Genomic DNA, 54999 nt, shown 5'->3' with positions numbered 1-54999 from the left:
GTCGCGCCGGTGGCTCCGTCGGCCCCGGTGGCGCCCGTGGCTCCGGTTGCTCCCGTGGCCCCGTCAGCTCCGGTGGCACCCGTCGCCCCAGTGGCTCCGTCGGCCCCGGTGGCGCCCGTGGCTCCGGTCGCGCCCGTCGCTCCCGTGTCGCCCGTCGGCCCCTCGGGGCCGGGCGGTCCAGTCGGGCCTGTCGGGCCTGTCGGGCCCACCTTGCAGTCGTCGCCGCCACCGCTCGGGGCCGCGCGCAGAGCGGCGGCCGAGCGGCCCTCGACCAGGGGCTGGATCTGCTCGTCCAGGAACGCCTGGAGGGATTCGGTCGAGGGAGAGCCGCCGGTCGCTTCGGCGTGGCGCGAGCCGTCCTGCTCCCACGGCGGCGGGCCGTCCTCGTGGTGCTGGGGCCGTCCGTCGGGGTGGTGCGGGGGCCGGTCCTCGCAGTGGCCGCCCGTCGGCGCGTTGGCCATCGTCATGTCCGAGGCACCGAGTTCGGGGGATTCGGGCCATGTGGTGGCCATCGCCGGTGAGGCGAAGCCGGTGAGAACGAGTGCGACCGAGGCGATGGCCCCGCCGGCACGCCAGGGGCGTCGTCGGGGGAGCGGGCCGAGCGGGGACCTGGTCCTGGCATCAGGACGCATGCAGTGCTCCTTCCTCCACCGGATCCGATCCGGTGCGAGTGAGGTCCGAGGAAGCGGAATTCTCACTTCCGTTGATCGGTTTATCGGACCGCACCGGCGAACTCTTGACGTTCTCGCGCCACTCTCAACGCCATGGCCTAGCGCGGACAGTCGAATGGATGCGTACGTGACGGCGAACTTCGATCGCCCCGGCGGCGCGCCGCCGCGGCACGCGCGGGCGCCGTACGTAAGGTCACCCCCCGATCGCTCCCCCGACTTCCCTCCCCGCTCCCACCGGAAGTGGTGTTGCCGTGCCGCCGTCCATCTGCCTGTGCATGATCGTCAAGAACGAGGCCGCGGTCATCGAGCGCTGCCTCGCCTCCGTCCGCGGTCTCGTGGACACCTGGGTCATCTCGGACACGGGGTCCACCGACGGGACCCAGGAGCTGATCCGGACCGCCCTCGCGGGCATCCCCGGCGAGCTGCGGGAGGAGCCGTGGGTGAACTTCGGCCACAACCGCAGCCTGAACATCGCGCACGCCCGCGGCCGCGCCGACTATCTCCTGCTCCTCGACGCCGACCACGTCCTCCGCACGGAGGGCCCACTGCCCGCGCTCACCGCCGACGGGTACATGCTCCGGCACGAGGGAGCACTGGAGTACCGGATCAAACGCCTGGTCAGGGACGGTCTGCCGTGGCGGTACGAGGGTGTCACCCACGAGTACCTGACGGCCGAGGGCGACCGCGTCCAGGAGAACCTCGACGCCCTCGTCATCGAGGACTACGCCGACGGCGGCTCACGCCACGACAAGTTCGAGCGCGACGCCCGCCTCCTCGGTGCCGAGCTGGAGCGCGACCCGGCGAATCCGCGCACCGTCTTCTATCTCGCGCAGACCTTCCGCGACCTCGGCCGCGCCGAGGAGGCCGCCGACCTGTACGAGCGCCGCGCGGCCATGGGCGGCTGGGGCGAGGAGGTCTACTACTCCCTGCTCCAGTCCGGTGTCCTCCGGGCCGAGTCCGGCGACTGGCCGACCGCGATGGACGCGCTCTCCCGTGCCTGGGAGTCCCGGCCGGACCGTCTCGAAGCCTGTTACGAGCTGGTGGCGCGGCTGCGGAAGATGCGCCGCTACCGGGCGGCCCACGCCGTGGTCTCCGCCGTCCTGGACCGGAAACAGCCCGACGACCTGCTGTTCATGCAGCCCTGGGTATACCGGTGGGGGCTGCTCTTCGAGTACTCGATCACCGCGTACTGGGTCGGCGACCACGCCGCCTCCCTCGCCGCCTGCGACCGGCTGCTCGGTCTGCCGGACCTGCCGGAGACGTACCGCGAACAGACCCGCGCCAACCGGGCGTTCGCCGTCCAGCGGCTGACGGAGACGGCGGACGCCCCCGCGCTGGTCTGAGCACCCGGAGCCGTACCGGGGCGAGGACGGGCGCGGGGACAGCCGCGGGGGCGGTCGGAGAGAGGTCAGCGGACCCGGGAGCGGGACTCCATCGCGTCGCGGGCCGCGCGCTCGTCCTCGTACACCTCGCACATGTGGCGTCCGTCCGGTGTCGCCGTGTGCTCGACCTCCCAGAGACTGACCTCGCTGCCGTCGAGCAGCAGGAACTGGTGCTCGTAGAGGGTGAAGCCGGCGTCCCGGCCCCCCTCCACCGGGCAGTGGCGGCCGAAGGCCTGGGTGATGTGGTGGGCGAAGGCCAGCCGGAGCCGGCGGGCCGTGGCCTGGCCCGGCCGGTCCGCGTTCTCCGCGCGCCGCAGGACGCGGCGCGCGTGGTCGGCGGAGTTGTCCGGCACGTACATCCGGGGCTGGGCGGGTATCGGGCGGGCGAGCAGCGCGCTCAGCAGCTCCAGGTCGTCGTCCTCGTCGAAGGCGCGGCCGTCGGAGCGCTCGGCGGTCCAGCCCGGCAGGGGGCCGGTGGGGAGTCGGGAGGTGGCGAGCCGGGCCTCCGACTCCTCGGCGTACAGCTCGTGCTGCTCGGCGCCGTCCCGGCCGGCGTTGTGCGTGAGCTCCCAGAGGCTGAGGGCGGAGCCGTCGCTCAGCAGATACGTGTGGCGGTAGGTGGCGCGGTGCAGCGACGCGCTGTGGTGCGAGGAGTGGAGCGCGCTGGAGTGCGCGAGCGCCGTGCCGAGGCGCTCGACGGTCGAGTCGGGCAGGTCGAAGGAGTTGAGCGCCCGGCCGAGGAGGCGCTCAACGTGCGTCTCGGTCGTCTCGTACGGATCGTGAGGATCCTGCGGATCGTTCAAGAGGGTCTCCAGGCCGTCGCCGCATGTCACTCGGTGCTTGCTTAACGTAGTCCCTGGGTCCGACATTGCGTCCGGGGTTCCGGAAAACGAAGGGCGCTGGAGGGAAGTTCCCGCCCCGTCCGGGCCGTTCTCGCTCAACTCCCTTGTGGTTACCGGGAGTACGGCTCCGATCGCGGTCGGTTCGCCCCATGCGGACCGCCGTAGAGCTCACTGTACGAGGGGAAGTCCCCGCCCGGTCCGCGCAGACCGCCGGGGGCCGCGAGCACCGCCCGGACGATCGCCCGCGTCACCAGGTCGGCGCCGGCCGCCAGGATCTCGTTCAGGGCCAGCGGACCGGGACCTTCCGGTAGTTCGCGCGCCCCGGTGGCGAGGGTGAAGACGGTGTCGCCGTCGTTCATGAGGTGCACCGGGCGCAGGGCGCGCGCGATGCCGTCGTGCGCCGTGCCCGCGACCTTCTGCGCCTGCGCGCGGGTCAGCACGGCGTCGGTCGCGACGACGGCGAGCGTGGTGTTCAGCGGGGGCGGAGCCGCTGCTTCCCGCGCCTCGGCGAGACGCCGCAGCGCGGCCTGGTGCACCGCCGGGTCGGGGAAGGAGGGCGGGCCGGCGTCGAGAGACCTCCCGGGAGTCCCGGGACTGTCGTAACTCACATGACTTCCGTAACTCCCGTACAGGGCGCCCGTGGCCGGGTCGACGGCCGAACCCACCGCGTTCACCACGACGAGCGCGCCGACCGTGATCCCGGACTCCAGGACGGTGCTCGCCGTGCCCACCCCGCCGCGGAGGCCGCCGACCACGGCGCCCGTGCCCGCGCCGACCGCGCCCGTCTCCACGCGCGCGTGGTCCCCGCTCGCGTCGGCGGCCTCCACCGCCGCCCGCCCCGTCGCCGGGCCCGGCCTCGCCGTGAAGTCGCCGCCCCTGCCGAGGTCGAAGACGCACGCGGCGGGCACGACCGGCACGACGTGGGAGGGATCGGGGCCCACCCGCACGCCCCGGTGCCGCTCCTCCAGCCAGGCCATCACCCCGGCGGCGGACTCCAGGCCGTACGCGCTGCCGCCGGTCAGGACGACGGCGTCGATCCGCTGGACGACGTTGCGCGGGTCGAGCGCGTCCGTCTCCCGCGTACCCGGCCCGCCGCCCCGTACGTCCACGGCGGCGACGGCCCCGCCGACCGGCGCGAGCACCACGGTCGTACCGCTCAGCGCCCCGTCGCCCGCCACGCGCGCGTGCCCCACGCGCAGACCGCGCACATCGGTGATCGAGTCCGTCGTCCTGTGCTGTTCGGGCTGTGTCATGTCCCCTGCCTACCACGGGTACGGGTTCAGCCAGTCGCTGTCCCCGTACCCGTACCCGTACCTGTTCCCGTACCCGGTCGCGTCGCCGGGTTCCTCGCCGTCAGGGTCACGCCGACCGCGACCGTCGCCGCCGCGACGATGCCCGCGGCCAGGACCGCCCAGCGGCCCGCGAACGAGCACATCAGGATCGCGAGCGCCGAGACGGGCAGGACGAGTTGCTGCGCGATGCCGACCTTGTAGTAGCGGGCGTGGAGGAGCCACACGGACAGCAGGAACACGGCGGACGGGATCGTCACCGCGGACGAGGCCGCGAGCGTGGAGACGTGGGCCTTGCCCACCGCCTCTTCCACGGCGATCTCCAGGCCCGCGCCGACGGCCGCCGCCGCCGCGAAGATCACGTAGTGGCCGTATCCCCACCGGAAGGCCTCGCGGCTTGAGGTCAGCCGGTTGTGCGCGGGCACGACGAAGTAGATCCACCAGGCGGCGAAGACGAGCAGCAGCCCGCCCGCGGCGATCGGCAGCACCTCGCCGAGGGCGTCGTTCTCGGCGATGCCGGTCTTCACGGCCACCGTCGCCGCGGCGACGGTCTCACCGAGCACGATGATGGTGAACAGGCCGTACCGCTCGGCGATGTGGTGCGGGTGCCACGTGCTGGGCGCGTCCCTCTCCGCGACCAGAGGCACGGCCATCTCGGCCAGCGCCATGACGAGGAAGACCCACGGGCGGGCCGACTCCGGCACGAGGAGCAGTGCGATCCAGCCGATCTGCACGGCGACGACCCCGCCCGCGTACCGGCGGCACATCGTCCGTTCGGCGGGATCGGTGGCGTGGTGCGCGGCCCGCAGCCATTGCGAGGCGAGCGCGAGCCGCATGACGACGTAGCCGATGTAGACCACGAGGAAGTCGTGGTCCTCGAAGGCCCGCGAGACCCCGGCCGCGAGGATGAGCACGCCCGCGATCTGGACGAGGGTGACGACGCGGTACGGCACGTCGTCGTTGTCGTAGGCCGAGGCGAACCACGTGAAGTTCATCCACGCCCACCAGATCGCGAAGAAGATCATCGCGTAGTTGATGATCCCTTCGCCCGCATGGCCCTCGGCGACCGCGTGCACGAGCTCCGCGCCCGCCTGGGCGACGGCGACGACGAAACACAGGTCGAAGAACAGCTCCAGCGGCGTGGCCGCCCGGTGCGACTCCTCGCGGGAGCGCGCGGTGAGGGGGAGGAACGGTTGTGTCATGGCCCCAGCACATCAGAGCGGAAGGCCCTCCCGCTGGCATGCCACGCGCATCGGAACCGGACCGGAGCCGGAGGGACTCCGGGCGGGCGGGACGGGCCGCGACCGAACGGGCCCCGGGCGACGGGACGGAGGGCCCTCAGGCGGTGGCCCGCGCCCGCGTGGCTTCCCGTGCGTCCGCCCCGCCACCGCGTACCGGGCCGCCACGAGCCGCGCCACGCGCGCGTGGTCGGCGATCGGGGCCGCGACCGCCCAGGTGCCCGGGACCGAGGCCAGCGCGCGCGTGAAGCGGCCCGGGGCGAGGAGGTGAGTGGCCACCGCGACCCGGCGGAAGCCGCGGGCGTGCAGCAGCGCGACCGCCTCGGCCGGGGCCGGAGTGCTCGCCGAGCAGTACGCGGCCGTCACCGGTACCGGCAGGAGCAGGCCCAGCTGCCGGACCGCCGCGAGGGTGCCGTCGTTGCCGCCCGGCCGTGCGGAGCCCGCGCCGGCGACGACGACCGCGTCCGCCGGACCGCCGGCCGCAAGTTCGGCGGCCCGCAGCCGGTCGTACAGGGCGAGGGCCACCGCGTGCTCGCCGCTCAGCCCGCGCGTGACCGCGCAGTCGAAGGGGCGGGCGACGGCCGGGACGTCGACGGTGCGGTGGTAGCCGTCGCCCAGGAGCAGCGGCACGACGACCGCACCGGGCCGGTCCGCGAGGACGTACGGCAGGGAGGGCGTCTGGTGGTCGAGGTGTCCGACGGCGACGGGCGCGCCGGTCAGTCCGCGCACGGAGTCGGCGAGCCGTGCGGTCGTCGCGCCGGCCTCGGGCACGGCGCTCCCGTGCACGGCGAGGACCAGGGTGCGTGTCATCCGTACCTCCACCCGCCCCCGGTCGTGCGGCCGGGGAGTGTCCCGGCCCCGTCGGGGGCCGCGCGACGGTGTCGTGCGTCGTCGCGGCCCCACCCGCTCACGCTAAGCCCGCGCCGCCGCCCCGCGGCCGCGCCGTTCGGCCCCGGCCGGGGGGTCGCAAGTCCCGGATCCTCGGGCCCTTCACGGCCCCGACACGCCCACCCGGCGCCCCTACGGTCGGAGGAGAAGCCATCCGTACGCGAGCCATCCGTACGCGAACCAGCCCGTACGCGACAGCCCGTACGCGACAGCCCGTCCGCCGGCCATCCGTACGCGAACCAGTCCCGCGAACCCGACCCCCACCCCACGGAGACCGCCATGGCCGCCCAGCGGACACAGACCCTCGTGCTCATCGGCCACGGCATGGTCGGCCACCGGCTCCTGGAGGCGCTGGCCGAGCGCGGCGCGCTCGCCGACCCGGCCGTGCCCGGCGCCCCCGGCTGGCAGGTCACGGTGCTCGCCGAGGAGGACGTGCCCGCCTACGACCGGGTGCACCTGTCCTCCGTCTTCACCGGCACCGACCCCGACCGACTCGGTCTCTCCACTCCCGAGTTCCTCTCCGGCCACGGCATCGACCTGCGGCTCGGCGACCCGGCCGAGCACATCGACCCGGCCGCCCGCACGGTCACCACCACCTCCGGCGCGGTCGTCCCGTACGACGCGCTGGTCCTGGCGACCGGCTCGTACCCCTTCGTGCCGCCGATCCCCGGGGCCGACGCGCCCGGCTGCTTCACGTACCGCACGCTGTACGACGCCGACGCCCTCACCCGGTACGCCGAGCAGGCCAGGACCGGTGTCGTCATCGGCGGCGGGCTCCTCGGCCTGGAGGCCGCCGGGGCGCTCCGTACCCTCGGACTCGCCACGCACGTCGTCGAGTTCGCGCCCCGGCTCATGCCGCTCCAGGTCGACGACGGCGGCGCGGCGGCCCTGCGCGCGACGATCGAGTCGATGGGCGTGGCCGTGCACACCGGGGTCGGCGCCGCCGAGGTCGAGACGGACGCGGACGGGAAGGCCTGCCTGCTGAAGCTGTCGAACGGCGAGCGGCTCCCCGCCGACGTCGTCGTCTTCTCCGCCGGAGTGCGGCCGCGCGACCGGCTCGCCCGCGAGGCGGGGCTCGCGGTCGGGGACCGCGGGGGAGTGGCGGTGGACGAACGCTGCCGGACGACCGACCCGTACGTGTACGCGATCGGCGAGTGCGCGCAGACCTCCGACGGGCGGGTGTATGGCCTGGTCGCGCCCGGCTACCAGATGGCGGAGGCGGTCGCCGACCAGCTCGCGGGCTCCGGTGCGGCGGTGTTCACCGGTGCCGACACCTCCACCAGGCTGAAGCTGCTCGGCGCGGACGTGGCCTCGTTCGGCGACCCGTTCGCGGACGGGCGGGACGGCGGGCCGCAGGCCACCGAGATCGTGTTCTCGGACGGGCGCGAGGGCGTCTACAAGAAGCTGCTGCTCGGCCCCGAGGGGCAGCTCCTCGGCGGCATCCTGGTCGGCGACGCCGAGGCGTACGGCTCCCTCAAGCCGCACGCGGGCCGCCGGCTTCCCGGCCCGCCCGAGGCGTTCCTCCTTCCGGCCGGCGCGGCCGGGGCGGAGCCGCCCGGCGCGGATGCGCTCCCCGACGACGCCGTCGTCTGCTCCTGCCACAACGTGACCAAGGGCGCGGTGGCCGGAGCGATCGCCGAGCACGGCCTGACCGACATCGGCGGCGTCAAGCGCTGCACCAAGGCGGGTACGGGCTGCGGCGGCTGTGTGAACACGCTCCAGGCCGTCCTCGACGCGGCGGGCGTGGAGAGGTCCCACGGACTGTGCGAGCACTTCCCCGAGCTCACCCGCCCCGAGATCTACGAACTGATCCGCACCGAGCACATCCGCTCGTACACCGAACTGATGGAGCGGTACGGCTCCGGCGGCACGGGCACGGGCACGGTCGCGGGTGGGGGTGGGGGCACGGGCGCGAGCGGGAATGCCCGCGCGGGCGTGAACGCGGGCGTCGGCTGCGCCGTCTGCAAGCCCGTCGTCGCCAACGTCCTCGGCACCCTCGCCCCCGAACTCGGACTGCGTCACGTCCTCGACGGAGAGCAGGCCGCGCTCCAGGACTCCAACGACCTCTTCCTCGCCAACCTCCAGAAGGACGGCACCTATTCGGTCGTGCCGCGCGTCCCGGGCGGCGAGATCACCGCCGAGCAGCTCATCGTCATCGGCGAGGTGGCCCGGGACCACGGCCTCTACAGCAAGATCACCGGCGGCCAGCGGATCGATCTCTTCGGCGCGCGGAAGGAGGAGCTCCCCGACATCTGGCGCAGGCTGATCGCGGCCGGTTTCGAGTCGGGGCAGGCGTACGGAAAGTCCCTGCGGACGGTCAAGTCCTGTGTCGGGTCGCGGTTCTGCCGCTTCGGGCAGGGCGACTCGGTGCAGCTCGCGATCGACCTGGAGCTCCGCTACCGGGGCCTGCGCGCCCCGCACAAGATCAAGGGCGGGGTCTCGGGCTGTCTGCGCGAGTGCGCGGAGGCCCGGGGCAAGGACATCGGTGTCATCGCCACTGCCGGCGGCTGGAACCTGTACGTCTGCGGCAACGGCGGCACCGGCCCCCGCCACGCCGACCTGCTCGCCTCCGACCTCTCGGCCGCCGGGCTGTTCGCGCTGATCGACCGGTTCCTCATGTACTACGTACGGACCGGGGAGCGCCTGGAACGCACCTCGGCGTGGCTGGAGCGGCTCGGCGGCGGGACCGCACACCTCCGGGAGGTCCTGATCGAGGACTCGCTGGGGATCTGCGCGGAGCTGGAGGCGCAGATGGACCGGCACGTGGCCGCGTACCGCGACGAGTGGCAGGCCGTCCTGGGCGATCCGGTGGCCCTGGCCCGCTTCGAGCCGCACGTGGCCGGGGTGGAGTTCCTGGAGCCGGGCCGGGGCCGGGCCGCGGTCCTCGCGGACGGCACCGAGGCGGCGCTGTTCCGGGACGGGGACGGCGAGGTGTACGCGGTGGGCAACCGGGACCCGTTCTCGGGCGCCGACGTCATCGCCGACGGGATCATGGGCAGCCGGGACGGGGTACCGGTGGTGGCGTCCCCCATGCACAAGCAGGAGTTCGACCTGCGGACCGGTGCCTGCCTCGACGACCCGGCGGTGACCCTCCCGGTCCTCCCGGTGCCTACGGCCCGCCCCTGAAGGGACCTAGGCCCACCGACGGCCCGACCTTGGCCCGCCCGACTGCCCGACCTAGGCCCGCCCCTCCGACGACCATCGGCACTCACCCGCCCCCCATCGCGCGGCGCAGCCTGGAAGGGCAAGGAAAGCCTCGAAGGTCAGCCCCGAACAGGGAAGTCAGGACAGCGCCATGAGTTCCGTAGTCCAGGACAGCAGAAGGGCGGGCGGGCCCTCCGCCTCGTACGACACGGAGCAGTACCGCCCCGGCAGGCCGATCACCGACTGGGAGCCGGAGAACGAGCTCTTCTGGAAGTCGATCGGCAAGAGGGTCGCCACCCGCAACCTGTGGATCGCCGTGCCGGCGCTGCTCGTGGCGTTCGTCGTCTGGCAGGTCTGGTCGGTCACCGCGACCAACCTGAAGGACGTCGGCTTCGGCTTCTCGACCTCCCAGCTGTTCTGGCTGACGGCCATCCCCGGTCTGACCGGCGGCACCGCCCGGATCCTCTACACCTTCCTCGGCCCGATGGTCGGCCAGCGCCGCTTCACCGCGCTGTCGACGGTCGTGCTGATCGTGCCGCTGATCTGGCTCGGCATCGCCATCCAGGACCCGACGACCCCGTACGTCGTGATGGTCGCCATCGCCGCCCTCTGCGGCATCGGCGGCGCGAACTTCGCCTCCTCCCTCGCCAACATCGGCTTCTTCTTCCCCAAGGCGAAGAAGGGCAGCGCGACCGGCATCAACGGCGGCCTCGGCAACCTCGGCGTCTCCGTCGTGCAGCTGCTGACCCCGATCGTCATCACCTGGTCGACCATCGCCATCGGCTCGGCCCAGCACAAGGCCGACGGCACCCCGGTCCACCTGCAGAACGCCGCGTTCCTCTGGGTCCCGGTCCTGCTGGTCCTGGCGGCCGTCGCCTGGTTCGGGCAGAACGACCTGAAGGTCGCCTCGACTCCGTTCAAGCAGCAGAAGATCATCTTCAAGCGCAAGCACAACTGGCTGATGACCTGGCTGTACGTCGGCACCTTCGGCTCCTTCATCGGCTTCGCCGCCGCCCTGCCGATGCTGATCAAGACCACGTTCCCGGACTACTCGATCGCCACCTACGCCTGGATGGGCCCCGCCGTGGGCGCGCTCGCCCGCTGGGGCGGCGGCTGGATCGCCGACAAGTGGGGCGGCGCCCGGGTCACCATCCTGTCCTTCGTGGGCATGGCCGTCTCGATCATCGGCGTGATCGACTTCCTGCCCTCGGGCAGTGACGGCGGCTCGTTCTACGGCTTCTTCTTCTGCTTCCTCGCCGCGTTCTTCTTCTCCGGCATCGGCAACGGCTCGACCTTCCGTCAGATCCCGGTCATCTTCCGCGGCACCCACCTCAAGGGACTCACGGAAGGCACGCCGGAGTACACCAGGGCGCTGAAGCAGGCGGAAATGGAGTCCGGTGCCGTCACCGGATTCACCTCGGCCATCGCGGCCTACGGCTTCTTCTTCATCCCGGCCCTGTTCGGCTCGGTGGCCGTGACCAGCGCGATGTGGGGATTCGTCGCCTTCTACGTCAGCTGCATGGTCGTGACCTGGTGGTTCTACGCCCGCAGGAGCGCCGAGGCACCCAGCTGAGCGACTCCGGAGAAAGACCCCGCGCGGCGGGGTCTTTCTGCGTACCCGGAACGGGACCTAAGGCCGCCCGGAGGTGACCATTGCCGACCGGAATGATCGATCAAAAGGAGTGCAATGGAGGGAGGCAACGACGCGATCGAACGAATCGAAGAAGGCGGTGCGGGCAGTGACCTCGACCCCTGCTGAAGCAACGGTGAACGAGCGGGCCTGGAAGGGCTTCACGGGCGGACTGTGGCGCGACGCCGTCGACGTCCGCGACTTCATCCAGCAGAACTACACGCCGTACGAGGGCGACGACTCCTTCCTGGCCGGACCCACCGAGCGGACCACCGCCGTGTGGAAGGCCGTCACGGACAGGTTCCCCGAGGAGCGCGCGAAGGGCGTCCACGACGTCTCGTACGACGTGCCGTCCACCATCACCGCCCACGCCCCCGGTTACATCGACCGCGACAGGGACCTGATCGTCGGCCTCCAGACCGACGCCCCGCTGAAGCGCGCGATCATGCCGTACGGCGGCTGGCGGATGGTCGCCGGCGCCCTGGAGACCTACGGCTACCCCGTCTCCCCGGAGCTTGAGAAGGTCTTCACCGAGTACCGCAAGACCCACAACGCCGGTGTCTTCGACGCGTACACCCCCGAGATCCGCGCCGCCCGCAAGGCCGGCGTCGTCACCGGACTCCCCGACGCCTACGGCCGCGGCCGCATCATCGGCGACTACCGCCGTGTCGCCCTCTACGGCGTCGACCGCCTCGTCGAGGCGAAGAAGGAGGAGAAGGAGGAGCTCAACCCGCTCCCCGCCGGGAACCGTTCGATCGAGGAGACCATCCGGCTCCGCGAGGAACTCGCCGAGCAGATCCGGGCCCTTGGCGAGCTCAAGGCGATGGCCGCCTCCTACGGACACGACATCTCCGCCCCCGCCGTCACCGGCCGCGACGCCGTCCAGTGGCTGTACTTCGCCTACCTCGCCGCCGTGAAGGAGCAGAACGGCGCCGCGATGTCCCTCGGCCGCACCTCCACCTTCCTCGACGTCTACCTCCAGCGGGACATCGAGGCCGGTGTCCTCACCGAGGAGCAGGCCCAGGAGCTCGTCGACGACTTCATCATCAAGCTCCGCATCGTCCGCTTCCTGCGCACCCCGGAGTACGACCAGGGTTTCTCCGGCGATCCGACCTGGGTCACCGAGTCGATCGCCGGCATGGGCGAGGACGGCCGTCCGCTGGTCACCCGGACCTCCTTCCGCTACCTCCAGACCCTCTACAACCTCGGCCCGGCCCCCGAGCCGAACATGACCGTCTTCTGGTCGCCGCGGCTGCCCCGGGGCTTCAAGGAGTTCTGCGCGAGGGTCTCCATCGACACCTCCTCCGTCCAGTACGAGTCGGACGAGCTGATGCGCCCCCGCTTCGGCGACGACACCGCCATCGCCTGCTGCGTCTCCGCGATGCCCGTCGGCAAGCAGATGCAGTTCTTCGGCGCCCGGGTGAACCTCGCCAAGACCCTCCTGTACGCGATCAACGGCGGCCGCGACGAGAAGTCCGGCGTCCAGGTCGGCCCCGACACCGGCGCCATCACGGCAGGCGTCCTCGACCACGACGAGCTCATGGCCAAGTTCGACGAGCAGATGGAGTGGCTCGCGAACGTCTACGTCCACTCGCTGAACGTCATCCACTTCATGCACGACAAGTACGCCTACGAGCGCATCGAGATGGCGCTCCACGACCGCGACGTGCGCCGCACCATGGCCTTCGGCATCGCCGGCCTCTCGGTGGCCGTCGACTCGCTGGCCGCCGTCAAGTACGCGAAGGTCACCGTGCACCGCGACGAGTCCGGCCTGGCCACCGACTACACGGTCGAGGGCGACTTCCCGGCCTACGGCAACAACGACGACCGGGCCGACGAGATCGCGGTCTGGCTGGTCGAGGAGTTCATGAGGAAGGTGCGCAAGCACCCCACCTACCGGAACGCCGAACACACCCAGTCCGTCCTGACCATCACCTCCAACGTCGTCTACGGCAGGAAGACCGGCAACACCCCCGACGGGCGCCGCGCCGGTGAGCCCTTCGCCCCGGGCGCCAACCCGATGAACGGCCGCGACACCCACGGCTACGTGGCCTCGGCCCTGTCGGTCGCCAAGCTCCCGTACGAGGACGCCGAGGACGGCATCTCGCTGACCAGCACGGTCACCCCCGACGGCCTGGGCCGCACCCCCGAGGAGCGGATCACGAACCTCGCGGGCGTCCTCGACGGCTACATGGCCGTCGACGGCTTCCACATGAACGTGAACGTCCTCAACCGCGACACCCTCGAGGACGCCATGGAGCACCCGGAGAACTACCCGCAGCTGACCATCCGGGTCTCCGGATACGCGGTCAACTTCGTCCGGCTCACCCGCGAGCAGCAGCTCGACGTCCTGAACCGCACCTTCCACGGCTCGCTGTAAGCCCCTCCTCGCACCCGGGGCCGGTGGCCCTCACCCCCGGCCCCGGGTCGCATCCCTCTCCGCGCTCTCCGCACCGCCCGAAGGCCCCTCCGAAGGAGGCCCCGCCATGACAAGCCCCGCCCTCGCGCCCGCGACCCCGACGGCCACCCCGGTGTCCCCGGCGGCCACCCCGGCCGCCGCCGCGACCCAGCGCCCCTCCGCGGGCTCGGTCCACTCCTGGGACCTGTCCACCGGCGTCGACGGCCCCGGCACCCGCTTCGTCACCTTCCTCTCGGGCTGCCCCCTCACCTGTCTCTACTGCCACAACCCCGACACCTGGAAGATGCGCAACGGCATGGGGGTACCTCCCAGCGGTAGCAGGGGGAGGACCTCCGCCGACGCCGTGATCGCCGAGGCGGGCAAGTACGTCCGCTTCATCTCCGCCTCCGGGGGCGGCGCCACCGTCTCCGGAGGCGAACCGCTCCTCCAGCCCGTCTTCACCGGCGAGCTGCTGCACCGGATGAAGCACGAGCTCGGCCTGCACACGGCCCTCGACACCTCGGGCTTCCTGGGTGCCCGCGCCACCGACGCCCTGCTGCGGGACACCGACCTGGTCCTGCTCGACATCAAGTCCTGGGACCCCGCCACGTACAGGAAGGTCACCGGCCGGCCGCTCGCGCCGACCCTCGACTTCGCCAGGCGTCTCGCCGACCTCGGCCAGGAGGTCCACGTCCGCTTCGTCCTCGTCCCGGGCCTCACCGACGACCCGGCCGACGTGGAGGGAGTCGCCGCCTTCGCCGGGGGTCTCGGCAACGTCTCCCGCGTGGACGTCCTTCCCTTCCACAAGCTCGGCGAAGCGAAGTGGCAGGCACTCGCCATGCCGTTCACCCTGCACGACACGCCGTCCCCGACGCCCGGTCAGGTCGCCGAGGTCCGCGAGGTCTTCCGCGCCCACGGCCTGCACGCGGTCTGAGGCGGCCCGGCGGGGTCCGAGGCGGCCCGGCGGGGTCCGGGGCGGCCCGGCGGGGTCCGGGGCGGCCCGGAGCGACACCCGGACCCCGTCCGGGCGACGCCCTCACCCCAGAGTCCTGCAAAACAGGGCAAAACCGCCCGTACGGCCTTACCGTGGCCGCGTGACCGAGCCACCGCAGACAGCCGAGCCGACACCTCCGCCGGGCGATCCCACGCCGGGTGCCCCAGCCCCGGGCGGCCCCGCCCCGGGAGATCCGCCGGCCGCCGGCCTCCCTCCGCAGACCCCGGCCGCCGTGCGCCGCCGCGCCACCCTCGTGGCCACCGCCGTCTCCGTGCTGCTGATCCTCGCGATCGTCTTCGGCAGCCGTCTGCTCCGCGACTTCGACTCGGCCCTGCTGCCCTACGCCGTCGCCACGGTCTTCCTCGCCTTCGGCGTCGCCTACCGCTACACCGTCTGGATCTCCGCCCCCGGCGCCCGCCGCCTCTTCCACAAGGGCTGGGGCTCCTTCTTCTCCGTCGCGAACTTCCGCAAGGCGCCCACCGCCCTGCCGAAGATGATCGCCACCTACCTCGGCTTCCAGAAGTTCCTCGGCGCCCGCTCGCACGCCCGCTGGGCCGCCCACCAGCTCATCTTCTGGGGCTGCCTGCTGGCCGCCGCGATCACCTTCCCCCTCACCTGGGGCTGGTTCACCTTCACCTCCTCCACCGGCTCGGGCCCCGGCTACGAGATGCGGATCTGGGGCTTCAAGATCATCGGCTTCGACGCCCTCAGCGTCGTCGGCTGGCTGATGTTCCACGGCCTCGACATCGCCGCCGTCCTGGTCATCCCCGGCGCCGGCTACTTCCTCTGGCGCCGGATGAAGGACCGCGGCGCCATCACCGGCCAGCGCTTCGCCTACGACCTGGTGCCGCTGCTCGCCCTCATCGTCATCTCCGTGACCGGGCTGCTGCTCACCTTCTCGTCGATCTTCCTGCACGGCGGAGGCTACGAGTTCCTCGCGATCCTCCACATGGTGTCGGTCGTCTTCACCCTCATCTACATCCCCTTCGGGAAGTTCTTCCACATCGTCCAGCGGCCCGCCGCCGTCGGCATGCAGCTCTTCAAGTACACCGCCCGCCGCAAGGACGAGGAGGTGCTCAGCTGCCGCCGCTGCCACGAGCCCATCGACACCGCCCCGTACGTGGAGAACCTCAAGGGCACCATGCGCGACCTCGACCTCGGCTTCGACGAATGGGCCGAGTACTGCCCCCGATGCAAGCGCGTCCTGCGCGGCAACGCCTATCTCGACCACGTGAAGAAGGGGTTCAAGTGACCGCGACCGACCCGAACAGGGCGCTGCCGCTCGACCCCTCCCTCGCCCCGCCCGGCACCCGCAACTTCCGCGACGCCGGCGGCATCCCCGCCGACCGCTGGCACGCCGACCAGAACGGCGAGACCCTCGTCCCCACCCACTGCTGCTTCTGCGGCGTCCAGTGCGGCATGTACCTCCGCGTCGACCGCGGCGGCAAGGTCTTCGGCGTCGAACCCCGCAACCACGACATCAACCGGATGCGGCTCTGCCCCAAGGGCATCAACGCCTACCAGCAGGTCAACCACCCCGACCGGCTCACCGCGCCGCTCATGCGCCGCAACCGCGACGAGGAGTTCCGCGAGGTCAGCTGGGACGAGGCCCTCGACCACACCGTCGCCGAGATCCGCCGGATCCAAGGCGAGTACGGCAACGACGCCTTCGGCCTCCTCGGCGGCGCCAGCCTCTACTCCGAGAAGACCTACCTCGTCGGCAAGTTCGCCCGGGTCGCGCTCAAGTCCCGGCACGTCGACTACAACGGACGCCTCTGCATGGTCTCCGCCGCCGGAGCCAACAAGCTCGCCTTCGGCATCGACCGGGCCGGCAACCCCTTCTCCGACATCCTCCTCACCGACTGCCTCCTCATCGCCGGGTCCAACGTCGGCGAGTGCTTCCCCGTCATGACCCAGTACCTGTGGGGAGCCCGCGACCGGGGCGCCACCCTCATCGTCGTCGACCCGCGCGAGACCGCGATCGCCCGCACCGCCGACCTCCATGTCGCCCTCAAGCCGGGCACCGACTCCGCCTTCTTCAACGCCGTCCTCCATGTCGTCGTCGCCGAGGGCCTCACCGACGAGGCCTACCTCGCCGCCCACGCCACCGGCTGGGAGGAGGTCAAGGCGACGGTCGCCGCGTACCCGCCGGCCCGGTCGGCCGAGATCTGCGGCGTCCCCGAGGAGCAGATCGTCCAGGTCGCCCGCATGTTCGCCGGCGCGGACCGGGCCATGGCCTGGCACGCCCGCGGCGTCGAGCACCACTCCCAGGGCGTCGAGAACTGCCTCAGCATCATCAACCTGTGCGTCGCCGCCGGACACATCGGCAGGCCCGGCGCCGGCTACGGCACCATCACCGGCCAGGGCAACGGCCAGGGCGGCCGCGAGCACGGTCAGAAGTCCGACCTCCTCCCCGGCGGCCGCTCCATCACCAATCCCGAGCACCGCCGCCAGATCTGCGAGATCTGGGGCATCGACGAGGCCGAACTCCCGCCCGCCGGCACCTCCATGATGGAGATGGTCTGGCAGATGCAGCGCAAGGAGATCCGCGGACTCGTCGGCATCTGCAACAACCCCTTCGTCTCGCTGCCCAACTACGCCACCGTCAAGGACGGCTACGACACCCTCGAGTTCCACGCCCAGTTCGACTTCTTCCTCTCCGAGACGGCGGCCAACGCGCACGTGGTCTTCCCCGTCACCGTGTGGGCCGAGGACGAGGGCGTCATGGCCAACGCCGAGGCCCGGGTCGTCAAGCACAACAAGGCCCAGGAACCCCCGGCCGGCGTCCGCACCGACACCTGGGTCATCTGCGAACTCGCCCGCCGGCTCGGCGCCGGCGACAAGTTCGAGTTCCCCGACTCCCGCTCCGTCTTCGAGGAACTCCGCATCGCCTCCGCCGGAACCGTCAACGACTACTACGGCATCACCTACGAGCGCCTGGAGGAGACCGGCGGCATCGCCTGGCCGTGCCCCACCACCGAGCACCCCGGCACTCCCCGCCTCTTCGAGAACGGCCGCACCTACCACCCCGACGGCACGATCCACATGCAGGTCGTCGAATGGCACCCGCCCATGGACCCGTACAGCGAGGAGTTCCCCCTCTCGCTGACCACCGGCCGTACCGTCGCCCACTTCCTCTCCGGCAACCAGACCCGCCGTCTGGGCGCCCTCGTGGAACAGACCCCGCGCCCCTGGGCCGAGGTCCACCCCTCCCACGGCTTCCGCAACGGCGACCCCGTCCGGGTCGTCACCCGCCGCGGCAGCGAGGTCTTCCCCGCCCTCGTCACCGAGGCCATCCGCCCCGACACCGTCTTCGTCCCGTACCACTGGCCGGTCCCCACCGCGGCCAACGCCCTCACCATCGACGCCCTCGACCCCCGCTCCAAGATTCCGGAGTACAAGGTCTGCGCCGCCCGCATCGAGGCCGCCGAGCGGATCGACGAGGTCCCCGCCCCACCCACCGCACCAGGACACCAGGCCTACCCGGAGACCCAGGTCTCCCGCACCGACCCGCTGCCCCCCACCTCCCCCCAGGGCCGCGGCACCGCGGAGAGGAGCTGACCCGCACATGATGGGCCGCACGATCTTCATCGACCCGGGCCGCTGCATCGGCTGCCAGGCCTGCGTCTCCGCCTGCCGCGAATGCGACTCCCACCGGGGCAAGTCGATGATCCACCTCGACTACCCCGACGAGGGCCACTCCGTCGCCTCCCTCCCCACCGTCTGCATGCACTGCGAGGACCCCGTCGCCCCCTGCGCCGAGGTCTGCCCCGCCGACGCGATCCTCGTCACCGCCGACGGCGTCGTGCAGCAGGCCGACACCACCCGCTGCATCGGCTGCGCCAACTGCGTCAACGCCTGCCCGTTCGGCGTCCCCAAGATCGACCTCCAGGCGAAGCTCCAGATGAAGTGCAACCTCTGCTACGACCGCACCGCCTACGGCCTCGCCCCGATGTGCGCCACCGTCTGTCCCACCGGCGCCCTCTTCTACGGAACCCTCGAAGAGCTCCAGGCCGAACGCCCCGGCGTCCAGGTCGCCGACTCCTTCACCTTCGGCTCCACGACCGTCTCCACCGGTGTGGCGATGGTCGTCCCCGCCGACAAGGTCCAGTGGCCGGTCCCCGGGGGCCTTCCCGTCGTCGAGATCAATGGAAGGGATGTCCGTTGAGCGTCACCGATCCCCAGCCGCCCGCACCGGACCCCCGCTCCGACGCGGCCCAGGAAGCGCTCCACGACCGGATCGCCGCAGACTCGCTCACCACCCGCCGCGACTACCTGCGGATCGTCGCCACCGTCTCCGGCGGCCTCGCCGTCGGCGGTGTCGCCGTCGCCTCCGGCATCCTGCACCGGCACGGGGACAGCGACGGGCCACCCGAGGTGAAGAAGATCGCGGACGTGATCCTGCCCGGGGAGTCGCTCGCCTTCCGCTACCCCGGTTCCGAGGACCGCGCAGTCGCCGTCCGCCTGGAGGACGGCACCCTCGCCGGCTACTCCGCCGTCTGCACCCACCTCGCCTGCGCCGTGCTCTGGCGCAAGGACCGCGGCAGCGAGGGCGAGCTGTACTGCCCCTGCCACGAAGGCATCTTCGACGCCCGTACGGGGGAGGTCACGGCCGGCCCGCCGCCCCGGGGACTGCCGAAGGTGCTGCTCGTGGAGGAGGCCGACGGCAGCGTCTGGGCGATCGGCACGGCCCGCTCGGGCGAGAGCGCCCGCGAGGGCCTCTGCCGCCAGCTCGGCGACGACCGTCCCGAACTCGCCGACCGGCTGGGCTGCCCCGGCGCGTCCGCGCGGGGCGCGGTGCCGGAGAGGAGTGAGCGCACATGACCGAGGACGCCTTCCCCCGCGACCCGGAAGCCCCGGAACCGGCGAAGCCCCCTGTCGCCCCCGCCACCCCCGTCGCCCCCGGGGCGCCGTCGGCGCCCTCGGCGCCCGCCGCTCCGGCGGCCCCCCGGCCCCCGGCGTACACCCCGGGCAGCGCGCAGCCGCGTCTGAACCGTCCCGTGCACGAGCGGTATCCGCAGATCCGCCCCACCAGCGGATACGGCGACCCGCGGATCACCCACACCGGGCCGGGGCCGGGAGCCGGTACGGAGCAGGAGCCGGAGCGCTCCTCGAAGCTGACGGCCCGCCTCACGCTGGCGCTCACGGTGGTCATCGGCCAGCTCTGGGGGCTGACGATCGTCGTCGACGAGTGGATGGCAGGGGACACCGGCACCGCCTGGTGGGGCGCGGGCTTCCTCTGCCTGTCGTTCCTCGTGGTGTTCGGCCTCTGGCTGATCGACCCGAAGGATCGCTGAGGGGCGTCAGAAGTAGCGGGGATACGCAGATCAGAGGGGTTCGGGGCGGGGTGGCGGGCGTACCCTTGAGGTATGAGCACCGCCCCCGCCCACGGACCGCGAGACGCGAAGCGGCCCGGTGTACGTCCCAGCCCCGAGAACAGTCCGAAGCCGGCACTCGTCTTCGACGATCCGCTGGACCAGCAGTCCGCGGACGACACGGACCGTGGATGGGGCGAGCGGCCTCCGGCCGGCGGCGACAGCGCCACCGACCTCGCGCGCTTCCTCGACGAGAAGCCGCCGCACCACCTCTGACACCGGCACGAGCTGTCGGTCAGGAGGTGGGGTGCGTCCCCGAACCGCCGCCGGAACCCGTGCCCGTCCCCGATCCCGTACCCGTGGCGGGGCCGCGCTGGGAGACCAGGTGGTCGCGGATCTCCTTGAGGACCTCCAGCTCGCTGATCTCCATGGTCTCCGCGACGCCCTCCTTCGCCTTGTCGTGCGCCGCACGCTTCGCGAGGATCTTCGCCATGGGCAGGACCATCAGGAAGTAGACGACGGCCGCGGTGATCAGGAAGCTGAGAACCGCGCTGAGGACCAGGCCCCACTGGAGCTGGATGCCCTGCACCTCGCCGTTGACGACCGCGCACGAGTCCTTGATGCAGGACGAGTAGCTCTCCAGGTCCTTGGTGCCGAAGGCGCCGACGACCGGGTTGATGATGCCCTTGACCACCGAGTTCACGATGTTGGTGAACGCGGCACCGATGACGACGGCCACTGCCAGGTCGATCACGTTGCCACGCATCAGGAAGGCTTTGAAGCCGCCCATCAGACTTTCCTTCTTCTCGGCCACCAAGGTGCCTTTCGTCGCTTGTACTGCTGTGTGCGGTGCCATTAGGCCGCGAACGGCACAGAGCCGTCCAATCCGTACACACGGACCAGTGACTTGACAGGGTGTCAGTACGAATCAGCACACTGTCACCGCCAGTTGGGACGTGACACCGGCGCCTGCCAGCGCGGCGGCCGTCGACCGTGGCACCGACAGGACGACGAGCGCCCCTCCGTCCGAACGAGTCTCACCCGGGTGCGGAACTTCGGCCACTCGGGCGCCCGTCGCGACGACCCGGGCCTCACCCTCCCCGCCGAGCGGCGAGTTGGGCGCGGCGATCACGTCGACCCGGTCACCGGGGCGCAGCAGCCGTACGGTCGCGGCGTCGGCGATCCGTACCGGAGCGGACACCAGCCGGACGGCGACGGACGGCCGGGCGCGCGCCGCGGTGGGGGCGATCCGGTCGCCCGGCGGAGGCGCCGCCGCGCCTACCGGTGGCGGCCCGCCGCTCGCGACGGCGAGGGCCGCCGCCACCAGGGCCAGGAGCACCGCGGGGGCCCAGCGCCCCCGTCGCAGCGCCCTGCGCAGCCGGAGCCGGGCGCCCCGCACCCGCAGGGGCTCGAAGGGCGGCACCACGCACGGCGCCGGAACAGGGGAGGGGAAAGGGGAGGGGAAGGTGTGCGTCATCGTGGGCGCCGCCGTCCTGGTCGGGAATGGGATCGGCTCCCACTCTCCGATCCGCGCCGATTTCCCGCTCCGGCCTGGGGATCACCCACCGCCTGTGGACAACTCCCTCATCCTCCCAGGGGGTTTACGGCAGCTCGATCCCCAGGTCCCAGCCGTCGTGCGCATGCGTGCACAGGCAGTCCCGGTCCATCGTCGCGGGCAGCGCGCCCACCGCGTCGAACAGCACCTCCCGCAGCCGTCCCACGTTCTCGCCGAACACCCGCAGCACCTCGGTGTGGGAGACGCCCTCGCCGGTCTCGGCGCCCGCGTCCAGGTCGGTGACGAGCGCCAGCGAGGTGTAGCAGAGGCCCAGCTCACGGGCGAGGACGGCCTCGGGGTGGCCGGTCATGCCGACGACCGACCAGCCGGCCGCCGCGTGCCACCGGGACTCCGCCCGGGTGGAGAAACGGGGTCCTTCGATCACGACCATCGTGCCGCCGTCGACCGGGTCCCAGCCCCGCCCCCGGGCGGCCTTGACCGCGACCCGCCGCCCGTCCGGGCAGTACGGGTCGGCGAAGGTCACATGGACGACGCGCGGCACGGCCCCGTCGGCCCGCCGCTCCCCGTCGAAGTAGGTCTGCGCACGGGCCTTCGTGCGGTCGACGAGCTGGTCCGGGACGACGAGCGTGCCCGGCCCGTACTCCTCGCGGAGTCCGCCGACGGCGCAGGGCCCGAGGATCTGCCGGACGCCCACGGAGCGCAGGGCCCAGAGGTTGGCGCGGTAGTTGATGCGGTGCGGCGGGACGCTGTGGCCGCGGCCGTGGCGGGGGAGGAAGGCGACCTGCCGGCCGGCGATCTCGCCGAGGAGGACGGAGTCGCTGGGGCTGCCGTACGGGGTGTCGACGGACACCTCCGTGACGTCCTCCAGGAAGGAGTAGAAGCCGGAGCCGCCGATCACGCCGATGTCCGCGTACGCGCCTTGGTTCGCCATGGCGATCACCCTATGCGGGGCACCGGGGAACGCCGAGGACCCCGTCGCGAACGACGGGGCCCTCGGCGAAGAACGTACGGACTGCGTCCTGAAATCAGGCTCGCGCAGGGGTCAGGCGGCCGAGCTTCCGGTGCTCGACGAGGACGTCGAGGAGGCGGAGGCGGACGACGAAGAGGTCGACGCGGCCGGCTTCGCGTCCGACGTCGAGGACGAGGACGACGACGGGGTCGAGGACTTCGACGCGGCCGGCGAGCTGCTGGACGACGAGCCGCGGCTGTCGTTCCGGTAGAAGCCGGATCCCTTGAAGACGATGCCGACGGCCGAGAACACCTTCTTCAGGCGGCCCTTGCACTGGGGGCACTCGGTCAGCGCGTCATCGGTGAACTTCTGCACCGCCTCGAGGCCTTCGCCGCACTCGGTGCACTGGTACTGGTAGGTCGGCACTTGTCTTCCTCCTGGCACTCACACTCATCGAGTGCTAACGACAATCCATACTGACGTATTCCGCGGGTTCAGTCCACCGCCACCGGCACGCGGTGACCGATACCACGCGCCGCGACGCGGCTCGTCTCGCGCGGCTTGAGGCGCGACCGCAGGGCGAGGAGCGTGGCCAGAGCGAGCGCCGTGCCCACCATCGGCACCAGGAATCCGGTGCTCGCGCCGTGGGCGTCGGCGAGGCGGCCGGCGACCGTGACGGCCGCGGCCTGGCCGAGCGCGACGGCGCCGGTGAGCCAGGTGAAGGCCTCGGTACGGGCGGACGCCGGGATCAGGGTCTCGACGATGGTGTAGCCGGTGATCAGGGCCGGGGCGATGCACAGACCCACGACCAGACCGAGGGCGCCGAGGAGCAGCACCGAGTGCGTGGTCCACAGCAGCGACGCGGCCACGGTGAGGCCGGCGTAGCCGAGGATCAGGCGGCGGCGGGGGCCGACCTTCCAGGCGACGGCGCCCATGGCGATGCCCGCGAGCATGTTGCCGGCGGCGAAGATCCCGTACAGCAGACCGTTGGCGCCGGGGTTGCCGATCTCCTCGGAGAAGGCGGTGAGGGAGACCTGCATGCCGCCGAAGACGGAGCCGATGCCGAGGAAGGCGACGACGAGGACACGGACGCCGGGGATGGAGAGCGCCGAGCGGCGCGGCTCGGAGGAGCCGGCCGCGGAGATGCCGAACGCGGGCTGGGTGGCGCGCTGAGCGGCGAAGAAGAGCCCGCCGAAGAGGGTGAGGGCGGCCTCGGCGATCAGACCGGCGGCCGGGTGGACGCCGGTGCACAGGGCGGTCGCGAGGACGGGGCCGACGACGAAGGTGAACTCGTCGGTGACGGACTCGAAGGCCGCGGCCGTCGGCATCAGCGGGGTGCCGTCCAGCTTGGCGGCCCAGCGGGCCCGGACCATCGGCCCGACCTGGGGCACGGAGGCGCCGGCGGGCACGGCGGCCAGGAACAGGACCCACAGCGGGGCGCCGCTCAGGGCGAGCACCACGAGCAGGATGACGGACGCGGTGTGGACGAGGACGCCCGGGAGCAGGACGGCGCGCTGGCCGAAGCGGTCGGCGAGCTTGCCGCTCTGCGGTGCGAACAGCGCCATCGAGACGCCGGTGACGGCGGCGACCGCGCCGGCGCTGCCGAAGGAGCCGGTGGTGTGCTGGACGAGCAGGACGATGCCGATGGTCAGCATCGCGAAGGGCTGCCGGGCGGCGAAGCCGGGGAGCAGGAAGGACAACGCACCGGGTGTGCGCAGAAGCTGCCCGTAGCCGGGCCGCTTGTCCGAGATGACCGTGGACGCCACGGTCCTGGCCTTTCTGCCGCCTGGTAGCGCGCCCCGGCACGGTGGTGCGGGTGTCGCCGAGAGCTGTCCTCATGCGCGTTACTGCGGTAGATACCGGGCCGGCCCCACTGCGGAGGGGCGCCACGGCCGCCATACGGTCGCGCCAGCTCTGCGTCAGGCAGAGTTGGTTCGATCAGGTGTGCCTTCATGGTACAGGGAGGAGCGTCTTCCTGCCTGGGAAAACGCTCCTGCCCTTGAATTAATGCCTCGGATTAACCGGATGTTCGTTTCTGGTCATGGCGGTGGAAGCGCATCTCGGTGCCGTGCGGCTCGCTGACCGCCGTGGCGCCCCCCGTGCCCAGCCAGCCGGCGAGCTTGCCGCCCTGGCCGACCGCGCGCAGCCGTCGTTCCGTGGCGTCGCGTACCGGGTCGGTCGCGACGACGAGGAGTTCGTCGCCGCGCCGCAGGACGGTCGCGGGCCCCGGGACGAAGCTCGTCTCCTCCCGTACGACGAGGGTGACGGCCGATCCGGCGGGCAGTCGCAGCTCGGCGACCTCGACCCCGTGCATCCGGGAGTGCTCCGGGATGGCGACGGAGAGCAGATGGCCGCGCAGCCGCTCCAGGGGCGCGGACTCGACGCCGAGGTCGGCCGCCTCCCCGGAGTCGCCGAGCTTGAGGGCCTTCGCCAGCCAGGGCAGGGTCGGGCCCTGGACGAGGGTGTAGACGACGACGAGCACGAAGACGATGTTGAAGATCCGCTCGCTGCCCTCGATGTCCGACACCATCGGGATGGTGGCCAGGATGATGGGGACGGCTCCGCGCAGGCCGGCCCAGGACATCAGCGCCTGTTCCTGCCAGGGGATGCGGAAGGGCAGCAGGCTGACCAGGACTTCCATGGGCCGGGCGACCACGGTCAGGACCAGGCCGATGACGACGGCGGGCCAGAAGTCGTGGACGAGCTCGTGCGGGGTGACGAGCAGCCCGAGCAGGACGAACATGCCGATCTGGGCGATCCAGCCGAGTCCCTCGGCGAAGCCCCGGTTCGCGGGCGCGTGCGGCAGCTTGGCGTTGCCGAGGACCATCGAGGCCAGGTAGACGGCGAGGAAGCCGGAGCCGTGGGCCATGGCGCCGGCGGCGTACGCGACGACGGCGATGGCCATGACGGCGATCGGGTAGAGGCCGGAGGCGGGCAGGGCGACGTGCCGCAGCCCGTACGCGCCGAGGAAGCCGACGGCGAGACCCACGGCGACGCCGATGGCGAGTTCGAGGGCGATCGTGCCGACGAGGACGTACCAGTCGTCGACCGGTCCCGCCGTGGAGAAGGCGACGACGAGGATGACGACGGGGGCGTCGTTGAAGCCGGACTCGGCCTCCAGGACACCAGTGACCCGTGACGGCAGGGGGACCTTGCGCAGCACGGAGAAGACCGCGGCGGCGTCGGTCGAGGAGACGACGGCGCCGATGATCAGGGCCTGTCGCCAGTCGAGGCCCACGAGGTAGTGGGCGGCGGCGGCCGTGATGCCCACGCTCACCGCGACGCCGACGGTGGAGAGGACGACCGCGGCGGGCAGCGCCGGCTTGATCTCCTTCCACTTCGTGCCGAGGCCACCCTCGGCGAGGATCACGACGAGGGCGGCGTAGCCGATGACCTGCGTCAGCTCCGCGTTGTCGAAGGCGACGTTGCCGATGCCGTCCTGGCCGATGGCGATGCCGATGCCGAGATAGAGCAGCAGGCTGGGGAGCCCGCTCCGGGACGAGATCCGTACGGCCGCGACCGCGATCAGCAGCACGAGGGAGCTGATGAGCAGGAGTTCGTTGAGCTCGTGGACAGTCAGTGGCCGTTCCTTCCCCTCACATGCAGCTGGACCGTTCTTCCAGCGGCCGTCGCGTGCCGCTGGATCGGTCCTCCAGAGGCAGACACTTCGTTACCTTACCTAATCTTTAACGTTTTCTTGACGCCGTCTTTGCACCTCCTCGCTCGCCAGTACGGTTCTCTTCCGGACACCGCGTCCGGGCCCTCCAGGCGCTGCGCCTAAGGTTGCTCCCGTACTCCAGGACCACCCTGCCCCTCGAAGGACAGCGATGCCCTCCAACACGACCGCGCCTCCCGCCAAGAAGAAAGGGCGGCGCGCCCGCCTGATCCTCCTCGTCCTGGTCCTCGCTCTGGTCGCGGGCGTCGGATACGGCGGGTTCTGGGGTGTGAGCACCGTCCGGGCCTCGTTCCCGCAGACCACGGGCGAGATCCGGCTCGACAGTCTGTCCGGCGAGGTAGAGGTGAAGCGCGACGCGAACGGCGTCCCGCAGATCTACGCCGACAACGAGACGGACCTCTTCCGCGCCCAGGGCTACGTCCAGGCGCAGGACCGCTTCTACGAGATGGACGTCCGGCGGCATGTGACCGCGGGCCGGCTCTCCGAGATGTTCGGCGACAGCCAGGTCGAGACGGACTCCTTCCTGCGCACGCTCGGCTGGCGCCGGGTCGCGCAGCAGGAGTACGACAAGGTCCTGTCGCCGGAGACGAAGAAGTACCTCCAGGCGTACGCGGAGGGCGTCAACGCCTATCTGAAGGACCGGGACCCCGCCGACGTCTCCGTCGAGTACGCGGCCCTGGCCCTCACCAACGACTACGCGATCGAGCCGTGGACGCCGGTCGACTCGGTGGCCTGGCTCAAGGCGATGGCCTGGGACCTGCGCGGCAACATGCAGGACGAGATCGACCGCTCGCTGATGACGAGCCGGATGAGCGCGAGCCAGATCAAGCAGCTGTACCCGGACTACCCGTACGCGCTCCACCAGCCGATCGTCGACCGCGGCGCGGTGGACGAGTCCACCGGGAAGTTCGACCCGAAGGGCACGGCGGGCGACGGCGACGACGGCCTGAGCACCGGCGAGACCCCGGGCAGCGTTCCCGGCAGCGGCTCCGGCTCCTCCTCCGGTTCCTCCGACTCCTCCGGCTCCGGTGCGCAGTCCCAGCTCGGCGCGCTCTCGGAGGTCCTGGACGGCGTGCCCGCCCTCCTCGGCCCCAACGGCAACGGCATCGGCTCGAACTCCTGGGTCGTCTCCGGGCAGTACACGACCTCCGGCAAGCCGCTGCTCGCCAACGACCCGCACCTCGCGCCCCAGCTGCCGTCCCTCTGGTACCAGATGGGCCTGCACTGCCGCTCGGTCTCGGCGACCTGCCGTTACGACGTCTCCGGCTACACCTTCTCCGGCATGCCCGGTGTGATCATCGGACACAATGACAAGATCGCCTGGGGTCTCACCAACCTGGGCGCCGACGTCACCGACCTCTACCTGGAGAAGATCGGCCCCGACGGCTACCTCGTCGACGGCAAGGTCAAGCCCTTCACGGTCCGCGACGAGATCATCAAGGTCGCCGGCGGCGAGGACCGGACGATCACCGTCCGCTCCACCGACCGTGGCCCGCTCGTCTCCGACCGCTCCACCGACCTGGAGAAGGTCGGCCAGAAGGCCCCCGTGGGCAACGCCGCCCCCGACCGCGGCACCGGCTACGGCGTCTCCCTCCAGTGGACCGCCCTCCAGCCGGGCAAGTCGATGGACGCGATCTTCGCCCTCGACCGCGCCAAGGACTTCGACCAGTTCCGGGCCGCCGCCAAGAACTTCGAGGTCCCCTCGCAGAACCTGATCTACGCCGACACCGAGGGCCACATCGGCTACCAGTCCCCGGGCAAGATCCCGCAGCGCACCAAGGGCGACGGCACCCTGCCCGCACCCGGCTGGGACTCCTCGTACCGGTGGAAGGGGTACATCCCCTTCGAGCAGCTGCCCTACGAGTACAACCCGAAGCGCGGCTACATCGTCACCGCCAACCAGGCCGTGATCGACGCCGAGAACTACCCCGACCTGCTCACCAAGGACTGGGGCTACGGCTCGCGCAGCCAGCGGATCAACGACCTGATCGAGTCGAAGATCAAGGACGGCGGAAAGATCTCGCCGGACGACATGCGGACCATGCAGACGGACAACCGCAGCGAGATCGCGACCCTCCTGAACCCGCTCCTGCTGAAGATCGACATCTCGGACCCGTACGTCCGCGAGGCGCAGAAGCTGCTCGAGGGCTGGGACTACACCCAGGAGCCCGACTCGGCCGCCGCCGCCTACTTCAACGCGGTCTGGCGCAACGTCCTCAAGCTGTCCTTCGGCAACAAGCTGCCCAAGGAGCTCCGCCCCGAGGGCGACTGCATCAACGTGCGCCCGGCCGACGCCACCGGCCCGGTCGACGAGCAGAACAAGCTCGTACGGGAATGCGGCCAGCGCGACCCCGACTCGGCTCAGCCGGACGGCGGCGACCGCTGGTACGAGGTGGTCCGCCCACTCCTCAAGCAGGAGAAGAGCGAGTGGTGGGTCACCCCGGGCAACCGCACCGACCAGGCCACCGAGACCCGTGACCAGCTGCTCGCCCGCGCCATGAAGGACGCGCGCTGGGAGCTGACCGCCAAGCTCGGCAAGGACGTCTCCACCTGGAGCTGGGGCCGGCTGCACCAGCTGACCCTGAAGAACCAGACCCTCGGCACCGCGGGCCCCGGCGTGGTGCAGCAGCTCCTCAACCGCGGCCCCTGGAACCTGGGCGGCGGCGAGGCGGCCGTCGACGCCACCGGCTGGAACGCGGCCGGCGGCTACGAGGTCATCTGGGTGCCGTCGATGCGGATGGTCGTCAACGTCGGCGACTGGGACAGGTCCCGGTGGATCAACCTCACCGGCGCCTCCGGTCACGCCTTCAACTCCCACTACACCGACCAGACGGACGCGTGGGCGAAGGGCGACCTGTACGACTGGGCCTACGGCAAGGCGGCCGTGGACGCGGCGACGAAGGACACGCTGAAGCTGAAGCCCTGATCAGGGCCGGAAGCGGGTGACTCCCTCCGGGGTCACCACCGCGTGCACGGGGTGGTCGTGCGGTTCCTCCGGGACCCGCGCGACCACCTCGTCCGCGTAGAGGAGCACCACGAGGGCCGGATCGGCACCCGCGCGCGTGAGCCGGGCGAGCACCCGGTCGTACGAGCCGCCGCCCCGGCCGAGCCGCATCCCCCGCCCGTCGACCGCGAGGCCCGGCAGCAGGACGGCGTCGGCGGCGCACACGGCCTCGGGGCCCAGTCGGGGCCCGACCGGTTCGAGCAGACCCCGGCCGGCCTTCGCGAGCCCCTCCGGGCCCTCGTACGCCGCCCAGTCCAGGTCGTTGTCGGGGAGCAGCACGGGGAGCAGGACCCGCACCCCGCGCGCGTGGAGCGCGTCGAGCAACGCGCGCGTGCCCGGCTCGCGGCCCACGGACACATAGGCGGCGACGGTGGACGCCTGCGCGAGTTCGGCGAGTTCCAGTCCCCAGCGGGCGAGGGATTCGGCCGTGCGGGCCAGGGAGTCGGTGCTCAGCGCGGCGCGGGCGGCCAGAAGTCGGCTGCGCAGCACGGTCTTTTCGGACATCTCAGGTGTCATGTCGGCCCCATGCGAATTCGCCAAACTCTCGAAACTGTCTTTATGTGAAGGAAGTTAACCGAAGCCACATCTTCCTCTCATTCCGAACGGCTAAGGTGCACCGCATGAATCACTTGCTCCCCAGGCTCGGCCGGATCAGCAAGGCTGTCATCCCCGCCGCAGGCCTCGGTACCCGCTTCCTCCCGGCGACCAAGGCGACGCCGAAGGAGATGCTGCCGGTCGTCGACAAGCCGGCCATCCAGTACGTCGTCGAGGAGGCCGTCGCGGCCGGCCTCTCCGACGTCCTGATGATCACCGGCCGGAACAAGCGTCCCCTGGAGGACCACTTCGACCGGAACTACGAGCTGGAGGAGGCCCTGACGCGGAAGGGCGACGCCGAACGCCTCTCCAAGGTCCAGGAGTCCAGCGACCTCGCCACCATGCACTACGTGCGCCAGGGCGCCCCGCGCGGCCTCGGCCACGCCGTGCTCTGCGCCGCCCCGCACGTCGGCGACCAGCCCTTCGCGGTGCTCCTCGGCGACGACCTGATCGACCCCCGCGACCCGCTGCTCGCGCGGATGGTGGAGATCCAGGAGCGCGAGGGCGGCAGCGTGATCGCCCTCATGGAGGTCGAGCCCTCGCAGATCCATCTGTACGGCTGCGCGGCGGTCGAGGCGACCGTCGATGCGGACGTCGTGAAGGTGACGGACCTGGTCGAGAAGCCGGACGCGGACGAGGCGCCCAGCAACTACGCGATCATCGGCCGTTATGTGCTGGATCCGGCCGTCTTCGGGATGCTGCGGGAGACCGAACCGGGCCGCGGCGGGGAGATCCAGCTGACGGACGCGCTGCAGAAGCTCGCCTCGGACGAGAAGATCGGCGGCCCGGTGCACGGCGTCGTCTTCAAGGGCCGTCGTTATGACACCGGTGACCGCGGTGACTATCTGCGTGCCATTGTCAGACTCGCGTGCGAACGTGAAGATCTGGGACCGGACTTCCGGGCCTGGCTCCGGAGATACGTCAGCGAGGAGATGTAGCACCTTGAGCAGCAGCGCGGCACCGTCGCCGTCCCACGACGACCACGATCACGACGGCCAGGACCACGACGGCCACGACCACGGCGATCACGTCCATGGCGACGAGGAGAAGGTGGCCGACCCCTGCGCGGGGCCCGCGCGCGGGCTGTGGTCGGTGGACGAGCACCTGGCCGACATCCTCGCGACGGTCGGCCCGCTCGAACCCATCGAGCTGCAACTCCTCGACGCGCAGGGCTGTGTCCTCGTCGAGGACGTGACGGTGCCGGTCGCGCTGCCGCCCTTCGACAACAGCTCCATGGACGGGTACGCGGTCCGGGTCGCCGATGTCGCCGGGGCCACCGAGGAGTTCCCCGCCGTCCTGACCGTCGTCGGCGACGTCGCGGCGGGCGCCGGCGGCCTGCCCGAGGTCGGCCCCGGCCAGGCCGCCCGGATCATGACCGGCGCCCCGCTGCCGCCCGGCGCCGAGGCCGTCGTCCCCGTCGAGTGGACCGACGGCGGTACGGGCGGGGGCGCGGCCACCGGCATGACCGCCGCGAGCGCCGCCCCCGAGGGCGCGTCCGGCGAGGTCCGGGTGCACCGCGCCGCGGAGGCCGGCGCCCATGTCCGCGAGCGGGGGAGCGACGTACGGGCCGGGGAGCTGGCCCTGTCGGCCGGCACGGTGCTCGGGCCGCCGCAGATCGGGCTGCTCGCCGCGATCGGCCGCGGCACCGTCCGGGTGCGGCCCCGCCCCCGGGTGGTCGTCATGTCCACCGGCAGCGAGCTGGTCCAGCCGGGCGAGCCGCTGGGCGAGGGCCAGATCCACGACTCCAACAGCTTCGCGCTCGCCGCGGCCGCGCGGGACGCGGGCGCGCTCGCGTACCGGGTGGGGGCCGTCGCCGACGACGCCGAGTCGCTGCGCGCCACCATCGAGGACCAGCTCATCCGGGCCGATCTGATCGTGACCACGGGCGGCGTGAGCGTCGGCGCGTACGACGTGGTCAAGGAGGCGCTGACCGCCGACGGGCAGGTCGACTTCCGCAAGCTGGCCATGCAGCCGGGCAAGCCCCAGGGCTTCGGCGCGATCGGCGCCGAGCAGATCCCGCTGCTCGCCCTGCCGGGCAACCCGGTCTCCTCGTACGTCTCCTTCGAGCTGTTCGTCCGGCCCGCGATCCGGGCCCTGATGGGCGTCGAGGACCTGCACCGGCCCCGGGTGCGGGCCGAGCTGGCCGCCGACAAGGCGCTGTCCTCGCCCGCCGGGCGGAGGCAGTTCCTCCGGGGGACGTACGACCCGGCGGCGGGCACCGTCACTCCGGTGGGCGGTGCGGGCTCCCATCTGATCGCGGCCCTCGCGCACGCGGACTGCCTGCTCGTGGTCCCGGAGGAGACGGAGAGCGTGGAGCCGGGTGCCGAGCTGGAAGTGGTCCTCCTCGGCTGAGGGGGCGAGGGTGGGGGTACGGTGTCGTCCCACACAGCGACCGGGAGTGTCACGGCGATGAGCACGCAGCAAGGTCTCACCCACATCGACGAGGCGGGCGCGGCCCGCATGGTCGACGTCTCGGCGAAGGACGTCACGTCCCGCACGGCGCGCGCCAGCGGGCGGGTGCTCGTCTCGCCGCGCGTGATCGAGCTGCTGCGCGGCGAGGGCGTCCCGAAGGGCGACGCGCTCGCCACGGCCCGGATCGCCGGGATCATGGGCGCCAAGAAGACCCCGGACCTCATCCCGCTCTGCCACCCGCTGGCCGTGTCGGGCGTGACCCTGGACCTGGCGGTCACCGACGACGCGGTCGAGATCCTGGCGACGGTGAAGACCACGGACCGGACGGGCGTCGAGATGGAGGCCCTGACGGCGGTCTCGGTGGCGGCCCTGACGGTGGTCGACATGGTGAAGGCGGTCGACAAGGGCGCGGTCATCTCCGACGTACGGGTGGAGGAGAAGACGGGCGGAAAGTCGGGCCACTGGACGCGGAGCGAGTCGTGAGCCGCGGTGGCCGGGTGTCGGGCGTGCACGAGCACGAGGAGCGCGAGGAGCACGCGGGACACGAGGCGCGCGAGCCGCACGGGGCCGGGGCCTCGTCGGCGACGGGCGCGGCGGCCTACTCGGCCCTGGTCGTCACGGCCTCGAACCGGGCGGCTGCCGGGGTGTACGAGGACAAGGGCGGTCCGCTGATCGCCGAGGCCCTCGCCCGGATGGGCTTCACCGTGGAGGGCCCGCAGGTCGTCCCGGACGGGGCGCCCGTCGAGGCGGCGCTGCGGGCCGGGATCGCCGCGGGGTACGACGCGATCGTGACCACCGGCGGTACGGGCATCTCGCCCACCGACGAGACGCCCGAGGTGACCCGCCGGGTCCTGGAGCGGGAGATCCCGGGCATTCCGGAGGCGATCCGGGCGTACGGCCGGGAGAAGGTGCCGACGGCGGCGCTCTCGCGGGGCCTCGCGGGGGTCGCGGACGGCACGCTGATCGTGAACCTGCCGGGGTCTTCCGGCGGGGTACGGGACGGGCTGACCGTCCTGGAGCCGATCCTGCGGCACGCCGTCGACCAGATCCGCGGCGGCGACCACCCGAGAACGTCGTGATCCCGACCTGGCCGGTCGTCCTCGTGGACGGAGAGGTGATGCTCCGTCCGATAAAGATGCGCGACCACGCGGCCTGGCGCGAGGTGAACCGGCGCAACCGGGAGTGGCTGCGGCCCTGGGAGGCGACGGTTCCGCCGCCGCCCCCGGGCGGGCCGGTGACGCAGCGGCCGACGTACCGTCAGATGGTTCGCCATCTGCGGTCGGAGGCGAACGCCGGGCGGATGCTGCCGTTCGTGATCGAGTACCGGGGGCGGCTGGTCGGGCAGTTGACCGTCGCGGGCATCACCTGGGGGTCGATGTGCTCCGGGCACGTGGGCTACTGGGTGGACAGCGAGGTGGCCGGACGCGGTGTCATGCCGACGGCGGTCGCGCTGGCGGTCGATCACTGCTTCCGCTCGGTCGGTCTGCACCGGATGGAGGTGTGCATCCGTCCGGAGAACGGGCCGTCGCGCCGGGTCGTCGAGAAACTGGGGTTCCGCGATGAGGGGTTGCGGCCCCGCTACCTCCACATCGACGGTGCGTGGCGGGACCATCTGGTCTTCGCGCTGACGGCGGAGGAGGTGCCGGAGGGGCTGCTGCGCCGCTGGCATCAGGCGAGAATAAAATAAGTGTTCGAATTCAATCGGTAGTTGGCAGTCAATCGATCTGAACAATCACAAAAAAGTTCAGTGATATCAGCCAGATCGTGCGACACACCGGGCCAATTGGCCGATGCCGTCGCGCGAACCCCTCTACCGTGTGAGGCGTGAGCAGCAGCGGCCTCATCTACGCAGTCATCGTCGGGGCCTGGGCCGCCTACTTGGTACCGATGTGGCTCCGCAGGCAGGACGAGCTGAATGAAGCCCGTCCGACGGAACGCTTCAGCACCGCCATCCGGCTGCTTTCCGGACGGGCGGGCATGGAGCGCCGATATGCCAAGGAGCTCAAGCAGCGGGACCGTACGGCGGAGGGTCCGACGCCCGACGTGGACCCGGACGCGGAAACCGAGCATTTGAGCTCGGTCGACGTCCGGGCGTTTTCCGCGCCCGCGGCCAGAACGGAAGCGCGCCTGGAACTCCCCGAGCGGGAGCCGGCGCCGCAACCCGCTCCGAACCCCGCCCCGGCACCGGTACGCCCCGCCACGGGCGCGGCGGCCGAGCGTGCCCGCCGCGGCAAGGTCCTCGCCCGGCGCCGCCGCACCACGACGCTGCTCTTCGCCGGCTTCACCCTCGGCGCGGTCGTCGCCGCCGTCGGCGGGGTCGCCTTCCTGTGGGTGCCGGCCGTGCCCGCGCTGCTCCTCAGCACGTACATCGTGCACCTGCGGGTCCAGGAACGCCGCCGCTTCGTGTACGTGATGGACCGGCGGCGCGCGGAGGCCGCGGCGGCGCGGCTCCGCGAGAGCCGACGTCCGGCGCCCACGCCCGAGCTGTCGCCCGAGTCCGCCCCGGGACCCTCCCCGCAGGAGGCGGACCGGCGCGCCCTGGTCGAGCAGACCGACCACGCGGAGTGGGTCGACCAGCAGCGCGACCGCGGCCCGGCCCGTGGCGACAGCTGGGACCCGGTCCCGGTCCCGCTCCCCACGTACGTCACCGCCCCGGTCGCCCCGCGTGCCACGAGCGGCATCGACATCACAGACCCGGAGACCTGGAGCGCGGCCCGCTCCTCCACGGTGGCCGACCCGGCCCCCACCCCGTCGCCGGCGCCGCGCCAGCGCACCACCCCTCCGCGCCGCAACCGCGACCACGGCCGTACCCCGCTCTTCGACCAGTACGCGGACGACGACCGCCCCCGGGCGGCCAACGAATGACCCGAAGGGGCCCGCGACGGCCCCGGCTGACCTGCGCGGGAACGGATTTTTGCCTGAGCCGGTCGGGATGCTAATGTTTCACACGTCGCAAGGGCCTGTGGCGCAGTCTGGTAGCGCACCTCGTTCGCATCGAGGGGGTCTGGGGTTCAAATCCCCACAGGTCCACAGACAACGGGAATCCCGTCCGATCGAAAGATCGGGCGGGATTTCTGCTTTTCCGGAAGTGCCGTGGAGAAGCGCCCCCTTGGGGGCGCCCCGGGGTCCTCAGATCAGCGGCTTGGCGAAGCAGCGGCTGTTGTCGTAGTCGCGGTACATGCCGAATTTGGCGCACGGTTCGTAGCCGCTCGAGGTGTAGAGGGCTATCGCCTCCGGCTGGGCCGTGCCCGTTTCCAGGACCATGCGGGTGCGGCCGGCCTCGCGGGCGTCGGATTCCAGGGCGGAGAGGATGCGGCGGGCCAGGCCCAGGCCGCGGGCATCGGGGATCACGTACATGCGCTTGAGTTCGGCGTCGCCGTTCTCGTAGCCCTCGTCGTTCTTGTCCTGGGTGCGCCAGCCGCCCGTGGCGACCGGGTCGCCCCAGGGGGCGTACGCGAGGAGGTAGAGGCCCTGGGGAGGGACGAACATCCCGGCGTCCAGCGGTGTGGCGTCGCCCTCGTCGCCGTAGCGGACGGCGTACTCCGCCTGGACCGCGTCGTTGAGCGCGACGGCGTCGGGGTGGTCGTAAGGCGTGGGCTGGATGTTCATGCGGAGTATCGTACATGTATGCGATGGCATGGTGTCGGTATTCTCCCGGGATGCTCACTGTGACGTCCGTGAATGTCAATGGTCTCCGTGCCGCCGCCAAGAAGGGGTTCGTCGAGTGGCTCGGCGGGACCTCCGCCGATGCCGTCTGCCTCCAGGAGGTGCGCGCCGAGGAGGCGCAGCTGCCGCCGGAGGTGCGGGCGCCCGAGGGCTGGTTCACCGTCCACGCGCCCGCCGCCGCCAAGGGGCGCGCCGGGGTGTCCCTCTACACGCGCCGCGAGCCCGACCGGGTGCGCGTCGGCTTCGGGTCGAGCGAGTTCGACACCAGCGGCCGGTACGTCGAGGCCGACCTGCCCGGCGTCACCGTCGCCAGCCTCTACCTGCCCTCCGGCGAGGTCGGCACCGAGCGCCAGGACGAGAAGTACCGGTTCATGGGCGAGTTCCTGCCGTACCTGAAGGAGCTCCGGGAGCGGTCCGCCGCCGACGGCCGCGAGGTCGTCGTCTGCGGCGACTGGAACATCGCCCACCAGGAGGCCGACCTCAAGAACTGGAAGGCCAACAAGAAGAACGCCGGCTTCCTCCCCGAGGAGCGGGAGTGGTTCGGGAAGGTGCTGGAGGAGGGCGACGGAGGGTACGTGGACGTCGTGCGCGTCCTGCACCCCGAGCAGGAGGGGCCCTACTCCTGGTGGTCCTACCGCGGCCGCGCCTTCGACAACGACAGCGGCTGGCGCATCGACTACCAGCTCGCCACCCCCGGGCTCGCCGCCAAGGCCGTCAAGGCGTACGTCGAGCGGGCCGCCACCCATGCCGAGCGGTGGAGCGACCACGCGCCCGTGACCGCCGTCTACGAGCTGTAGGGGCGTCGGCGGTGCTCAGGGGCCTTGCGGCGGGGCTCCTGGGCCCAGGCGGCGGTCGAGGGCCATCGACAGTTCCGCCTCCACCACGCTCTTCGCGAGCGGGCGCAGCCGCCACAGGTCGTCCTCGGCCGCGTGGGTGCGCAGCAGGTCGGTGAAGAGCCCGGCGAGGGCGTCCGCGTGCTCGCGGACGCGGGCGCCGGCCTTGAGGACCTCGGCGAGCGGGACGCCCTCGCGGACGAGCGCGGCGGAGACGTCGAGCAGCCGGCGGCTGATGTGGATGATCTCCTCGCCGTCGGTGACGAGGTAGCCGAGGTCCAGGGCGGCGGCGAGGTTCTCCGGGGTGACCTCGCCGGCGAAGTGGTCGGCGAGTTCCTCGGGGGTGAGGCGGACCGGCTCCTCCTCGCTGGGAGCGCCGAGGGCGAGCACCTCGCGGACGTTGCGCCCGCTCTCGAAGGCGGTGGTGAGATCGGCGATGCCGTTGAGGGTGTGGCCGCGCTCCAGGAGGGCGGCGATCGTGCGCAGCCGGGCCAGGTGGTGCTCGTCGTACCAGGCGATCCGGCCCTCGCGGCGGGGCGGGGGGATCAGTCCGCGCTCACGGTAGAAGCGCAGGGTGCGCACGGTGATGCCGGCGGCGGCCGCCAGCTCCTCCATGCGGTACTCGCGTACACCCTCGGGCTCGGGCGTGACGGGCGTGACCTGGTGCGGGCTCGCGCCCGTGCCGGCCCGCCGGTCCTCGCGTGCACCCTCGTGTGTCACCGCGTCCGGTCCTGATCCTTCGCCTGTCCCTCTGCCTGATCCTTCAGCCACGGACGCCAGCCTATGTTGTACCGCCGGTAACTTTCCCTCGCCCGACCCCTACCGCTCGGTATGGAGCTGCTCTACAGTCCCGACTGTGCCAGTGATTGCTGGCGTGATTGGCCGGGCACGCGGGAGGCGGCATGGCGAAGCACGAGCAGGTACGTGTGGCGGTGATCGGATCGGGATTCGGTGGCCTCGGCGCCGCCGTCCGGCTGCGCCGCGAGGGGATCACCGACTTCGTGGTCCTGGAGCGGGCCGACTCCGTGGGCGGCACGTGGCGGGACAACAGCTACCCCGGCTGCGCCTGCGACGTCCCCTCCCACCTCTACTCCTTCTCCTTCGCGCCCAACCCCGACTGGCCGCGGACCTTCTCAGGACAGCGCCACATCCGCGCGTACCTGGAGCACGTCACCGACACCTTCGGCATCCGCCCCCACCTGCGACTGAACCACGAGGTCGTGCGGATGGAGTGGGACGCCGAGGCGCTCCGCTGGGAGATCGAGACCAGCCAGGGCTCCTTCAGCGCCGAGGTCGTCGTCTCCGCGACCGGCCCCCTCTCCGACCCCAAGATCCCGGACGTCCCCGGCATCGCCGACTTCCCCGGCAAGGTCTTCCACTCGGCCCGCTGGGACCACGACTACGACCTCACCGGCAAGCGCGTCGCCATGATCGGCACCGGCGCCTCCGCCATCCAGATCGTGCCCGCGATCCAGCCGCAGGTCGGGAAGCTGACCCTCTTCCAGCGCACGCCCCCGTGGGTCATGCGCCGCATGGACCGGGCCATCAGCGGCCCCGAGCGCTGGCTCCACCGCGCCCTGCCCGTCACCGGCACCCTGCGCCGCGGGCTCCTCTGGGGCATCCGCGAACTCCAGGTCGGCGCCTTCACCAAGCACCCGAACGAACTCGGGCTCATCGAGAAGCTCGCCAAGGCCAACATCGCGAAGGCCGTCAAGGACCCGGTCCTGCGGGCCAAGCTGACCCCCTCGTACCGCATCGGCTGCAAGCGCATCCTGCTCTCCAGCACGTACTACCCGGCGATCGCGCAGCCCAACGTCGACGTCGTCGCCTCCGGCCTGCGCGAGGTCCGCGGCTCGACCGTGGTCGCCGCCGACGGCACCGAGACCGAGGTCGACGCGATCGTCTTCGGCACCGGCTTCCACGTCACCGACATGCCGATCGCCGAGCGGGTCGTCGGCGCCGAGGGCAAGACGCTCGCCGAGACCTGGAAGGGCGGCATGGAGGCGCTGCGCGGCGCCACCGCCGCCGGATTCCCCAACTTCATGACCGTCATCGGCCCCAACACGGGCCTCGGGAACTCCTCGATGATCCTGATGATCGAGTCCCAGCTGAACTACATGGCCGACTACCTGCGCCAGCTCGACGTGCTCGGAGGGCGCGCGGCCCTCGCCGTCCGGCCCTCCGCCGTCGGCGCCTGGAACCGCAAGGTGCAGGCCCGGATGGAGCGGACGGTCTGGAAGGCGGGCGGCTGCGAGAGCTGGTACCTCGACGCCAACGGGCGCAACACCACGCTGTGGCCGGGCACGACCGGCGAGTTCCGGCGCGAGACCCGGCAGGTCGACCTCTCCGAGTACGAGGTCATCCGCGCGCCCAAGCCCGTGAAGGCCGCCGGGGAGACCGCCGCTGCGAAGCCCCGTACCGCCTCCCGCAAGAAGGAGGCCGCCACGTGAGCCGGCACCTGACCTCACCGACCTCGCCCCGGGAGCTCACCGCCGTCTCCGCCGACGGCGCCAGGATCCACGTCGAGGTGTACGGCCCCGAGGGCGCGCCCGTCGTCGTCCTCGCCCACGGCTGGACCTGCTCGATCGCGTTCTGGGCCGAGCAGATACGGGCCCTCGCCGCCGACCACCGGGTCATCGCCTACGACCAGCGCGGCCACGGCCGGTCCCCGGCCCCCGCCGGGCCCTCCGGATACGCCACCCGCGCTCTCGCCGACGACCTCGAAGCGGTCCTCGCGAGCACACTCGCCCCCGGTGAGAAGGCCGTCCTCGCCGGTCACTCCATGGGCGGCATGACCCTCATGGCCGCGGCCGACCGGCCGGGCTTCCGGGAGCACGCGGCGGCCGCGCTGCTCTGCTCCACCGGGCCCTCGCGGCTCACCGCCGAGGCCACCGTCGTCCCGGGCCGGCCGAGCGACCGGCGCACCCGGCTGACCCGGGGCGTCCTCGGCGCGAAGGCGCCGCTCGGGCCCGTCAACGCCGTCTCGAAGAAGATCCTCAAGTACGCGACGATGGGCCCCGGTTCGGCGCCCGAGCGGGTCGACGCCTGCGCCCGGATCGTGCACGCCTGCCCGCGCGGGGCCCGCGTCGGCTGGTCCAGGGTCCTCTCCGGGCTCGACCTGGAGGCGGGCCTGCGGGGGCTCGACCTGCCCGTCGCGGTCGTGGTCGGCACCGCCGACCGGCTCACCCCGCCCGTCCACTCCCGCGCCATGGCCGAGGCCCTTCCGCAGTGCGTGGGACTGCTCGAACTGGCAGGTATGGGGCATATGACACCTGTGGAGGCCCCCGAGGCCGTCACCGCAAGGATCCGCGAACTGACCGACACGTACCTGGAAGTGAAGGAGAAGGCATGAGCCGGGTGAGCCTGGAAGGACAGGTCGCGGTCGTCACCGGAGGTGCCCGCGGCGTCGGGGAGCTCCTCGCCCGCAAGCTGTCCGCGCGCGGCGCGAGGATCGCGCTCGTTGGCCTGGAGCCGGAGCAGCTCAAGGAGGTCGCCGGGCGGCTGCACACCGAGGCCGACTGGTGGCACGCCGACGTCACCGACCACGAGGCGATGGCCAGGGTCGCGGCCGAGGTGAAGGAGCGGTTCGGGAAGGTCGACATCGTCGTCGCCAACGCCGGTGTCGCGGCGGGCGGTCCCTTCGTGGACTCCGACCCGGCAGCCTGGCGGCGGGTCATCGAGGTCAACCTGATCGGCGGCGCGGTGACGGGACGGGCGTTCCTGCCGGTCCTCATGGAGTCGCGGGGGTACTTCCTCCAGATCGCCTCGCTCGCCGCGCTGACCCCCGCTCCGATGATGACGGCGTACTGCGCGTCCAAGTCGGGCGTCGAGGCCTTCGCGCACAGCCTGCGCGCCGAGGTCGCGTACAAGGGGGTGAAGGTCGGCGTCGGCTACCTCTCCTGGACCGACACGGACATGGTGCGGGGTGCCGACGAGGACGACGTGATGCGGGAGCTGCGCCAGCGGCTGCCGTGGCCGGCGAACCGCACGTACCCCCTCGGCCCGGCCGTCGACCGGATCGTCGCGGGCATCGAGCGGCGCTCCGCGCACGTCTACGCGCAGTGGTGGCTGCGCGGGATGCAGTCGGTCCGCGGCTACCTGCCGGGGATGATCGCGACCGTCGGGCAGCGCGAGATGAGGCGCTTCGAGCCGCGCCTCGGCTCGGTCTCCAAGGGTCTGGTGGGCGCGGGCGGCGCCGCCGACGAGGAGGCGCGGACGGGCGGTTCGGCGGCGCGCTGACGGGGCCGCGGCCGCCCGGCGGGAGGGGACCCCGCCGCGCGGCGGCCGGCGGCTCCCCGCGTGGTAGCCGTCCGTAACTGATCGAAATGCGTGGAATGTTCGCTCGTGCAAGGCTGGTCGAGGCCCAGGAGGCACATCGCCTCCGCCCCCTCTCACCCGTCTAGGAGTGAACCTTCATGGGCAAGGCAGAACAGTTCAAGGACAAGTCGGAGCAGCTGAAGCAGCAGGCCAAGCAGGCCATGGGCAAGGCGAAGGACGAGGCGTCCGAGCGCGCCTCCCAGGGCCGCGGCCGCACCGACGAGGAGACGCGCAGGGCCCAGCAGGAGGCCCAGGACCGTCTCGACCAGGACTACGACGCCTGACACGCCTTCTTCGCGTGCTGTGTCGAGCGAGGCGCACCCGGTATGCCGGGTGCGCCTCCGCGTGTGCGCGATCATGACGGGCCGAAAAGTCGTACGCACCGGGCGCCGGATGTTCGTACGGTGGCGCCCATGGCCGTACTTGAGCGACTGCGATCCGATCACGCCTCCGCCCTGCTCGCCTTCGAGCGGGAGAACCGGGGGTACTTCGCCGCGTCCGTGCCCGACCGGGGGGACGCGTACTTCACCGACTTCGCGGAGCGGCACCGGGCGCTGCTCGACGAGCAGGAGGCCGGGACCATCCGCTTCCACGTGCTCGTGGGGGAGGGCGGCGAGATCCTCGGGCGGTTCAACCTGATCGACCTCGTCGACGGGGAGGCCGAGCTGGGCTACCGGGTGGCCGAGAAGGCGACCGGGCGCGGAGTGGCGACGGCCGGGGTGCGGGAGGTGTGCCGACTGGCGCGCGAGTCGTACGGGCTGAGCCGGCTGACCGCCGTCACGACCCTCGACAACGCGGGGTCGAGGGCCGTGCTCGGGCGGGTCGGCTTCGGCGCGGTCGGCAGCGTCACGCTCGGCGGCGAGGCGGGGACCGCCTACGAGTTGGACCTTGGGGAACTGGCCTTCCGCTAGGGGGTGTCTTGCCGATCAGGCCGGCAAGACACCCCCCAGGGCCTAAGGGGCTCGCGGTGGCAGTTTCGGGCGGGAGCGGTCCGGGAGGTCCACGTAGCCCGGGGGGCTCGCCGCCGGGGTCTCCGCGAGGAGGGCGAGGGCCACCTCGACCGCGTCGTCGAGCTGGGCGTGCCGGCCCTCCGCCCAGTCGAGGGGGGTGCGCAGGACGGCGAGGTCCGGTTCGACGCCGTGGTTCTCCAGGGACCAGCCGTACTCGGGGAACCAGGCCGCGTTCATCGGGACCGTGATCTGGGTGCCGTCGCCGAGGCGGTGGCGGCCGGTCATGCCGACGACTCCGCCCCAGGTGCGCTGGCCGACGACGGGCCCCAGGCCGAGGAGCTTGAACGCGGCGGTGATCATGTCGCCGTCGGAGGAGGTGGCCTCGTCGGCGAGGGCGACCACCGGGCCGCGCGGGGCGTTGGAGGCGTACGCGACGGGCTGGGCGTTGCGGGTGAGGTCCCAGCCGAGGATCCTGCGGGTGAGTTTCTCTATGACGAGCTCGCTGATGTTGCCGCCGGCGTTGCCCCGTACGTCGACGATGAGGGCCGGCCGGGAGACCTCCATGCGCAGGTCGCGGTTGAACTGGGCCCAGCCCGAGCCGCCCATGTCGGGGATGTGCAGGTAGCCGCAGCGGCCGCCGCTGACCTCCCGTACCACCGCCCGGCGTTTGGCCACCCAGTCCTGGTAGCGCAGCGGACGCTCGTCGATCAGCGGGACGACGGCGACGCGGCGGGCCCGGCCCTCGCCCTCGGCGGGGATGAAGGTGAGCTCCACGGTGGTGCCGCCGGTGCCGGAGAGCAGCGGGTACGGGCCGGTGACCGGGTCCACGGGCCGGCCGTCGACGTGGGTGAGGACGGCGCCCTCGCGGATGCCCGTACCGGCGAGCGGGGAGCGGGCCTTGGAGTCGGAGGACTCGCCGGGCAGGATGCGCTTCACCGTCCAGCCGGCCTCGCGGGGCACGAGGTTGGCGCCGAGGAGGCCCATCGGGCGCTGGTAGTGCGGGGGTCCCTCGTTGCGGCGGGCGGGGGTGACGTACGCGTGGGAGGTGCCCAGTTCGCCGAGGACCTCGCGGAGCAGGTCGGCGAACTCGTCGGGGGAGGCGACCCGTTCGACGAGCGGCCGGTACTGGTCGAGGACGGCCGTCCAGTCGACCCCGCCCATGTCGGGCTCCCAGAAGTAGGCGCGGACGATCCGGCCCGCCTCGTCGAAGGCCTGCCGCCACTCGGCGCCCGGCTCGACCTCGTGGAGGATGCGCCGCAGGTCGAGATAGACGGTGGAGTCGCCGTCCCCGGACTCGGTGGCGGGCACGGCCCGCAGGTCGCCCTCGTCGGCGACGACGAGCCGGGTGCCGTCGCCGCTGACCGCGAACCAGTCGAGGTCCTTGGCGAGTTCGCTCTTGCGGGCCTTGGTGATGGAGAAGTGCTCCAGGGTGGGCTTGCCCGAGGTGTCGGTCGGGTTGGCGAAGGTCTCGCCGAGTGCGCCCGAGATGGGCCAGCGCAGCCAGACCAGACCGCCGCCGCTGACCGGGTGGAGGCCGGAGTACTTGGAGGCGGCGACCGGGAAGGGGGTGACCCGGTCGGGGAGCCCCTCGATCTCGACGGTGACCGTGCCGTCGGTGGTCGTCTCCGTGTCGTCGTCGGCCGGGTCGAGACCGCCGGCGGCCGGGCGCCCGTCGGGGAGCAGCGCGAACGGCGAGGGTGTCGCGGAGGAGAGGGGGACCAGGTAGGGGCGGCAGCCCAGCGGGAACGACAGGTCGCCGGTGTGCACGTCGTACACCGGGTCGAAGCCCCGCCAGGACAGGAAGGCGAGATAGCGGCCGTCGCGGGTGAAGACGGGGTTCTCGTCCTCGAAGCGCCCGTTGGTGACGTCGACGACGGCCCGGGCGCCGGGGCCGGAGATCCGCGCCATCTTGATGGAGCGCAGGGAGCGGCCGATGCCCGGGTGGGACCAGGTGAGCCAGGCCCCGTCGGGGGAGAAGGCCAGGTCGCGAACGGGGCCGTTGACGGACCGGATGAGTTCGGTGACCTCTCCGTTCGACTCCTCCGTCGCGTCGAGGAGGAGGAGCCGGCCGTCGTGGGAGGCGATCGCGAGCCGCTCGCCGTCCGGGTCGGCGATCAGTTCCTCGACCCGGCCGAGGTCGCCGGAGGCGAGGCGCCGGGGCGGCCGGTCGCCGCTGGCGCGCGGCAGATAGGCGACCTCGACGGCGTCCTCGCCCTCGGCGTCGGTGACGTAGGCGACCTGGCCGCCGCTGCCGAGCATCTCGGGCAGCCTGACCCGGACGCCGGGGGTGTCGATGATCGTGCGGGCCGGGCCGTCGCGGTGGGTCAGCCAGTAGAGGCTGCCGCGCACGGAGACGGCGCTGGCCCGGCCGGTCTCGTCGACGGAGACCGCGTCGATGTGATGGGCGGCGGGCACCTGGTAAGGGCGCCGGCCGACGCGCTGGCCGCCGAGCCGCACCTCCAGTTTCCGGGGGCGGGAGCCGGGGGTGAGGGCGTCGACGATCCACAGGTCGCCGGCGCACTGGTAGACGACCCGGCGTCCGTCGCTGGAGGCGTGCCGGGCGTAGAACTCGTCGTGGTCGGTGTGCCGGAGCAGGTCGGTGCCGTCGGGCAGGCAGGAGTAGAGGTTGCCGACGCCCTCGTGGTCGGAGAGGAACGCGATCCGGCCGTCGACGGCCATCGGGCAGTCGAGGTGGCCGCCGATGTCGGGGAGCAGCCGCTCGCCGTGCAGCCAGAGGCGGCCGGTGGCGCCGCCGAGGTAGCGCTTCCAGGCGGCCGGCTCGTGGGGCGGCTTTCCGGTGAGGAGGAGGGTGCGGCGCTCGGCCTCCTGTCCCTCGTCGGCTCCCTTGCCGGCGTTCCTGTAGGCGTCGTGCTCGGTGACGGCGATGTCGGAGACCGGGCCCCAGGGCAGGCGGAGGCCGGGGGAGCCGTCGGTGGGGACGTGGTAGGCCCACGAGAAGTACGAGAAGGGCTGCCCGTGCGAGGAGACGGCGAGGATGTCCGAGCGGCCGTCCTTGTCGGGGGGAGTCCAGCCGCAGACGCGGGTGTCGGTCGAGCCCCAGTAGGTGAGCCGCCGGGCGGACCCGCCTTCGATGGGGACGAGATGGATCTCTGGGTCGAGGCTGCGCCAGTTCGTGTACGCGATCTGCCGGCCGTCCGGCGAGAAGCGCGGGTGGCCGACCCGCGTCCGGTCGACGGTGAGCCGCCATGCCCGGCCGGGGCGGTGGCCCTCGGGGACGAGCGGGGCGATCCAGAGATCGTCCTCGGCGGCGAAGCACAGCAGGTCGTCGTGGAGGTGCGGAAAACGGAGATACGCGACGTCGTCACTCACCTCCTCATGCTTTCCGCGTGAAGGGGGTGTGGCAACTCGTACGTGCTTGCGGGCGTCTTCGTGGTCGTGGCTCGGCTTCGATGTGGTCCAGGACACGTACGAAACGGTTTCGTTTCGCTGAGGGCGGGGGTATCTTCGTACTGTACGAAACCGTTTCGTTCGACAGGAGTCCGGTCATGGCCCGCAGCAGGCTCACCCCAGAGCGTGAGTCCGAGCTGTACGGAGCCGTGCTCGACCTCCTCCGAGAGGTCGGCTACGACGCCCTCACCATGGACGCCGTCGCCGCCCGCACCCACTCCAGCAAGGCCACCCTCTACCGCCAGTGGGGGAGCAAGCCCGAGCTGGTCGCCAGGGCGCTGCGCGACAACAAGCCCGCCGATCTCTCGCAGATCGACACCGGCTCGCTGCGCGGCGACTTCCAGGAACTCGTCGACCGGTCCGACGACTGTCAGATGGAGAGGGACTCCGCGCTGATGCGGGGTCTGGCCCATGCCGTCCACACCAACCCCGACCTGCACCGGGCGCTGCGCGAGCTGCTCATCGAACCCGAGATGAACGGCCTCGACGAAGTGCTGCGCCGAGCGGTCCGCAGGGGCGAGGTCGACGCCGACAACCCGGCGCTGAAGCTCCTCCCGCACATGCTGATCGGTGCGTTCATCGCCCGTCCGCTGATCGACGACCAGCCGGTCGACCACGCCTTCCTCAAGACGTACGTCAACGCCGTGGTGCTCCCCTCACTCGGCGTCTAGAGCCACCTCCCCACCGCAGTACCCGCAGTACCGCACCCCCTGACGACGCACCGCTCCGCCGTCGGGCCGGCTCCCCATGCCCTGTCCCACCCCACACTGGGAGACGCCCCCGTGGCCACGTTCCTGTACAAGTTGGGCCGTTCCGCCTTCCGGCGCCGACGGCTCGTCGCCCTCCTCTGGGTGGCCCTCCTGGCGGTCGCCGGGATCGGCGCCGCCACCGCACCCGTCGCGACCTCCAGCTCCTTCTCGATCCCCGGCACCGAGGCCCAGCGCGCCTTCGACCTGCTCGAAGAGCGCTTCCCGGGCGCCGGAGCCGACGGAGCCACCGCCCGCGTCGTCTTCAAGGCCCCCGCGGGCCAGAAGATGACCGACCCGGCGCACAAGGCCGTCGTCGAGGAGACCGTCGCCGCCCTGAAGTCCGGCTCGGACCAGATCGTCTCGGTCACCGACCCGTACACCGGGCAGGCCGTCTCCCAGAACGGCTCCACCGCCTACGTCTCCGTCGCCTACAAGGTGAACGCGATGGAGCTGACCGACGAGACGCGCGAGGCGCTGACCCAGGCCGGACACAACGCGCAGGGCAAGGGACTGACCGTCGAGGTCGGCGGTGACGCCCTCCAGACCATGCCGGAGACCGGCTCGGGCGAGATCGTCGGCGTCGTCATCGCCGGCATCGTCCTGGTCCTGACCTTCGGTTCGCTCGTCGCGGCCGGACTTCCACTGCTCACGGCGATCATCGGCGTCGGCATCGGCGTCTCGTCGATCGCCGCGCTCGCGAGCGTCCTCGACCTCGGCTCCACCACCTCCACCCTCGCGATGATGATCGGCCTCGCGGTCGGCATCGACTACGCCCTCTTCATCGTCTCCCGCTACCGCGCGGAGCTGGCCGAGGGCCGGGAGAAGGAGGACGCCGCGGGCCGCGCCGTCGGCACGGCGGGCTCCGCCGTCGTCTTCGCCGGACTCACCGTCGTCATCGCCCTGGTCGGCCTGGCCGTCGTCAACATCCCGATGCTGACGAAGATGGGCTTCGCCGCCGCCGGCACGGTCGTGATCGCCGTACTGATCGCGCTCACCCTGATCCCCGCCATGCTCGGCTTCGCCGGCGACAAGGTCATCGGCCGCAAGCAGCGCAAGGCCGCGAAGGCCGGCGCCGAGGGCGGTGCCGAGGGTGGTGCCACCAAGAGCGCGAAGAGCGAGAAGCCGAACGGCGGCACCCGCTGGGCCCGCTTCGTGATCCGCCGCCCCGTCATGGTGCTGCTGATCGGCGTCCTCGGCCTGGGCGCGATCGCGCTGCCCGCCGCCTCCCTGGAGATGGGCCTCCCGGACGACGGCGTCAAGCCGACCTCCACCACCGAGCGCCGGGCGTACGACGCCCTCTCGGACGGCTTCGGCCCCGGCTTCAACGGCCCGCTGCTCGTCGTCGTGGACGGCGACAAGGCGACCGCCGACAGGACGGTCTCCACCATCAAGGGCCTGGAGGGCTGGGCCGCCGTCACCCCGGCGACCCCGAACAAGGCCGGCGACGCCGCGATGATCACCGTGGTCCCGAAGGACCGCCCGTCCTCCGGCGCCACCGAGACCCTCGTCCACGACATCCGGAACGCCACCGGCGACGACGTCCTCGTCACCGGCGCCACCGCGATGAACATCGACTTCTCGCAGAAGATGAACGACGCCCTGGTGCCGTACCTGGCCCTCGTCGTCGGCCTGGCCTTCCTGCTCCTGACCGTGGTCTTCCGCTCGATCCTCGTCCCGCTGAAGGCGGCCCTCGGCTTCCTGCTCTCGGTGGTCGCGGCCCTCGGCGCGGTCGTCGCGGTCTTCCAGTGGGGCTGGCTCGGCAGCCTCTTCGGGGTCGAGCAGACCGGCCCGATCATGTCGATGATGCCGATCTTCATGGTGGGTGTCGTCTTCGGTCTCGCGATGGACTACGAGGTCTTCCTCGTCACCCGTATGCGTGAGGCGTACGTCCACGGCGAGCGGCCCGGCGAGGCGATCGTGACCGGCTTCAAGCACAGCGCCCGGGTGGTCACCGCCGCCGCGGTGATCATGATCGCGGTCTTCTCCGGCTTCATCGGCATGACGGACCAGATGATCAAGATGATCGGCTTCGGCCTGGCCGTCGCGGTCCTCTTCGACGCCTTCGTGGTCCGCATGGCGATCGTCCCGGCCGTCCTCGCGCTGCTCGGGCACAAGGCCTGGTGGCTGCCGAAGTGGCTGGACCGGATCCTGCCGAACGTGGACGTGGAGGGCGAGGGTCTCGCCAAGGACACGCCCGCGGGCGGGGCGCCCGGCTCGAAGCCGGACCTCGTGAAGGTCTGATCGCCAAGGTCTGATCCCCGGGGTGCGACTCCCCGGGGTGCGACTCCCCGGGGTGCGACTCCCCGGGGTGCGACTCCCCGGGGTCTGATCCCCAGGGTCCGACTCCCCGAGGTCCGACTCCCCGGGGTCACGTCACCTCTCGTACGCCGTCAGCTCGTCGTCATCGACGGGCCGGCGGCGTACGTGTGCTTCAGGAACCGGGTCAGCGCCGTCGTGTCGAACTGGACGACCGTCACCACCCCGTCGTCCTTGTGGAGCTCGACGACCGTCTGGACGCGGCCGCAGGGCCAGACGCCTATGTCGCCGCGGCGGGTCGGGGCGCGCAGGCCGGTCTCCAGGAGGACGCGGGGGAAGGACCACTCGACGTCGCCGGGGAAGACGAAGCGGACGGTCGCAGGGGAGAAGCCGGGGTCGTAGCGGAGGTCGACGGGCACGGGGCGGGAGAGAGGGGCGTCGCTGATGATGCGTCCCCTGGCGTGATCCTCTACCGCGAGGTCGGTGTCGCGGTCGACTGGGTGGGCGGGTTCGTGGTCGAGTGCGCGATCGTCTGCGGCAGCCATCGGGGGCTCCTCACCGTTTGTCCTCTTATCGACTAATGTCCCACTCCTTCCCGGCGCGCGCACGACCCATGCGCCGCTGTTCTGTGACCTGTGCGCTCTTGCAAGTGCTTTGCAGGAGCACTCATCATTCAGGGCGTGCATGTACCTGACGGATTCATCAACGCCCCCGTATCGGTCGCCGCCGGTGTCGTCGCCGCCGGCGCCGTCGCCGTGAGCCTGCGCGGGGCGCGGCGGGAGTTGGACGAGCGAGCCGCTCCGCTCGCCGGGCTCGTCGCGGCCTTCATCTTCGCCGTCCAGATGCTGAACTTCCCGGTAGCCGCCGGGACCAGCGGACATCTCCTCGGCGGCGCGCTCGCGGCGATCCTCGTCGGGCCGTGGACCGGCGTCCTCTGCATAGCCGTCGTCCTGCTGATGCAGGGCATCCTCTTCGCCGACGGCGGCCTCACCGCGCTCGGCGTGAACATCACGGTCATGGGCGCCGTCACGGTCGTCGTCGCGTACGGGCTCTTCCGCGGCCTCGTCCTGCTGCTGCCCCGCACCCGCGCCTCGGTGACCGCGGCCTCCTTCGTCGCCGCGCTCGTCTCCGTACCGGCCGCGGCCGCCGCCTTCACCGTCCTCTACGCGGTCGGCGGCACCACCGACGTCCCGGTCTCCAAGGTCCTCACGGCCATGGTCGGCGTCCACGTCCTCATCGGCGTCGGCGAGGCCGTCATCACCATGCTGACCGTCGGCGCGGTCATCGCCGTCCGCCCCGACCTGGTGTACGGCGCCCGCGGTCTGACCGCCCCGCTCAAGCTGCGCGTCGGCGGCGAGCTGGTCGACGCGGCCCCGGCCGCCGAGCCCGCCCCCGCCGGGTCCCCGAGGAAGCTGTGGATCGGTGGCCTCGTCTCCGCGCTCGTCCTCGCCGGCTTCGTCTCCTTCTACGCCTCCGCCAGCCCCGACGGCCTGGAGAAGGTCGCCGCCGACAAGGGCATCGACAGCAAGGTCGAGGACCACGCGGCCGCCGACTCCCCGCTCGCCGACTACGGCGTCAAGGGCATCGAGACGGCCCGCCTCTCCGGCGGCCTGGCCGGCGCGATCGGCGTGGGCGCGACCCTCGCCGTCGGCACGGGGGTGTTCTGGGTCGTCCGCCGCCGCCGTACGCACGCGGAACCCGGTACCCGCGCGGAAACGACCGTCTGACATGGGAGCGGGGCACGCCCACAAGCTCTACCGGCACGCGCACTCGCCGGTCCACGAGCTGCCCCCGCACACCAAGCTGGCCGCGGTCCTCGGCTTCGTCGTGGTCGTCGTCTCGACGCCCCGCGAGGCCGTCTGGGCCTTCGGCCTCTACGCCCTGCTCCTCGCGGTCGTGGCGGCGAAGGCCCGCGTCCCGGCCGGCTTCCTGCTGAAGCGGCTGCTCATCGAGGTGCCGTTCGTCGCGTTCGCGCTGCTCATGCCCTTCGTGGTGCCCGGCGAGCAGACCACCGTCCTCGGGGTCTCACTGAGCGTCCCCGGCCTGTGGGGCGCCTGGAACGTCCTCGCCAAGGGCACCCTCGGCGTCGCCGCCTCCGTGCTCCTCGCCTCCACCACCGAACTGCGCGAGCTGCTCCTCGGCCTCCAGCGGCTGAAGCTGCCCCCGCTGCTCGTCCAGATCGCCTCGTTCATGATCCGGTACGGCGACGTCATCACCGACGAGATGCGCCGGATGTCCGTCGCCCGCCGCTCGCGCGGCTTCGAGGCGCGGGGCGTCCGCCACTGGGGCGTCCTCGCCAAGTCGGCCGGCGCGCTCTTCATCCGCTCGTACGAGCGCGGGGAGCGGGTCCACCTCGCCATGGTCAGCCGTGGCTACACGGGCACGATGCCGGTCATCGACGAGGTGACCGCGACCCGCGCCCAGTGGACGTACGCGGCGGCGCTCCCGCTCACCGCACTTCTGATCTGCCTCCTGGGATGGACCCTATGACCGCCCCCTCGACGCCCGTCCCCCCGGCGACCGCCCCCTCGCTCGACGTACGGGGCCTGGCGTACGCGTACCCCGACGGCCACCAGGCCCTCTTCGGCGTCGACCTGACCGTCGGGCGCGGCGAGCGGGTCGCCCTCCTCGGCCCCAACGGCGCCGGCAAGACCACCCTCGTCCTCCACCTCAACGGCATCCTCACCGGCGGTGCGGGCGGCGTCACCGTCGCCGGGCTGCCCGTCGGCAAGAAGCACCTCGCCGAGATCCGGCGCAAGGTCGGCATCGTCTTCCAGGACCCCGACGACCAGCTGTTCATGCCGACCGTGCGGGAGGACGTGGCCTTCGGCCCGGCGGCTGCCGGCCTCCGCGGCGCCGCACTGGAGGCCGTCGTGCGGAAGGCCCTCGACCGGGTCGGGATGGCGGAGTACGCGGACCGGCCGCCGCACCACCTGTCGTTCGGGCAGCGCCGCCGGGTCGCCGTCGCGACGGTCCTCGCCATGGAGCCGGAGATCCTCGTCCTCGACGAGCCGTCGTCCAACCTGGACCCGGCCTCGCGCCGCGAGCTCGCCGACATCCTCCGCTCGCTCGACGTCACCGTGCTCATGGTCACCCACGACCTCCCGTACGCCCTGGAGCTCTGCCCGCGCGCGGTGATCCTCAGCGAGGGGGTCATCGCCGCCGACGGGCGGACCGGCGACATCCTCGCCGACGAGGAGCTGATGGCCAGGCACCGGCTGGAGCTGCCGTTCGGCTTCGTGCCGAGCTCCGTGGCCTGAGACCCCGGAATCGGTCCTCCTTCCTCCGCGTTGCACCATGGGGGGTCGGATCGGCGATGGAGGAGTGGGACGTGGACGTCCAGGGCACGGTGGCGGCGGGCTGGGAGCCCGTCAGGGACGCGTTCCTGCGCAACTTCGAGCAGCGCGGTGAGCGCGGGGCGGCCCTCGCGGTCCACCACGACGGGGCCGAGGTCGTCGATCTGTGGGCGGGATCCAAGGACGCCGACGGCGGGGCGGGAGACGGCGAGACCCCCTGGGCCGAGGACACCGCGCAGGTCGTCCGCTCGGCCACCAAGGGCGTCGCCGCCGCCGTACCCCTGCTCCTGCACCAGCGCGGGCTGCTCGACCTGGACGCCCCGGTCGCCGCGTACTGGCCCGAGTTCAAGGCGGCGGGCAAGGACGGCGTGACCGTACGGCAGCTGCTCGCGCACCGCGCCGGCGTCCCCGTCCTGGACCGGCCGCTCACCCTCGCCGAGGCCGTCGACCTGGAGACCGCGACCCGCGCCATAGCCGCCCAGGCCCCCGTCTGGGAGCCCGGCACGGCCCACGGCTACCACGCCCACACCTTCAGCTGGCTGCTCTCCGGCCTGGTCCACCGGGTCACCGGCCGCACCATCGGCCGCTGGGTCGCCGAGGAGATCACCGACCCCCTCGGCCTCGACCTGTGGATCGGGCTCCCCGGCACCGAGGCCCACCGGGTCGGCCGCCTCGGCCCCGTCGAGGAGATCGAACCGCCCGGCAGCGGCGCCCTCAAGCTCCGCCCCAAGCGCTCCGTCACCGAGGCGTACCAGGACCCGAACTCCCTGACCCGGCGCGCCTTCGGGGTCATCGACCCCAAGCCCGACGAGAACGACCCCGTCTACCGGGCCGCCGAACTGCCCGGCTCCGCCGGGGTGGCGACGGCCCGTGCCCTCTCCCGCTTCTACGCGGCCACCCTCGGCCCCGTGGACGGCGCCGAGCGCCTCTTCACTCCCGACACCCTCACGCTCGCCCGGACCGAGGAGTCGGCGGGCGCGGACAAGGTGCTGCTGGTCGGCACACGCTTCGGCCTCGGCCACATGCTGCACGGCCCGGCGTCCCCGCTCCTCGGCCCCTCGTCGTACGGCCACCCGGGCCGCGGCGGCTCGCTCGGCTTCGCCGACCCCGACGCCGGCATCGCCTTCGGGTACGTGACGAACGGCATGCGCAAGACGGTGACGGCGGACCCGCGGGCGCAGGCGCTGGTGCGGGCGGTCGGATCGGTCGTGAACGGCGCGGTGTGAACGGCTCCCGGCCGCGCCGGCGTTCGTGATCTCCCCGACCTGACATTCCTCCGGACGCGACCTGACATTCTGCGCTTCCGGGGCACGGGTGGGTGATCATTCGGGCGCTAGCGTGTGCACGCTCCACCGTTCGGTGGACCAGGCGCACGGGGGCGCATGTGATCGAGATTTCGTTGACGACGTCCGAACACGGGACCCACGCCGGAGCCCTTCGGATCGCCGACAGCCGGCTGTGGGAGACGTTCGGCAGCATCGGGCTGCTGTCGGCCTACCGGGGGCTCGCGCCCTGGCCGTACACCAACTGGGGCCGGGCGACCCGCCGTTCGCTGATGCGGGCCGACGTGACCCTGCCGGGGTGGCTCGTCCACCTCTTCCGGGCCGGCGGCGGAACCCTGCCGTCGTTCCTCCTCCCCGTCCCGTCCTCGACGCGGCAGCCGGACCTGGCGGACGAGATCGCGCTGCTCCGTGAGGTGTCCCCGGCCCGGGTGCGCGAGGAACTGGACCGGTGGTTCCCGCAGGGCGTCCCCGTCGAGGTGCGCCCGCTGTACGCGGATCCCGGGGCCCGGATCGCCGACCTGTGCGCCTTCCTGCCGCGCTACGTACGCGCCGCCCTCGCCCCGTACGAGGCGCCCCTGCGGACCGTCACGGACGACGACATCCTGCTCCGCGCCCGGGTGCTCGCCACCCAGGGGCCGGACCGCCTCCTCGGCACCCTGAACGGGGCCGTCTCGCGGCGCGGCGACGTCCTGCGGCTGCACGCCGGACCGCCGGGCAGGATCGCGGTGAAGGCCGACGTCTCCCGCATCGTCCTCGTACCCCTGGTGTTCGGCCGGGGGGCGTCGCTCCTGGGCTTCGCCCCGAACGGGGTGGCGGCGGTCTCGTACCAGGCCGAGGGGGCCGCCGTCCTGGCCTGCGAGATCCGGCCGGGGCGGCGGGCGGGTGGACGGGCGGGCGGACGGGCCGACGAGGGGGCCGACGAACCCGCGCGCGGCGACCGGCTCGAGATACTGCTCGGCCGCAGCCGGGCCGGGGTGGTCCGCGGCCTCGTCGCACCGACCACGACATCGGACCTGGCGGCGATGCTCGGGCTGGCGCCGAGCACCGTCTCCGAGCACCTCACCTCGCTGGTGGCCGCGGGCGTGGTGCGCCGGCGCCGGGCGGGCGTACGGGTGCTGTACGAACTGGACGCCTCGGGTGTCGCGCTGCTCAGACACCTGGACAACCGGCGTAGGGTCAACGCGCCGTCGTACGAAACCACTTGAAACATGCCGCACCGAGGAGAAACCCCATGACCGCCGACGCCGTGACCGATGCCGTGACCGACGCGACGCCCGACCACGGGACGTACGAGAAGCTGCTCGCCCTGCTGGACGAGCGCGGAGCCGCCCACCGGGTGATCGAGCACGCCCCCGAGGGCGGCACCGAGGCGGTCAGCGCGCTGCGGGGGCACACGCTCGCCGAGGCGGCCAAGTGCATCATCGCCATGGTGAAGATCGGCAAGAAGGAGAAGCGCTTCGCGCTGGTCGTCGTCCCCGGTGACCGGCGGATCGACCTGAACGCGGTGAAGGCGCTGTACGGCGGCACGTACGTCTCCTTCGCGTCCCCGGAGATCGCGGAGGACCTCGCGGGTTCGCCGAGCGGCACGATCCTGCCGTTCGCCTTCGACGAGCGGCTCGAACTCCTGGTGGACCCCGACCTGTTGACGCACCAGGAGTTCTACTTCAACGCCGCGCGGCTCGACCGCTCGATCGCCCTGTCGTCGGAGGACTACAAGGCGATCGCGGAGCCGCGCGTGGAGCGGGTCTCGACGGACTGAGCCCCTGGAGGGTTCGGGCCGAGCGGGCGGACCGGCCTGATCGGCCTGATCGGCCTGATCGGGTCGATCAGGCCATCGCGGGCGTCAGTGCCAGCAGCATGCCCAGTCCGACCAGCACGGCCCCGATGACCTTGTTGAGCACGGTCTGCCGCTGCAGCAGCCGGGACCGCAGGGCCTGGTTGGAGAAGAGGACCGCGGCGAGGGCGAACCAGACCAGGTGGGCGAAGGACATGAAGAGTCCGTAGCCGACCTGCTGGAAGACGGGGGTGTCGGCGCTGACGACCTGGGTGTACGTGCTCAGCACGAACAGCATCGTCTTCGGGTTGAGCGCGTTCGTCAGAAAGCCGGTGCGCAGCGCGCCGGCCTTCGAAAGGCCGCCGTCCTCCGAAAGGTCGATGTCCACCTGGGCCTTGGTGACGAACGTCCTGTAGCCGATGTACACCAGATATGCGGCGCCGATGAGTTTCATCGCCGTGAAAAGCATCGGCGTCCTGGAGACCAGAAGTCCGACGCCCAGCATGGTGTAAGTGACGTGGACGA

The 54999-nt window shown here is 72.0% G+C and carries 48 protein-coding genes, 1 tRNA gene and 1 pseudogene (1 of these 50 only partly in view); 33 read left to right on the top strand and 17 right to left on the bottom strand.

The features are described 5' to 3' along the window. A pseudogene (locus tag E0F75_RS28750) lies at positions 1 to 632 on the bottom strand (hypothetical protein); the annotation flags it as partial. Between the two features lie 290 nt (positions 633 to 922). Here E0F75_RS28750 and E0F75_RS28745 point away from each other — a divergent pair. Further along, the gene (locus E0F75_RS28745; protein ID WP_229313859.1) at positions 923 to 2014 is read left to right on the top strand and encodes a glycosyltransferase; all 1092 of its coding nucleotides are present in this window, start codon (positions 923 to 925) and stop codon (positions 2012 to 2014) included. Between the two features lie 65 nt (positions 2015 to 2079). On the opposite strand, the gene E0F75_RS28740 is transcribed toward E0F75_RS28745, so the two are convergent. The 4 genes from E0F75_RS28740 to E0F75_RS28725 form a co-directional block, all read right to left on the bottom strand. After that, the gene (locus E0F75_RS28740) at positions 2080 to 2922 is read right to left on the bottom strand and encodes a DUF6227 family protein (RefSeq protein WP_229313876.1); all 843 of its coding nucleotides are present in this window, start codon (positions 2920 to 2922) and stop codon (positions 2080 to 2082) included. Between the two features lie 83 nt (positions 2923 to 3005). Then, positions 3006 to 4148: a P1 family peptidase gene (locus tag E0F75_RS28735; RefSeq protein WP_229313858.1), complete on the bottom strand. Its 1143-nt coding sequence runs from the start codon at positions 4146 to 4148 to the stop codon at positions 3006 to 3008. A gap of 26 nt (positions 4149 to 4174) precedes the next feature. After that, positions 4175 to 5386, bottom strand: coding sequence for a low temperature requirement protein A (locus E0F75_RS28730; protein WP_229313857.1), 1212 nt, complete (start codon positions 5384 to 5386; stop codon positions 4175 to 4177). A 12-nt stretch (positions 5387 to 5398) separates the two neighbouring features. After that, positions 5399 to 6232, bottom strand: a complete 834-nt coding sequence (locus tag E0F75_RS28725; protein WP_229313856.1) for a sirohydrochlorin chelatase — start codon at positions 6230 to 6232, stop codon at positions 5399 to 5401. A gap of 357 nt (positions 6233 to 6589) precedes the next feature. Between E0F75_RS28725 and E0F75_RS28720 the strand changes: the two genes are divergently transcribed. The 10 genes from E0F75_RS28720 to E0F75_RS28675 all read left to right on the top strand — a co-directional run bounded on the left by E0F75_RS28720 (position 6590) and on the right by E0F75_RS28675 (position 20067). Beyond that, the gene (locus E0F75_RS28720; protein WP_229313855.1) at positions 6590 to 9436 is read left to right on the top strand and encodes an FAD-dependent oxidoreductase; all 2847 of its coding nucleotides are present in this window, start codon (positions 6590 to 6592) and stop codon (positions 9434 to 9436) included. 169 nt (positions 9437 to 9605) lie between these two features. Continuing rightward, complete coding sequence (locus tag E0F75_RS28715; protein WP_229313854.1) at positions 9606 to 11027, top strand: MFS transporter; 1422 nt, start codon at positions 9606 to 9608, stop codon at positions 11025 to 11027. A 166-nt stretch (positions 11028 to 11193) separates the two neighbouring features. Next, complete coding sequence (gene pflB, locus E0F75_RS28710; protein WP_229313853.1) at positions 11194 to 13464, top strand: formate C-acetyltransferase; 2271 nt, start codon at positions 11194 to 11196, stop codon at positions 13462 to 13464. A gap of 106 nt (positions 13465 to 13570) precedes the next feature. Next, positions 13571 to 14416, top strand: a complete 846-nt coding sequence (pflA, locus tag E0F75_RS28705; RefSeq protein WP_229313852.1) for a pyruvate formate-lyase-activating protein — start codon at positions 13571 to 13573, stop codon at positions 14414 to 14416. A gap of 160 nt (positions 14417 to 14576) precedes the next feature. Next, the gene (locus tag E0F75_RS28700) at positions 14577 to 15728 is read left to right on the top strand and encodes an MFS transporter (RefSeq protein ID WP_374115445.1); all 1152 of its coding nucleotides are present in this window, start codon (positions 14577 to 14579) and stop codon (positions 15726 to 15728) included. Next, positions 15725 to 18037 carry a molybdopterin oxidoreductase family protein gene (locus E0F75_RS28695; RefSeq protein WP_229313851.1) on the top strand — a complete coding sequence of 771 codons (2313 nt, stop codon included), beginning with the start codon at positions 15725 to 15727 and terminating at the stop codon, positions 18035 to 18037. Before E0F75_RS28700 ends, E0F75_RS28695 begins: the two co-directional genes overlap by 4 nt. A 7-nt stretch (positions 18038 to 18044) precedes the next feature. Further along, on the top strand, positions 18045 to 18644 hold the full coding sequence (locus tag E0F75_RS28690; RefSeq protein ID WP_030315529.1) for a 4Fe-4S dicluster domain-containing protein: 600 nt from the start codon (positions 18045 to 18047) through the stop codon (positions 18642 to 18644). Further along, positions 18641 to 19300, top strand: a complete 660-nt coding sequence (locus E0F75_RS28685) for a Rieske (2Fe-2S) protein (protein ID WP_229313850.1) — start codon at positions 18641 to 18643, stop codon at positions 19298 to 19300. Before E0F75_RS28690 ends, E0F75_RS28685 begins: the two co-directional genes overlap by 4 nt. Then, a complete protein-coding gene (locus tag E0F75_RS28680; RefSeq protein WP_229313849.1) occupies positions 19297 to 19773 on the top strand; it encodes a DUF6755 family protein in 477 nt (158 codons plus the stop codon). The genes E0F75_RS28685 and E0F75_RS28680 overlap by 4 nt, the downstream gene beginning before the upstream one ends. 72 nt (positions 19774 to 19845) lie before the next feature. Then, on the top strand, positions 19846 to 20067 hold the full coding sequence (locus E0F75_RS28675; protein WP_229313848.1) for a hypothetical protein: 222 nt from the start codon (positions 19846 to 19848) through the stop codon (positions 20065 to 20067). 19 nt (positions 20068 to 20086) lie between these two features. On the opposite strand, the gene mscL is transcribed toward E0F75_RS28675, so the two are convergent. From mscL to E0F75_RS28645, 6 genes are all read right to left on the bottom strand, one after another. Continuing rightward, positions 20087 to 20647, bottom strand: a complete 561-nt coding sequence (mscL, locus tag E0F75_RS28670) for a large conductance mechanosensitive channel protein MscL (RefSeq protein WP_229313847.1) — start codon at positions 20645 to 20647, stop codon at positions 20087 to 20089. Between the two features lie 72 nt (positions 20648 to 20719). After that, positions 20720 to 21268 (bottom strand): hypothetical protein, encoded by a 549-nt coding sequence (locus tag E0F75_RS28665; protein WP_229313846.1) that lies wholly within the window; start codon positions 21266 to 21268, stop codon positions 20720 to 20722. A 124-nt stretch (positions 21269 to 21392) separates the two neighbouring features. Then, the gene (locus tag E0F75_RS28660) at positions 21393 to 22238 is read right to left on the bottom strand and encodes an S-methyl-5'-thioadenosine phosphorylase (RefSeq protein WP_229313845.1); all 846 of its coding nucleotides are present in this window, start codon (positions 22236 to 22238) and stop codon (positions 21393 to 21395) included. Positions 22239 to 22349: 111 nt separating this feature from the next. Then, positions 22350 to 22682 (bottom strand): FmdB family zinc ribbon protein, encoded by a 333-nt coding sequence (locus tag E0F75_RS40470; RefSeq protein WP_229313844.1) that lies wholly within the window; start codon positions 22680 to 22682, stop codon positions 22350 to 22352. A 68-nt stretch (positions 22683 to 22750) separates the two neighbouring features. After that, positions 22751 to 24022 carry an MFS transporter gene (locus tag E0F75_RS28650; protein ID WP_229313843.1) on the bottom strand — a complete coding sequence of 424 codons (1272 nt, stop codon included), beginning with the start codon at positions 24020 to 24022 and terminating at the stop codon, positions 22751 to 22753. Positions 24023 to 24273: 251 nt separating this feature from the next. Next, a complete protein-coding gene (locus E0F75_RS28645; protein WP_267499695.1) occupies positions 24274 to 25836 on the bottom strand; it encodes a potassium/proton antiporter in 1563 nt (520 codons plus the stop codon). A gap of 247 nt (positions 25837 to 26083) precedes the next feature. Between E0F75_RS28645 and E0F75_RS28640 the strand changes: the two genes are divergently transcribed. Then, positions 26084 to 28858, top strand: coding sequence for a penicillin acylase family protein (locus E0F75_RS28640; protein WP_229313841.1), 2775 nt, complete (start codon positions 26084 to 26086; stop codon positions 28856 to 28858). On the opposite strand, the gene E0F75_RS28635 is transcribed toward E0F75_RS28640, so the two are convergent. After that, positions 28859 to 29452: a 5-formyltetrahydrofolate cyclo-ligase gene (locus E0F75_RS28635; protein ID WP_229313840.1), complete on the bottom strand. Its 594-nt coding sequence runs from the start codon at positions 29450 to 29452 to the stop codon at positions 28859 to 28861. A gap of 104 nt (positions 29453 to 29556) precedes the next feature. On the opposite strand from E0F75_RS28635, the gene galU reads away from it, so the two are divergent. The 7 genes from galU (at position 29557) to E0F75_RS28600 (ending at position 34972) form a co-directional block, all read left to right on the top strand. Next, the gene (gene galU / locus E0F75_RS28630) at positions 29557 to 30468 is read left to right on the top strand and encodes a UTP--glucose-1-phosphate uridylyltransferase GalU (RefSeq protein WP_229313839.1); all 912 of its coding nucleotides are present in this window, start codon (positions 29557 to 29559) and stop codon (positions 30466 to 30468) included. A 112-nt stretch (positions 30469 to 30580) separates the two neighbouring features. Continuing rightward, positions 30581 to 31882 (top strand): gephyrin-like molybdotransferase Glp, encoded by a 1302-nt coding sequence (gene glp / locus E0F75_RS28625; protein WP_229313874.1) that lies wholly within the window; start codon positions 30581 to 30583, stop codon positions 31880 to 31882. Between the two features lie 57 nt (positions 31883 to 31939). Beyond that, positions 31940 to 32425, top strand: coding sequence for a cyclic pyranopterin monophosphate synthase MoaC (gene moaC / locus E0F75_RS28620; RefSeq protein ID WP_055600182.1), 486 nt, complete (start codon positions 31940 to 31942; stop codon positions 32423 to 32425). 125 nt (positions 32426 to 32550) lie between these two features. After that, positions 32551 to 33021 carry a molybdenum cofactor biosynthesis protein B gene (locus E0F75_RS28615; RefSeq protein WP_267499693.1) on the top strand — a complete coding sequence of 157 codons (471 nt, stop codon included), beginning with the start codon at positions 32551 to 32553 and terminating at the stop codon, positions 33019 to 33021. A gap of 38 nt (positions 33022 to 33059) precedes the next feature. Then, positions 33060 to 33629 carry a GNAT family N-acetyltransferase gene (locus E0F75_RS28610; RefSeq protein ID WP_229313837.1) on the top strand — a complete coding sequence of 190 codons (570 nt, stop codon included), beginning with the start codon at positions 33060 to 33062 and terminating at the stop codon, positions 33627 to 33629. A gap of 137 nt (positions 33630 to 33766) precedes the next feature. Continuing rightward, the gene (glpR, locus tag E0F75_RS28605) at positions 33767 to 34807 is read left to right on the top strand and encodes a gephyrin-like molybdotransferase receptor GlpR (RefSeq protein ID WP_229313836.1); all 1041 of its coding nucleotides are present in this window, start codon (positions 33767 to 33769) and stop codon (positions 34805 to 34807) included. 91 nt (positions 34808 to 34898) lie between these two features. Then, positions 34899 to 34972 (top strand) — tRNA-Ala (locus E0F75_RS28600). A gap of 99 nt (positions 34973 to 35071) precedes the next feature. Here E0F75_RS28600 and E0F75_RS28595 read toward each other — a convergent pair. Beyond that, positions 35072 to 35551, bottom strand: coding sequence for a GNAT family N-acetyltransferase (locus tag E0F75_RS28595; RefSeq protein ID WP_229313835.1), 480 nt, complete (start codon positions 35549 to 35551; stop codon positions 35072 to 35074). A 50-nt stretch (positions 35552 to 35601) separates the two neighbouring features. On the opposite strand from E0F75_RS28595, the gene E0F75_RS28590 reads away from it, so the two are divergent. Continuing rightward, a complete protein-coding gene (locus E0F75_RS28590; protein ID WP_229313834.1) occupies positions 35602 to 36405 on the top strand; it encodes an exodeoxyribonuclease III in 804 nt (267 codons plus the stop codon). 15 nt (positions 36406 to 36420) lie between these two features. Here E0F75_RS28590 and E0F75_RS28585 read toward each other — a convergent pair whose 3' ends face one another. Continuing rightward, positions 36421 to 37056 carry a MerR family transcriptional regulator gene (locus tag E0F75_RS28585; RefSeq protein ID WP_229313873.1) on the bottom strand — a complete coding sequence of 212 codons (636 nt, stop codon included), beginning with the start codon at positions 37054 to 37056 and terminating at the stop codon, positions 36421 to 36423. Positions 37057 to 37343: 287 nt separating this feature from the next. On the opposite strand from E0F75_RS28585, the gene E0F75_RS28580 reads away from it, so the two are divergent. The 5 genes from E0F75_RS28580 (at position 37344) to E0F75_RS28560 (ending at position 41669) form a co-directional block, all read left to right on the top strand. After that, entirely contained in the window at positions 37344 to 38891 is a 1548-nt protein-coding gene (locus E0F75_RS28580; RefSeq protein WP_229313833.1) for an NAD(P)/FAD-dependent oxidoreductase, read from the top strand. Beyond that, entirely contained in the window at positions 38888 to 39793 is a 906-nt protein-coding gene (locus tag E0F75_RS28575; RefSeq protein WP_229313832.1) for an alpha/beta fold hydrolase, read from the top strand. The genes E0F75_RS28580 and E0F75_RS28575 overlap by 4 nt, the downstream gene beginning before the upstream one ends. Next, the gene (locus E0F75_RS28570) at positions 39790 to 40680 is read left to right on the top strand and encodes an SDR family oxidoreductase (protein ID WP_229313831.1); all 891 of its coding nucleotides are present in this window, start codon (positions 39790 to 39792) and stop codon (positions 40678 to 40680) included. Before E0F75_RS28575 ends, E0F75_RS28570 begins: the two co-directional genes overlap by 4 nt. A 176-nt stretch (positions 40681 to 40856) precedes the next feature. After that, complete coding sequence (locus E0F75_RS28565) at positions 40857 to 41042, top strand: hypothetical protein (protein ID WP_229313830.1); 186 nt, start codon at positions 40857 to 40859, stop codon at positions 41040 to 41042. 129 nt (positions 41043 to 41171) lie between these two features. Next, positions 41172 to 41669 carry a GNAT family N-acetyltransferase gene (locus E0F75_RS28560; protein WP_229313829.1) on the top strand — a complete coding sequence of 166 codons (498 nt, stop codon included), beginning with the start codon at positions 41172 to 41174 and terminating at the stop codon, positions 41667 to 41669. Positions 41670 to 41711: 42 nt separating this feature from the next. Here the strand turns inward: E0F75_RS28560 and E0F75_RS28555 are convergent, their stop codons facing one another. Further along, positions 41712 to 45038: a S41 family peptidase gene (locus E0F75_RS28555; RefSeq protein ID WP_229313828.1), complete on the bottom strand. Its 3327-nt coding sequence runs from the start codon at positions 45036 to 45038 to the stop codon at positions 41712 to 41714. A 176-nt stretch (positions 45039 to 45214) separates the two neighbouring features. On the opposite strand from E0F75_RS28555, the gene E0F75_RS28550 reads away from it, so the two are divergent. Both E0F75_RS28550 and E0F75_RS28545 read left to right on the top strand, forming a co-directional pair. Next, positions 45215 to 45787: a TetR/AcrR family transcriptional regulator gene (locus E0F75_RS28550; RefSeq protein ID WP_229313827.1), complete on the top strand. Its 573-nt coding sequence runs from the start codon at positions 45215 to 45217 to the stop codon at positions 45785 to 45787. Between the two features lie 111 nt (positions 45788 to 45898). Continuing rightward, positions 45899 to 48106, top strand: a complete 2208-nt coding sequence (locus E0F75_RS28545; protein WP_229313826.1) for an MMPL family transporter — start codon at positions 45899 to 45901, stop codon at positions 48104 to 48106. Positions 48107 to 48255: 149 nt separating this feature from the next. Here E0F75_RS28545 and E0F75_RS28540 read toward each other — a convergent pair whose 3' ends face one another. Then, positions 48256 to 48666: an SsgA family sporulation/cell division regulator gene (locus E0F75_RS28540; protein WP_229313825.1), complete on the bottom strand. Its 411-nt coding sequence runs from the start codon at positions 48664 to 48666 to the stop codon at positions 48256 to 48258. Between the two features lie 135 nt (positions 48667 to 48801). Here E0F75_RS28540 and E0F75_RS28535 point away from each other — a divergent pair, with 135 nt between their 5' ends. The 6 genes from E0F75_RS28535 (at position 48802) to E0F75_RS28510 (ending at position 54459) form a co-directional block, all read left to right on the top strand. Further along, positions 48802 to 49848: an energy-coupling factor ABC transporter permease gene (locus tag E0F75_RS28535; protein WP_229313824.1), complete on the top strand. Its 1047-nt coding sequence runs from the start codon at positions 48802 to 48804 to the stop codon at positions 49846 to 49848. Between the two features lies 1 nt (position 49849). Further along, positions 49850 to 50611, top strand: coding sequence for a cobalt ECF transporter T component CbiQ (gene cbiQ, locus E0F75_RS28530; protein WP_229313823.1), 762 nt, complete (start codon positions 49850 to 49852; stop codon positions 50609 to 50611). Beyond that, entirely contained in the window at positions 50599 to 51381 is a 783-nt protein-coding gene (locus E0F75_RS28525; protein ID WP_374115444.1) for an energy-coupling factor ABC transporter ATP-binding protein, read from the top strand. The genes cbiQ and E0F75_RS28525 overlap by 13 nt, the downstream gene beginning before the upstream one ends. A 56-nt stretch (positions 51382 to 51437) precedes the next feature. Next, positions 51438 to 52643 (top strand): serine hydrolase domain-containing protein, encoded by a 1206-nt coding sequence (locus tag E0F75_RS28520; protein WP_229313821.1) that lies wholly within the window; start codon positions 51438 to 51440, stop codon positions 52641 to 52643. A 173-nt stretch (positions 52644 to 52816) separates the two neighbouring features. Beyond that, positions 52817 to 53905, top strand: coding sequence for a helix-turn-helix domain-containing protein (locus E0F75_RS28515; protein WP_229313820.1), 1089 nt, complete (start codon positions 52817 to 52819; stop codon positions 53903 to 53905). 26 nt (positions 53906 to 53931) lie between these two features. Next, positions 53932 to 54459, top strand: a complete 528-nt coding sequence (locus E0F75_RS28510) for a YbaK/EbsC family protein (protein ID WP_229313819.1) — start codon at positions 53932 to 53934, stop codon at positions 54457 to 54459. Positions 54460 to 54526: 67 nt separating this feature from the next. Here E0F75_RS28510 and E0F75_RS28505 read toward each other — a convergent pair whose 3' ends face one another. Beyond that, positions 54527 to 54999 carry the 3' portion of a LysE family translocator gene (locus E0F75_RS28505; protein ID WP_229313818.1) on the bottom strand. It continues 145 nt past the right edge of the window, so the window shows 473 of its 618 coding nt (coding positions 146–618); its start codon lies off the right edge, out of view; it ends in the stop codon at positions 54527 to 54529.

The organism is Streptomyces sp. CB02980 (genome assembly GCF_014451325.2).
GTDB lineage: Bacteria > Actinomycetota > Actinomycetes > Streptomycetales > Streptomycetaceae > Streptomyces.
The sequence above is the reverse complement of the archived record's forward strand: the minus strand, read 5'-3'. Positions and strand labels throughout refer to the sequence as shown.

Coding starts and splice junctions, on each gene's coding strand:
- pflA (WP_229313852.1), top strand. CDS start 13,571: ATGACAAGCCCCGCCCTCGCGCCCGCGACCCCGACGGCCACCCCGGTG.
- cbiQ (WP_229313823.1), top strand. CDS start 49,850: ATGGGAGCGGGGCACGCCCACAAGCTCTACCGGCACGCGCACTCGCCG.
- mscL (WP_229313847.1), bottom strand. CDS start 20,647: ATGGCACCGCACACAGCAGTACAAGCGACGAAAGGCACCTTGGTGGCC.
- E0F75_RS28580 (WP_229313833.1), top strand. CDS start 37,344: ATGGCGAAGCACGAGCAGGTACGTGTGGCGGTGATCGGATCGGGATTC.
- E0F75_RS28730 (WP_229313857.1), bottom strand. CDS start 5,386: ATGACACAACCGTTCCTCCCCCTCACCGCGCGCTCCCGCGAGGAGTCG.
- E0F75_RS28570 (WP_229313831.1), top strand. CDS start 39,790: ATGAGCCGGGTGAGCCTGGAAGGACAGGTCGCGGTCGTCACCGGAGGT.
- E0F75_RS28675 (WP_229313848.1), top strand. CDS start 19,846: ATGAGCACCGCCCCCGCCCACGGACCGCGAGACGCGAAGCGGCCCGGT.
- E0F75_RS28520 (WP_229313821.1), top strand. CDS start 51,438: ATGGAGGAGTGGGACGTGGACGTCCAGGGCACGGTGGCGGCGGGCTGG.
- E0F75_RS28660 (WP_229313845.1), bottom strand. CDS start 22,238: ATGGCGAACCAAGGCGCGTACGCGGACATCGGCGTGATCGGCGGCTCC.
- E0F75_RS28595 (WP_229313835.1), bottom strand. CDS start 35,551: ATGAACATCCAGCCCACGCCTTACGACCACCCCGACGCCGTCGCGCTC.
- E0F75_RS28610 (WP_229313837.1), top strand. CDS start 33,060: ATGCTCCGTCCGATAAAGATGCGCGACCACGCGGCCTGGCGCGAGGTG.
- E0F75_RS28735 (WP_229313858.1), bottom strand. CDS start 4,148: ATGACACAGCCCGAACAGCACAGGACGACGGACTCGATCACCGATGTG.
- E0F75_RS28740 (WP_229313876.1), bottom strand. CDS start 2,922: ATGTCGGACCCAGGGACTACGTTAAGCAAGCACCGAGTGACATGCGGC.
- E0F75_RS28665 (WP_229313846.1), bottom strand. CDS start 21,268: ATGACGCACACCTTCCCCTCCCCTTTCCCCTCCCCTGTTCCGGCGCCG.
- E0F75_RS28550 (WP_229313827.1), top strand. CDS start 45,215: ATGGCCCGCAGCAGGCTCACCCCAGAGCGTGAGTCCGAGCTGTACGGA.
- E0F75_RS28640 (WP_229313841.1), top strand. CDS start 26,084: ATGCCCTCCAACACGACCGCGCCTCCCGCCAAGAAGAAAGGGCGGCGC.
- E0F75_RS28720 (WP_229313855.1), top strand. CDS start 6,590: ATGGCCGCCCAGCGGACACAGACCCTCGTGCTCATCGGCCACGGCATG.
- E0F75_RS28590 (WP_229313834.1), top strand. CDS start 35,602: ATGCTCACTGTGACGTCCGTGAATGTCAATGGTCTCCGTGCCGCCGCC.
- E0F75_RS28715 (WP_229313854.1), top strand. CDS start 9,606: ATGAGTTCCGTAGTCCAGGACAGCAGAAGGGCGGGCGGGCCCTCCGCC.
- galU (WP_229313839.1), top strand. CDS start 29,557: ATGAATCACTTGCTCCCCAGGCTCGGCCGGATCAGCAAGGCTGTCATC.
- E0F75_RS28540 (WP_229313825.1), bottom strand. CDS start 48,666: ATGGCTGCCGCAGACGATCGCGCACTCGACCACGAACCCGCCCACCCA.
- E0F75_RS28585 (WP_229313873.1), bottom strand. CDS start 37,056: ATGGAGGAGCTGGCGGCCGCCGCCGGCATCACCGTGCGCACCCTGCGC.
- E0F75_RS28525 (WP_374115444.1), top strand. CDS start 50,599: ATGGACCCTATGACCGCCCCCTCGACGCCCGTCCCCCCGGCGACCGCC.
- moaC (WP_055600182.1), top strand. CDS start 31,940: ATGAGCACGCAGCAAGGTCTCACCCACATCGACGAGGCGGGCGCGGCC.
- E0F75_RS28690 (WP_030315529.1), top strand. CDS start 18,045: ATGATGGGCCGCACGATCTTCATCGACCCGGGCCGCTGCATCGGCTGC.
- E0F75_RS28565 (WP_229313830.1), top strand. CDS start 40,857: ATGGGCAAGGCAGAACAGTTCAAGGACAAGTCGGAGCAGCTGAAGCAG.
- E0F75_RS28635 (WP_229313840.1), bottom strand. CDS start 29,452: ATGACACCTGAGATGTCCGAAAAGACCGTGCTGCGCAGCCGACTTCTG.
- E0F75_RS28560 (WP_229313829.1), top strand. CDS start 41,172: ATGGCCGTACTTGAGCGACTGCGATCCGATCACGCCTCCGCCCTGCTC.
- E0F75_RS28510 (WP_229313819.1), top strand. CDS start 53,932: ATGACCGCCGACGCCGTGACCGATGCCGTGACCGACGCGACGCCCGAC.
- E0F75_RS28725 (WP_229313856.1), bottom strand. CDS start 6,232: ATGACACGCACCCTGGTCCTCGCCGTGCACGGGAGCGCCGTGCCCGAG.
- E0F75_RS28680 (WP_229313849.1), top strand. CDS start 19,297: ATGACCGAGGACGCCTTCCCCCGCGACCCGGAAGCCCCGGAACCGGCG.